The organism is Stenotrophomonas nitritireducens, from assembly GCF_050984405.1.
GTDB classification, from domain to species: domain Bacteria; phylum Pseudomonadota; class Gammaproteobacteria; order Xanthomonadales; family Xanthomonadaceae; genus Stenotrophomonas; species Stenotrophomonas nitritireducens_B.
The window spans coordinates 169,795-226,379 of the sequence record NZ_CP158790.1 but is presented as its reverse complement, the minus strand read 5'-3'; the positions used below and the strand labels follow the sequence as shown (position 1 = coordinate 226,379).

The 56,585-nt window shown below is 69.2% G+C and carries 48 protein-coding genes, 1 tRNA gene and 2 riboswitches (2 of these 51 only partly in view); of the genes, 26 read left to right on the top strand and 23 right to left on the bottom strand.

Annotation, left to right across the window (positions count from 1 at the left end; all coding sequences use genetic code 11):
- Positions 1-641, bottom strand: the 5' portion of a protein-coding gene (locus tag ABTV91_RS01030) for an isovaleryl-CoA dehydrogenase (protein ID WP_433852794.1). It extends 523 nt beyond the left edge of the window; 641 of the gene's 1,164 nt are visible here — the first part of the coding sequence; it begins with the start codon at positions 639-641; its stop codon lies beyond the left edge, outside the window.
- Positions 642-786: 145 nt separating this feature from the next.
- Here ABTV91_RS01030 and ABTV91_RS01025 point away from each other — a divergent pair, with 145 nt between their 5' ends.
- The 3 genes from ABTV91_RS01025 (at position 787) to ABTV91_RS01015 (ending at position 3,849) form a co-directional block, all read left to right on the top strand.
- Positions 787-1,413, top strand: a complete 627-nt coding sequence (locus ABTV91_RS01025) for a TetR/AcrR family transcriptional regulator (protein WP_433852793.1) — start codon at positions 787-789, stop codon at positions 1,411-1,413.
- Between the two features lie 111 nt (positions 1,414-1,524).
- Entirely contained in the window at positions 1,525-2,046 is a 522-nt protein-coding gene (locus ABTV91_RS01020; protein ID WP_343199443.1) for a c-type cytochrome, read from the top strand.
- A 75-nt stretch (positions 2,047-2,121) separates the two neighbouring features.
- Positions 2,122-3,849, top strand: coding sequence for an ExeM/NucH family extracellular endonuclease (locus ABTV91_RS01015; RefSeq protein ID WP_433852792.1), 1,728 nt, complete (start codon positions 2,122-2,124; stop codon positions 3,847-3,849).
- A gap of 49 nt (positions 3,850-3,898) precedes the next feature.
- Here the strand turns inward: ABTV91_RS01015 and ABTV91_RS01010 are convergent, their stop codons facing one another.
- Together ABTV91_RS01010 and ABTV91_RS01005 are read right to left on the bottom strand one after the other, a co-directional pair.
- On the bottom strand, positions 3,899-4,270 hold the full coding sequence (locus ABTV91_RS01010; protein WP_433852791.1) for a MerC family mercury resistance protein: 372 nt from the start codon (positions 4,268-4,270) through the stop codon (positions 3,899-3,901).
- A gap of 80 nt (positions 4,271-4,350) precedes the next feature.
- Complete coding sequence (locus ABTV91_RS01005) at positions 4,351-5,211, bottom strand: EamA/RhaT family transporter (RefSeq protein WP_433852790.1); 861 nt, start codon at positions 5,209-5,211, stop codon at positions 4,351-4,353.
- A 67-nt stretch (positions 5,212-5,278) separates the two neighbouring features.
- Here ABTV91_RS01005 and ABTV91_RS01000 point away from each other — a divergent pair, with 67 nt between their 5' ends.
- From ABTV91_RS01000 to ABTV91_RS00990, 3 genes are all read left to right on the top strand, one after another.
- The gene (locus ABTV91_RS01000; RefSeq protein ID WP_433852789.1) at positions 5,279-5,950 is read left to right on the top strand and encodes an alpha/beta hydrolase; all 672 of its coding nucleotides are present in this window, start codon (positions 5,279-5,281) and stop codon (positions 5,948-5,950) included.
- A gap of 2 nt (positions 5,951-5,952) precedes the next feature.
- The gene (zapE, locus tag ABTV91_RS00995; protein ID WP_433852788.1) at positions 5,953-7,047 is read left to right on the top strand and encodes a cell division protein ZapE; all 1,095 of its coding nucleotides are present in this window, start codon (positions 5,953-5,955) and stop codon (positions 7,045-7,047) included.
- Between the two features lie 112 nt (positions 7,048-7,159).
- Positions 7,160-8,632, top strand: a complete 1,473-nt coding sequence (locus ABTV91_RS00990; RefSeq protein ID WP_433852787.1) for a VWA domain-containing protein — start codon at positions 7,160-7,162, stop codon at positions 8,630-8,632.
- Between the two features lie 136 nt (positions 8,633-8,768).
- On the opposite strand, the gene ABTV91_RS00985 is transcribed toward ABTV91_RS00990, so the two are convergent.
- The gene (locus tag ABTV91_RS00985; RefSeq protein WP_433852786.1) at positions 8,769-9,575 is read right to left on the bottom strand and encodes a DUF2884 family protein; all 807 of its coding nucleotides are present in this window, start codon (positions 9,573-9,575) and stop codon (positions 8,769-8,771) included.
- A 267-nt stretch (positions 9,576-9,842) separates the two neighbouring features.
- Positions 9,843-10,143: riboswitch (cobalamin riboswitch) on the top strand.
- 264 nt (positions 10,144-10,407) lie between these two features.
- Here ABTV91_RS00985 and ABTV91_RS00980 point away from each other — a divergent pair.
- The 6 genes from ABTV91_RS00980 to purU all read left to right on the top strand — a co-directional run bounded on the left by ABTV91_RS00980 (position 10,408) and on the right by purU (position 17,464).
- Positions 10,408-12,717, top strand: coding sequence for a ribonucleoside-diphosphate reductase subunit alpha (locus ABTV91_RS00980; RefSeq protein WP_433854089.1), 2,310 nt, complete (start codon positions 10,408-10,410; stop codon positions 12,715-12,717).
- Between the two features lie 135 nt (positions 12,718-12,852).
- Entirely contained in the window at positions 12,853-13,872 is a 1,020-nt protein-coding gene (locus ABTV91_RS00975; RefSeq protein WP_433852785.1) for a ribonucleotide-diphosphate reductase subunit beta, read from the top strand.
- A 163-nt stretch (positions 13,873-14,035) separates the two neighbouring features.
- Positions 14,036-14,440 (top strand): acyl-CoA thioesterase, encoded by a 405-nt coding sequence (locus tag ABTV91_RS00970; protein WP_433852784.1) that lies wholly within the window; start codon positions 14,036-14,038, stop codon positions 14,438-14,440.
- A gap of 14 nt (positions 14,441-14,454) precedes the next feature.
- Positions 14,455-15,327, top strand: coding sequence for an NAD-dependent protein deacetylase (locus ABTV91_RS00965; RefSeq protein ID WP_433852783.1), 873 nt, complete (start codon positions 14,455-14,457; stop codon positions 15,325-15,327).
- Positions 15,328-15,399: 72 nt separating this feature from the next.
- On the top strand, positions 15,400-16,494 hold the full coding sequence (locus tag ABTV91_RS00960; protein WP_433852782.1) for an NADH:flavin oxidoreductase/NADH oxidase: 1,095 nt from the start codon (positions 15,400-15,402) through the stop codon (positions 16,492-16,494).
- 118 nt (positions 16,495-16,612) lie between these two features.
- Complete coding sequence (gene purU / locus ABTV91_RS00955; protein ID WP_433852781.1) at positions 16,613-17,464, top strand: formyltetrahydrofolate deformylase; 852 nt, start codon at positions 16,613-16,615, stop codon at positions 17,462-17,464.
- 74 nt (positions 17,465-17,538) lie between these two features.
- Here the strand turns inward: purU and pncA are convergent, their stop codons facing one another.
- Entirely contained in the window at positions 17,539-18,162 is a 624-nt protein-coding gene (gene pncA, locus ABTV91_RS00950; RefSeq protein WP_433852780.1) for a bifunctional nicotinamidase/pyrazinamidase, read from the bottom strand.
- Between the two features lie 137 nt (positions 18,163-18,299).
- Here pncA and ABTV91_RS00945 point away from each other — a divergent pair, with 137 nt between their 5' ends.
- Positions 18,300-18,992 carry an MgtC/SapB family protein gene (locus ABTV91_RS00945; RefSeq protein ID WP_433852779.1) on the top strand — a complete coding sequence of 231 codons (693 nt, stop codon included), beginning with the start codon at positions 18,300-18,302 and terminating at the stop codon, positions 18,990-18,992.
- A 41-nt stretch (positions 18,993-19,033) separates the two neighbouring features.
- On the opposite strand, the gene metE is transcribed toward ABTV91_RS00945, so the two are convergent.
- Positions 19,034-21,319 carry a 5-methyltetrahydropteroyltriglutamate--homocysteine S-methyltransferase gene (metE, locus tag ABTV91_RS00940; protein ID WP_433852778.1) on the bottom strand — a complete coding sequence of 762 codons (2,286 nt, stop codon included), beginning with the start codon at positions 21,317-21,319 and terminating at the stop codon, positions 19,034-19,036.
- Between the two features lie 208 nt (positions 21,320-21,527).
- A riboswitch (cobalamin riboswitch) is annotated at positions 21,528-21,765 on the bottom strand.
- A gap of 50 nt (positions 21,766-21,815) precedes the next feature.
- Complete coding sequence (locus ABTV91_RS00935) at positions 21,816-22,148, bottom strand: SMR family transporter (RefSeq protein WP_433852777.1); 333 nt, start codon at positions 22,146-22,148, stop codon at positions 21,816-21,818.
- Positions 22,149-22,332: 184 nt separating this feature from the next.
- On the opposite strand from ABTV91_RS00935, the gene dusA reads away from it, so the two are divergent.
- The 4 genes from dusA to ABTV91_RS00915 all read left to right on the top strand — a co-directional run bounded on the left by dusA (position 22,333) and on the right by ABTV91_RS00915 (position 26,098).
- Positions 22,333-23,337: a tRNA dihydrouridine(20/20a) synthase DusA gene (gene dusA, locus ABTV91_RS00930; RefSeq protein ID WP_433852776.1), complete on the top strand. Its 1,005-nt coding sequence runs from the start codon at positions 22,333-22,335 to the stop codon at positions 23,335-23,337.
- A gap of 186 nt (positions 23,338-23,523) precedes the next feature.
- A complete protein-coding gene (locus tag ABTV91_RS00925; RefSeq protein ID WP_433852775.1) occupies positions 23,524-23,895 on the top strand; it encodes a PepSY domain-containing protein in 372 nt (123 codons plus the stop codon).
- A 70-nt stretch (positions 23,896-23,965) separates the two neighbouring features.
- Complete coding sequence (locus ABTV91_RS00920) at positions 23,966-24,649, top strand: response regulator transcription factor (RefSeq protein ID WP_053520384.1); 684 nt, start codon at positions 23,966-23,968, stop codon at positions 24,647-24,649.
- Between the two features lie 21 nt (positions 24,650-24,670).
- Positions 24,671-26,098: an ATP-binding protein gene (locus ABTV91_RS00915; RefSeq protein ID WP_433852774.1), complete on the top strand. Its 1,428-nt coding sequence runs from the start codon at positions 24,671-24,673 to the stop codon at positions 26,096-26,098.
- A gap of 90 nt (positions 26,099-26,188) precedes the next feature.
- Here the strand turns inward: ABTV91_RS00915 and ABTV91_RS00910 are convergent, their stop codons facing one another.
- Both ABTV91_RS00910 and ABTV91_RS00905 read right to left on the bottom strand, forming a co-directional pair.
- On the bottom strand, positions 26,189-26,989 hold the full coding sequence (locus ABTV91_RS00910) for a zinc-dependent peptidase (RefSeq protein ID WP_433852773.1): 801 nt from the start codon (positions 26,987-26,989) through the stop codon (positions 26,189-26,191).
- Positions 26,956-27,243: a hypothetical protein gene (locus tag ABTV91_RS00905; RefSeq protein ID WP_433852772.1), complete on the bottom strand. Its 288-nt coding sequence runs from the start codon at positions 27,241-27,243 to the stop codon at positions 26,956-26,958. Before ABTV91_RS00905 ends, ABTV91_RS00910 begins: the two co-directional genes overlap by 34 nt.
- A gap of 117 nt (positions 27,244-27,360) precedes the next feature.
- Here ABTV91_RS00905 and birA point away from each other — a divergent pair, with 117 nt between their 5' ends.
- The 4 genes from birA (at position 27,361) to ABTV91_RS00885 (ending at position 29,927) form a co-directional block, all read left to right on the top strand.
- Positions 27,361-28,326 (top strand): bifunctional biotin--[acetyl-CoA-carboxylase] ligase/biotin operon repressor BirA, encoded by a 966-nt coding sequence (gene birA, locus ABTV91_RS00900; protein ID WP_433852771.1) that lies wholly within the window; start codon positions 27,361-27,363, stop codon positions 28,324-28,326.
- Positions 28,323-29,060, top strand: coding sequence for a type III pantothenate kinase (locus ABTV91_RS00895; RefSeq protein WP_433852770.1), 738 nt, complete (start codon positions 28,323-28,325; stop codon positions 29,058-29,060). The genes birA and ABTV91_RS00895 overlap by 4 nt, the downstream gene beginning before the upstream one ends.
- A gap of 9 nt (positions 29,061-29,069) precedes the next feature.
- A complete protein-coding gene (locus tag ABTV91_RS00890; protein WP_433852769.1) occupies positions 29,070-29,807 on the top strand; it encodes an SPOR domain-containing protein in 738 nt (245 codons plus the stop codon).
- Between the two features lie 44 nt (positions 29,808-29,851).
- Positions 29,852-29,927, top strand: a tRNA-Thr gene (locus ABTV91_RS00885).
- Between the two features lie 56 nt (positions 29,928-29,983).
- Here the strand turns inward: ABTV91_RS00885 and ABTV91_RS00880 are convergent.
- The 3 genes from ABTV91_RS00880 to ABTV91_RS00870 form a co-directional block, all read right to left on the bottom strand.
- Positions 29,984-32,794, bottom strand: coding sequence for a bifunctional diguanylate cyclase/phosphodiesterase (locus tag ABTV91_RS00880; protein ID WP_433852768.1), 2,811 nt, complete (start codon positions 32,792-32,794; stop codon positions 29,984-29,986).
- Positions 32,795-32,960: 166 nt separating this feature from the next.
- Positions 32,961-35,315, bottom strand: coding sequence for a methyl-accepting chemotaxis protein (locus ABTV91_RS00875; RefSeq protein WP_433852767.1), 2,355 nt, complete (start codon positions 35,313-35,315; stop codon positions 32,961-32,963).
- A 70-nt stretch (positions 35,316-35,385) separates the two neighbouring features.
- Complete coding sequence (locus tag ABTV91_RS00870) at positions 35,386-37,608, bottom strand: methyl-accepting chemotaxis protein (protein WP_433852766.1); 2,223 nt, start codon at positions 37,606-37,608, stop codon at positions 35,386-35,388.
- A gap of 461 nt (positions 37,609-38,069) precedes the next feature.
- Between ABTV91_RS00870 and ABTV91_RS00865 the strand changes: the two genes are divergently transcribed.
- Positions 38,070-38,873: a helix-turn-helix transcriptional regulator gene (locus ABTV91_RS00865; RefSeq protein WP_433852765.1), complete on the top strand. Its 804-nt coding sequence runs from the start codon at positions 38,070-38,072 to the stop codon at positions 38,871-38,873.
- 292 nt (positions 38,874-39,165) lie between these two features.
- Here ABTV91_RS00865 and ABTV91_RS00860 read toward each other — a convergent pair whose 3' ends face one another.
- From ABTV91_RS00860 to hemN, 11 genes are all read right to left on the bottom strand, one after another.
- A complete protein-coding gene (locus ABTV91_RS00860; protein ID WP_433852764.1) occupies positions 39,166-39,765 on the bottom strand; it encodes an SCO family protein in 600 nt (199 codons plus the stop codon).
- The gene (locus ABTV91_RS00855) at positions 39,762-40,529 is read right to left on the bottom strand and encodes a formylglycine-generating enzyme family protein (protein WP_433852763.1); all 768 of its coding nucleotides are present in this window, start codon (positions 40,527-40,529) and stop codon (positions 39,762-39,764) included. The genes ABTV91_RS00860 and ABTV91_RS00855 overlap by 4 nt, the downstream gene beginning before the upstream one ends.
- 15 nt (positions 40,530-40,544) lie before the next feature.
- Positions 40,545-41,618, bottom strand: a complete 1,074-nt coding sequence (nirK, locus tag ABTV91_RS00850) for a copper-containing nitrite reductase (protein ID WP_433852762.1) — start codon at positions 41,616-41,618, stop codon at positions 40,545-40,547.
- A gap of 192 nt (positions 41,619-41,810) precedes the next feature.
- Positions 41,811-43,040, bottom strand: a complete 1,230-nt coding sequence (locus ABTV91_RS00845; RefSeq protein WP_433852761.1) for a hypothetical protein — start codon at positions 43,038-43,040, stop codon at positions 41,811-41,813.
- On the bottom strand, positions 43,037-43,306 hold the full coding sequence (locus ABTV91_RS00840; RefSeq protein WP_433852760.1) for a DUF2249 domain-containing protein: 270 nt from the start codon (positions 43,304-43,306) through the stop codon (positions 43,037-43,039). Before ABTV91_RS00840 ends, ABTV91_RS00845 begins: the two co-directional genes overlap by 4 nt.
- Positions 43,291-43,701 carry a SirB2 family protein gene (locus tag ABTV91_RS00835; RefSeq protein WP_433852759.1) on the bottom strand — a complete coding sequence of 137 codons (411 nt, stop codon included), beginning with the start codon at positions 43,699-43,701 and terminating at the stop codon, positions 43,291-43,293. The genes ABTV91_RS00840 and ABTV91_RS00835 overlap by 16 nt, the downstream gene beginning before the upstream one ends.
- Positions 43,698-44,927 (bottom strand): NnrS family protein, encoded by a 1,230-nt coding sequence (locus ABTV91_RS00830; RefSeq protein WP_433852758.1) that lies wholly within the window; start codon positions 44,925-44,927, stop codon positions 43,698-43,700. The genes ABTV91_RS00835 and ABTV91_RS00830 overlap by 4 nt, the downstream gene beginning before the upstream one ends.
- Positions 44,928-44,971: 44 nt before the next feature.
- Positions 44,972-45,136 (bottom strand): hypothetical protein, encoded by a 165-nt coding sequence (locus ABTV91_RS00825; protein ID WP_433852757.1) that lies wholly within the window; start codon positions 45,134-45,136, stop codon positions 44,972-44,974.
- A 673-nt stretch (positions 45,137-45,809) separates the two neighbouring features.
- Positions 45,810-48,086, bottom strand: a complete 2,277-nt coding sequence (locus ABTV91_RS00820; RefSeq protein WP_433852756.1) for a nitric-oxide reductase large subunit — start codon at positions 48,084-48,086, stop codon at positions 45,810-45,812.
- Positions 48,087-48,996: 910 nt separating this feature from the next.
- The gene (locus ABTV91_RS00815; protein ID WP_273081154.1) at positions 48,997-49,752 is read right to left on the bottom strand and encodes a helix-turn-helix domain-containing protein; all 756 of its coding nucleotides are present in this window, start codon (positions 49,750-49,752) and stop codon (positions 48,997-48,999) included.
- A gap of 19 nt (positions 49,753-49,771) precedes the next feature.
- A complete protein-coding gene (hemN, locus tag ABTV91_RS00810) occupies positions 49,772-51,175 on the bottom strand; it encodes an oxygen-independent coproporphyrinogen III oxidase (protein ID WP_433852755.1) in 1,404 nt (467 codons plus the stop codon).
- Between the two features lie 264 nt (positions 51,176-51,439).
- Here hemN and ABTV91_RS00805 point away from each other — a divergent pair, with 264 nt between their 5' ends.
- The 4 genes from ABTV91_RS00805 to ABTV91_RS00790 form a co-directional block, all read left to right on the top strand.
- The gene (locus ABTV91_RS00805; protein ID WP_433852754.1) at positions 51,440-52,024 is read left to right on the top strand and encodes an RNA polymerase sigma factor; all 585 of its coding nucleotides are present in this window, start codon (positions 51,440-51,442) and stop codon (positions 52,022-52,024) included.
- Complete coding sequence (locus ABTV91_RS00800; protein WP_433852753.1) at positions 52,014-52,988, top strand: FecR family protein; 975 nt, start codon at positions 52,014-52,016, stop codon at positions 52,986-52,988. Before ABTV91_RS00805 ends, ABTV91_RS00800 begins: the two co-directional genes overlap by 11 nt.
- Positions 52,989-53,286: 298 nt before the next feature.
- Positions 53,287-56,481 (top strand): TonB-dependent receptor domain-containing protein, encoded by a 3,195-nt coding sequence (locus ABTV91_RS00795; protein WP_433852752.1) that lies wholly within the window; start codon positions 53,287-53,289, stop codon positions 56,479-56,481.
- A 74-nt stretch (positions 56,482-56,555) separates the two neighbouring features.
- Positions 56,556-56,585, top strand: partial view of an ABC transporter substrate-binding protein gene (locus ABTV91_RS00790; protein WP_433852751.1) — the beginning only. The gene runs 1,095 nt beyond the window's last position; only the first 30 of its 1,125 coding nucleotides appear in the window; it begins with the start codon at positions 56,556-56,558; its stop codon lies off the right edge, out of view.

Sequence of the window (56,585 nt, the reverse complement as noted above, 5' to 3'; positions counted from 1 at the left end):
GTGTTGGAGGCGCGCATGCCCAGCTTGTCCAGCTTCTGCGCGGTGGAAAAGCCCCTCATGCCCTTCTCGACGATGAAGGCGGTGATGCCGCGCGAACCGGCGTCCGGATCGGTCTTGGCGTAGACCACCAGCACGTCGGCGTCCGGGCCGTTGGTGATCCACATCTTGTTGCCGTTGAGCACGTAGCGGTCGCCGCGCCGGTCCGCGCGCAGCTTCATCGACACCACGTCCGAGCCCGCGCCCGGCTCGCTCATCGCCAACGCGCCGACGTGTTCGCCGCTGCACAGCCTGGGCAGGTAGCGCTGCTTCTGCGCCTGGCTGCCGTTCTTGCGCAGCTGGTTGAGGCACAGGTTGGAGTGCGCGCCGTAGGACAGGCCGATGCCGCCGGACGCGCGCGAGATCTCTTCCATCGCCACCACATGGGCCAGGTAGCCCATGCCGCTGCCGCCGTATTCTTCCTCCACGGTCATGCCAAGCAGCCCCTGTTCGCCGAGCTGGCGCCAGAGCGGGTTGGGGAAGTGGTTGGTCGCGTCCGCTTCGGTGGCCAGCGGCGCGATGTGCGCGGCGGCGAACTGGGCCACGCTGTCGCGCAGCATGTCGATCTCTTCGCCGAGATCGAAGGAAAGGGTGGGGACGTGCATGGGGGCGGCTCCGGTACGGCAGGGCGAGAGGGCGCTCCGGGAGGGGATGACGGATTGGGCCGTCAGCACGGGCGTTCGCGCGCAGCCTAGCGGGTCCCTGTCAAAAAGTGAATAAAAATTCAAAAATTGAACCTAGAATCACTCCATGGCCTACAAACGATCGGAACTGATGGAAAAACGCCTCGCCGGCAACCGCGAGGCGATCCTGGCCGCGGCCCGCCGGCTGGTCGCCGCGGGCGGCTACCGCAATGCGCCGGTCACCGCCGTGGCGGCCGAGGCGGGCGTGTCCACCGGGCTGATCTACCGGCATTTCCCGTCCAAAGCCGACCTGTTCGTGGAAGTGCTGACCGCGGCGGTCGAGCACGAACTGGACATCCTGTCGGCCATCGCCGACGAAGCCGCGCCGGCGTCGCAGCGCCTGCAGCGCGCGGTGGCTTCCTTCGTGCGCCGCGCGCTGGCCGGCCCGGCGCTGGCCTATGCCTTCATCGCCGAGCCGGTGGACCCGGAGGTGGAGGCCGAGCGCATCCGCTGCCGGCGCCTGTTCGGCGACGTGTTCAAGCGCATCCTCGACGACGGCGTGCGCGGCGGCGAGTTCGCGCCGCAGGACCTGGACGTGGGCGCGGCCTGCATCGTCGGCGCCTTCACCGAGGCGCTGGTCGGTCCGACCGCGCCCAGCCGCGACGGCCTGCGCGACGGCGAGCCGCTGGTCGAGGCGATCTGCGCGCTGTGTCTGCGGGCCGCCGGCATGCGCACGCCGACGGCAACGGGCTGAGCCCGGGCCGCCGCGCTTCCGCCCGTCGGGCCGTTGCCGGTGGGTGGGGGCGCTGGTCTATACTCCGCCGGTAGCTGTGGTCCTCCGACTACTTGCCAGGGGTGTTGATACGTGCGGAATTACGACCTTCAGTTCCTGAAACGCTTCTCCATCGTGATCGCCATCTTGGCCGTCATCACGATCGGCCTGATCATCCTTGCGTCGTTCCTGCAGCGCGCGATTCCCCGCGAAGCGTCGGCCACGGCCACGCAGCGCCTCGAGCAGCGCATCGCGCCTGCCGGGGCGGTCTACGCCGGCAGCACCGGCGCGGCGGCGCAGGCCGCGGCGGCGGAAGCGGCGGCCGCCAAGGCCGCGGCGGCGGGCGGCGCCTACGGCGGCACGCTCGACGGCAAGGTGATCTTCGACAAGCTGTGCACCGCGTGCCACCTGACCGGCGTGGGCAACGCGCCGACGCTGGACCACGCGCACTGGGACAAGCGCATCGCCCAGGGCACCGAGACGCTCTACAAGCACGCCATCGAGGGCTACACCGGCCCGGACGGCGGCGTGATGCCGCCGAAGGGCGGCAACGCCGGCCTGAGCGACGAGCAGATCCACGCCACCGTGGACTGGATGCTCGCCAACCTGAAATAAAACGTCCCCCATCATGGACACACGGCGCCGCCCTCCCGGGCGGCGCTTTGTTTTCTGCCGTTCCGGAGTCCACCCATGCGCCACCTTCCCTCGCTGCTCGCCCTGTCGCTGTCGTTCGCCCTCGTTGCGCCGGCCATCGCCAAGGGGCCGGCCGTCACCGCCATCGGCCAGGTGCAGGGCAGCGGCGGGCGCAGCCCGCTGGAAGGAAAGCTGGTCACCATCGAGGGCGCCGTCACCGCCGACCTGCGGGCCGGACTGGGCGGCGTGTTCGTGCAGGATGCCGGCGACGGCGATGCGGCCACGTCCGATGCGCTGTTCGTGCAGTTGGACCCGGCGCAGAACGCGTCGGTGGGGCAATGGCTGCGCATCACCGGCACCGTGCAGGAACTGCCGGCCGGCAAGGACGGCCAGGCGTTGACCGTGTTGAAGGCGGAGACGGTCGTCGCGGCCCGCGCGCGTCCGACGCCGCCGGTCACCGTGCTCGAAGGCGTGCCCGCCAGCTGGGAAGCGCTGGAAGGCATGCGGGTGCGCATCGCCGCGCCGTTGACCCTGGCCGGCCAGGACCAGCTCGCGCGCCATGGCGAGCTCACCGTCGCCTTCGATGGCCGGTTGTGGCAGCCGAGCGAACGGGCCGCCGCCGGCAGCGCGGAGAACGCCGCGCTGGTGGCCGACAACGCGCGCCGCCGCCTGCGACTGGACGACGGCAGCGGCAAGCGCGATCCGGGCGGCGTGCCGTACCTGCCCGACACCGCGGTGCTGCGCACCGGCATGGTGTTCAACGACGTCGAAGGCGTGGTGGACCAGCGCTACGACGGCGGCTACCGGCTGCAGCTGACCCGGGCGTTGCAGGTGTCCGCCGTCGAGCGCCCGCAACCGCCGGTGGTGGCGGGTGCGCTGCGCATCGCCGCGTTCAACCTGGAGAACTATTTCAACGGCGACAACCACGGCGGCGGCTTCCCGACCCTGCGCGGCGCCAAGACGTTCGCGCAGTTCCAGGCGCAGCAGGCCAAGCTGATCGCCACCATCCGCGGCCTGGATGCGGACGTGGCCGCGCTGATGGAACTGGAGAACGACGGCTACGGCCCGGATTCGGCGATCGCCGGGCTGGTGCGCGCGCTCAACGAAGGGCAGGGCAAGGGTGGCGACTGGGCGTTCGTCGACGCCGGCAAGGGCCCGGGCGACAACCCCATCCGCGTCGGCATCGTCTACCGTGCCTCGCGCGTGGCGCCGGTGGGCAGGCCCGCGGTGCTGGAGCAGGAACCTTTCGGCGAGCGCAGCCGCGTGCCGCTGGCGCAGGCTTTCCGCATGGGCCGCAAGGGCCGGCCGTTCGTGGTCGTGGCCAATCACTTCAAGTCCAAGGGCTGCAGCGAGGCGGCTGGCGCCGACGCCGACCAGAACGACGGCCAGGGCTGCTGGACGGCGACCCGCGTGGCGTCGGCGCGGCTGTTGAACCAGTGGCTGCAGCGCGACCCGACCGGCAGCGGCAGCCGCGATGCGGTGCTGCTGGGCGACTTCAACGCCTATGCGATGGAAGATCCGATCCGCCAGCTGCACGCCGATGGCTGGACGGATGCGTTCAAGGTGGCCGGCGTGGAGCAGCCCTACAGCTACGTCTACAACGGCCTCACCGGCCGTCTCGACCATGCCCTGCTCAACGCCGGCATGGCGGCGCGCCTGAAGGGCGCGGCCGAATGGCACATCAACGCCGACGAGGCCGACGAAACGGGCTACCAGGGACGCAACGTGCCCGGCCCGTGGCGCAGCTCGGACCACGATCCGCTGCTGCTGGGCTTCGATCCCTGAGACGGGGCGAAGGGCGCGCGGGCGCCGCGTCCCCTGGTGCCCGCGACCGTCAGTGCGCGTGCCGCCGCGCCGCGTTCCACAGGTGGGCGCTGGCCAGCGCCAGGCTGCCGGCGATGGTCAGCGGCGTTTCGGCCCGCTCGCCCAGGCCGCCGGACGCACCGGCCAGCAGCAGCGCCAGCCCGGAGCCCGCCAGCAGCCACAGCGCGGCGGGAAGCGGGCGGTGGCGGTGCGCGCGCCACAGCGCGTAGCTGGTCAGCGGCGCGGCGATCAGCACGAACACCCCATGCACCCATTCGGCCTCGATCCAGGCGCCGAACAGCGGCAGCAGCGCGGCCAGCAGCGGCAGCGCCAGGCAGTGCAGCAGGCACAGGCCGGACAGGGCGACGGCGGAGGCATCGAACAGGGCGGCGGCATTCTTCATCGGATCGGCTCCAGTTTTGTTACAAAGTAACACTTGACGGCCGAGAACCGCCACCTTGGCGAGGAACCCATCCTGGAAACTCAGCCCTGCGCGCCGCGCGCGATCAGCGCGATCGCCACCACCGCCAGGCCCAGGCCCAGGCGGTTCCAGCGGCTGGTCTTCTCGCCGAAGGCAAGCACGCCGACCAGCGCCCCCAGGCAGACCACGCCGATGTTCATGCCGGCGAAGATGGTGGCCGGGCTGTGCGGCATCGCCTGGTGGGCGCGCACGTAGAACAGGATGTTGCCGAAGTTGATCGCGCCCAGCAGCAGGCCGAAGCCGAAGTTGCGTGCGCCCAGCCGGCAGCGGCCGCTGACATGGCGCTGCAGCTGCCAGCCCAGCATCAGCACGAAGGCGAGGGCGAAGCTGACCAGCAGCGCGGCGGCGGAGGGCGTGCCCGACAGCGCCACCTGCTTGAGCAGGATGTCGATCAGCGCGAAACCGGCCCATACCGCCAGCAGCCAGCGCCAGCTCGAGGCCGTGGCGTTGCCGCGCTCGCCGCTGCGCGCGCTCACGCCGACGATGGCCAGCAGGCCCAGCCCCAGCCCGGCCAGCTTCCAGCCGTTGGCCTGCTCGCCGAACAGCACGAAGGCCGCGCCCAGCGACAGCAGCAGCGACAGGCGCTGTGCCACATCGCTACGCACGATACCGGCCTCGCGCACCGCGCGCGCCAGCACCAGGAAAATGCCCGGCAGCGCGATCGCCAGGCCGAGCAGCGCCGGCCATGGCGCATGCCCGCCCTGCAGCGAACCCAGCGAAGGCCTGAGCAGCAGCGACAGCGCGCTGGCGGCCAGGTAGTTCCAGGTCACGGCCTGGGCGATGTCGATGCCGCGCCGCGGCGCCAGCTTGAGCAGCACCGAGACCAGCACGCTGCAGGCCACGCTCAGGATCAGGAAGTGCATCGCGTTCGCTCGCTACCGCTGACGGGACGGCGATGAAGCCGCCGGACGGGGCCGGTATCATGCCCGAATGCAGACTCCCCCATTTCCCCAAGCGTCGGCGACGCTGATGCTGGACGGCCCGGCCGGACCGCTGGAAGTCGCCGTCGATCCGCCCGACACCGGGGCCGTGCCGCACCCGGTCGTCGCCGTCATCTGCCACCCGCTCTCCACCGAGGGCGGCAGCATGCACAACAAAGTGGTGACGATGGTCGCGCGCGCGCTGCGCGAGCTGGGCGTCACCACCGTGCGCTTCAATTTCCGCAGCGTCGGCGCCTCGGCCGGCAGCTACGACAACGGCGAGGGCGAGCAGGACGACCTGCGCGCGGTGGTGGCGTGGGTGCGCGCCCAGCGCCCGGACTGCGCGCTGTGGCTGGCCGGCTTCAGCTTCGGCGCCTATGTCTGCCTGCGCGCCAGTGGCGCATTGCAGCCGCAGGCGCTGATCTCGATCGCGCCGCCGGTCGGCCGCCGCACGTGGGATTTCGACAGCCTGCAGCCGCCGGCGAACTGGCTGGTGGTGCAGGGCGATGCCGACGAGATCGTCGACGCGCAGGCCGTTTACGCCTGGCTGGAAACGCTGGCCGATCCGCCGCAGCTGGTGCGCATGCCCGACACCAGCCATTTCTTCCATCGCAAGCTGATCGACCTGCGCGGCGCGATCCAGCACGAAGTGCGGCGCTGGCTGCCCGACGGCAGCTGCTGAGCATGGGCGCGACGACCCCCTCGCAGCGCTACGCCGCCGGCGTGGCCCGTGGCGACTGGCGCGACGATCCGGCCCAGCACGCGGCGCTGGCCGAACTGGATCGCATCCACGAGGCCATCGTCGATTCGGCGCAGGATGGCTGGCTCGACCGGCTGTCGGCGTTCTGGAAGAAGCCCGAGCCGGTCAGGGGCCTGTACTTCTGGGGCGGCGTCGGTCGTGGCAAGACCTTCCTGGTCGACCTGTTCTACGACGGCCTGCCGATCGAACAGAAGTACCGCACCCACTTCCACCGCTTCATGCGCGGCATCCACGAGCGGCTGCGCGAACACCAGGGGCAGAGCGACCCGCTGGCGAAGATCGCCCAGGAATGGCGCAACAACCTGCGCGTGCTGGTACTGGACGAGTTCTTCGTCACCGACATCGGCGACGCCATGCTGCTGGCGCGCCTGCTCGAGCGCCTGTTCGCCGAAGGCGTGACCCTGGTGACCACCTCCAACACGGCGGTGGAGAACCTCTATCTCAACGGCCTGCAGCGCGACAGCTTCCTGCCGGCCATCGCCCTGCTGCAGAAGTACTGCGTGGAGCTGTACGCCGAAGGCACCGAGGACTACCGCATGCGCGCGCTGACCCGCTCGCCGGTGTACCGCGCGCCGCTCGCCGACGACAGCGATGCCTGGCTGGGCGGACGCTGGAAGGAACTGAGCGGCGGGCAGGACGCGCGCGCCGGCAACATCCAGATCGAGGGCCGCAAGATTCCCGTGCGCGGGCGCGGCAAGAGCATCGTCTGGTTCGACTTCCCGGCGCTGTGCGAGGGCCCGCGCGGTCCGTCGGACTACATCGAGATCGCGCGCGAGTTCAACACCGTGCTGCTCGGCGGCATCCCGCACTTCGACCGCATGAACGAGGACGCCGCGCGGCGCTTCGTCAACCTGATCGACGAGCTGTACGACCGCCAGGTCAACCTGGTCTGCACCGCGCAGGACGCGCCGCCGCTGCTCTATTCCGGCACCCGCCTGGCCGGCGCCTTCGAGCGTACGGCCAGCCGCCTGATCGAGATGCAGAGCGCCGAATACCTGGGCACCGCCCACCGGCTTTGAACCCGCAAACCCGCAGGAGCGCAAGGTCCTCAACCCCGTTTGTCGTGATCATCCGTTCTCCTTTCCGCATGCCGCCCCCGGCGGCCCACCCTGCAAGAAACGGAGCGCGCAGATGAAGCACACAAGCATGGCATCCCGGCGCCTGCCGGTACGTTCGATGGCATTCGCGTTGACGGTGCTGGCCGGCCTGCCGGCGCTCGCCGGTGAGCCGTTGTGGCCGGAGCCGGCCACGGTCGTCGTGGTGCCCGACTTGAAGGCGCCGGCGCTCAAGCGCACGCGCCAGACCGCGCCGAACTTCCGCGCGCCGGTGGCCACCGTCTGCAGCGATGCGCCGCGCATGCGCGAGGTGCCGGATCCGCAGCCGCCGCAGCGCGTGCGTGACATTCCCGCGCTGGTGGGCAAGGTGGGACGCGACAAGCTGCTGCGGGAAGCCGCGCCGCCCCCACCCCCGGCTCCGGTCGTCGCTACCGACGCGATGAGCGTGACGGTATCGGGCTCGCGGGCCGACCTGGCGATGCCGTATGCGCCGGCGCCGGTGCGGCAGCAACCCGCCACGCCGGTGACCGCCGGCGTGGTCGACGACAACGCCGACTTCGGCGGCTTCCAGCAGTTCCTGCAGCGCCATGCAGAAGCGGCGCAGCTGGGCCGCGACGTCTCCGTGCGCCAGCGCCTGCGCGTGCTCGACGCGCAGGGCCGGCCGGTGCCCGATGCCGAGGTCGCGGTCTCCGCCGCCGATGGCGCGCGGATGTGGGCGCGCACCGATGCCGGCGGTCAGGCCTGGCTGCACCTGAACGCCTTCGACGACCGCGACTCGGCCAGCTACCGGGTGGACGTGCGCCGCGACGGCCGGCAGGCGCAGGCGCAGCTGAGGCGCGGGCAGAAGGACGTGCTGGAAGTGCGGTTGCCCGCTGCCACGCCCGCGGCGCGCGCGCGGCTGGACCTGGTGTTCATGGTCGATGCGACCGGTTCGATGGGCGACGAGATCGACAAGCTGCGCGCCTCGCTGCGCGACATCGTGCGTGGCATCGAGCAGCTGCCGTCGCGCCCGGACGTGTGCCTGGGACTGGTCACCTACCGCGACCGCGGCGACGAGTATCTCGTGCGCAGCTGGGACCTGAGCGGCAATGTCGCCGCGTTCCAGCAGGTGCTCGACGGCGTGCGCGCCGGCGGTGGCGGCGACATGCCCGAGGCCATGAACGAAGCCTTCGACCATGCGGTGCAGGCGCTGGCCTGGCGCGGCCCGGCGACCACGCGCCTGCTGGTGTCGCTGGCCGACGCGCCGCCGCACATGGACTATCCGCCGCCGCATTACGACCAGACCATGCTCGCGGCGCTGGGCAAGGGCATCAAGGTGTTCAGCGTGGCCGCGTCGGGGCAGGACACCACCGGCGAGATCGCGCAGCGGCAGATCGCCCAGTACACCGGCGGGCGCTTCATCTTCCTCACCTACAAGGACGCGTCCGACCCGGGCAGCGGCCCCGGCCGCGAAACCGTGCACGACGTGGCCGACTACTCGGTGGATACGCTGGACACGCTGGTGGTGCGGCTGGTGCGGGAGGAACTGGCGCAGTTGCCCCAAGGGTGAGCGGAGCGCTGGCGGAGTGATCCTTCTCCCGCGGGAGAAGGTGCCCGAAGGGCGGATGAGGGGACGGCGCCGACGACGGTGAACCATCCGGCTCCGTCTGCCCTCACCCCAACCCCTCTCCCGCCGGGAAAGGGGCCTATGGCAGCTCGATGCTGTTGTCCGGTGCCTGTTCTTTCGCCACCGGCGCCTCGCCGCGCTCGCCGCTGACGTTCATCATCCGCAGGGGCTGGCCGTCGTAGCGGAATTCCAGCGCCGACTGCAGCCGGTCCAGCGCCAGGACCTGGGTGCACAGGGACTGCGCATGCTGCTCCAGGGCGCGGGCGCGCGCTTCGATCTTCGGCTCGAGTTCGGCTTCGATCTTCTCGCTGCGTTTCTCGATGCGTTCCTCGCCGCCGGTGAGCATGGTCCACAGCAGGCCGCGGGCGATGGAGCCCTTGAGCGATTCGGCCGACGCCTGCACGCGCTGCTCGAAGCCCTCGCCGAACAGATCCTGCTCCCAGCGCCCGCGGCCGATGGTCGAGGCGACGAAACGCTCGGCGTCCCTGCGCAGCGCGCGTACCTTGCGCGAATCGAAGTTGCCGGTCATGGAGCCGTACACCACGTCCAGCACGTCGAAGCTGATCCCCACCGATTCGTTGGCGATGCCGGTGACCGCCGGCATCAGCTGGCGCACCCCGGCCTCGAGCACGCGCAGGCGCTGCGCGTCGTCGGCACTGACCGCCTGCATGCGCCCGTCGATGCTCAGTTCGCCGTCGTGGAACACGATCTCGCGCGGCGTGGCGTCGTGCCGGCGCAGCCAGATGCCGCCGCCATCGACCAGCACGTCGTAATCGGTGCTGACCCCGCACTGGGTGGACGACAGCGCCGGCGACTTCACCGTGCCGGCCTGCGCGGCCAGGGGCGACAGGGCGAGCAGGGCGGCGGCGAGGGCCAGACGGCGCATGGCGGGAATCCATTCGAAGGGCCGACAGGATCGCCGGCCGCGCCGTGGGCGGGCGCCGGCCGGAAGTCATGGCCCTGCAACCAGGGTATCGCACGATGAATGCGTGAGGCGTTTTCCTACCCGCCAATCGGCTACCAAAGGGTTGACTGCGCAGTCCTGATGAGCAGTCGGCCGTGGGCCCACCCGCCGCCAGGGAAGCGATCGCTTGTGCCACAAGGGGAGCGCGGCCACCCACAATATTTGGCGTTGACCGGGCCGTTTGCCCCCACTATCTTGTGGCTCGTCGGTTCTGGCGGGTTGCTCCCCGCCGGATTGAAAGGGAAGCCGGTGACGCCTTCGATGGCCATTCCGGCACTGCCCCGCAGCGGTAACTGGGAACGAACCCGCCACAAAGCACTGAGGCCCGATGCCTTGGGAAGCGGCGGACTAGGAGAAGCAGGAACGAGTTCAGAGAAACGAGAAACGAGAGATGGCCGGCGCTGCCGCTTTACTCGTTCCTCGTTCCTCCCCACTCGTTCCTCGCTTCAAGCCCATGAGTCCGAAGACCTGCCGACAGCCGCGCGAAGCACAGCGCGCGGTGCCGGCTGCGGAGTCTTCGAGGGGAAGACGGCTGGCGACGCGGCAGCGCCGGTGGCGACCTCGGGTCGCGCCCGTCGCGGATGCTGCGACGCCGTCCTTCCATGCTCGTCGCCCGCCACCGGCCCTGGTTCCTGCGAGGGCAGGCGCCGCGTGCACCACGCCATGAGGACGCATTGCCGTGACCGCCACCGATACCGCCGTTGTCCCGACCGAGGCCGGCTTCGAACTGACCCCGCCGCCGACCGCCACCGCCATGAGCGTGACCAAGCGCAATGGCGGCACCGAGCCGGTGGACCTGAACAAGATCGTGCGTGCCATCCAGCGCTGCTGCGAAGGCCTGCACGCCGTCGATCCGATGCGCGTGGCGACGCGCACCATCTCCGGCCTCTACAACGGCGCGACCACCCAGGAACTGGACGAACTGTCGATCCGCACCGCCGCGCTGCTGATCGGCGAGGAACCGGAGTACGGCCGCCTGGCCGCGCGCCTGCTGGCCAACTTCATCGCCAAGGAAGTGTCCGGCCAGGAGATCCACGCCTTCTCGCAGTCGGTCGGCCGCGGCCACGAAGTGGGCCTGATCAACGACCGCCTGCTGAACTTCGTGCAGGTCAACGCGCGCAAGCTCAACGACGCGGTCAACCCCGAATACGACCTCAACTTCGACTACTTCGGCCTGCGCACGCTGTACGACCGCTACCTGCTGCGCCACCCGCACACGCGCAAGGTGATCGAGACGCCGCAGCAGTTCTTCCTGCGCATCGCCAGCGCGCTGAGCGAGGACGTGCCCGAGGCGCTGGCGCTGTACCAGCGCCTCGGCAACCTGGACTACCTGCCGTCCAGCCCGACCCTGTTCAACGCCGGCACCAGCCACGAGCAGCTGTCGTCCTGCTTCCTGCTGGATTCGCCGCAGGACTCGCTGGAATCCATCTACGCCAAGTATGGCGACATCGCGCAGCTGTCCAAGTTCAGTGGCGGCATCGGCGTGAGCTATACCCGCGTGCGTTCGCGCGGTTCGCTGATCAAGTCCACCAACGGTCATTCCAACGGCATCGTGCCGTGGCTGAAGACGCTGGATTCCTCGGTGGCCGCGGTCAACCAGGGCGGCAAGCGCAAGGGCGCGGCCTGCGTCTACCTGGAAACCTGGCACGCCGACATCGAGGATTTCCTGGAGCTGCGTGACAACGCCGGCGACGATTCGCGCCGCACCCACAACCTCAACCTGGCCAACTGGGTGCCGGACCTGTTCATGCAGCGCGTGGAGGCCGACCAGGCGTGGTCGCTGTTCGATCCGCGCGTGGTGCCGGAGTTCACCGACCTGTACGGCGAGGCGTTCGAGCGCGCCTACCTGCAGGCCGAGGCGCAGGGCAAGGCGGTCAAGACGCTGCCGGCGCGCAAGCTGTACGCGCGCATGATGCGCACCCTGGCCGAAACCGGAAACGGCTGGATGACCTTCAAGGACAAGTGCAACAAGGCCAGCAACCAGACCCTGCGCGCCGGCAACGTGATCCACCTGTCCAACCTGTGCACCGAGATCCTGGAGGTCACCTCGGCCGAGGAAACCGCGGTGTGCAACCTGGGTTCGATCAACCTGGGCAACCACCTCGACGCGCACGGCGATTTCGATTTCGACAAGCTCGCCGAAACCGTGCGCCTGGCCGTGCGCCAGCTCGACCGGGTGATCGACCTGAACTTCTACCCCATCGAGACCGCGCGCCGCGGCAACCTGCGCTGGCGCCCGGTGGGCCTGGGCTGCATGGGCCTGCAGGACGTGTTCTTCCGCATGCGCCTGCCGTTCGATTCGGAGGCCGCGCGCGCGCTGTCGGCCCGGATCGCCGAGGAAATCTATTTCCACGCGCTGGAAACCTCGTGCGAACTGGCGCAGGAACGTGGTCGCCACCCGTCGTTCAACGACACCCGCGCCGCCAGCGGCGAGCTGCAGTTCGACGCCTGGAACGTGGCGCCGGCCGACGTCGCGCGCTGGGACGCGCTGCGCGCACGCATCGGCCAGCATGGCCTGCGCAACTCGCTGATGATCGCCATCGCCCCGACCGCGACCATCGCCTCCATCGCCGGCTGCTACGAATGCGTGGAGCCGCAGGTGTCCAACTTGTTCAAGCGCGAGACCCTGTCCGGCGACTTCCTGCAGGTCAACCGCTACCTGGTGGGCGAGCTGAAGCAGCTGGGCCTGTGGACGCCGGAAATGCGCGATGTGATCAAGCTGGCCGACGGCTCGATCCAGAACCTGCCGCGCATTCCCGAAGCGCTGCGCGCCGTCTACCGCACCGCGTGGGAGCTGCCGATGCGCTCGCTGATCGACATGGCCGCCGACCGCGGCGCCTTCATCGACCAGTCCGCCTCGCTCAACCTGTTCATGGAAAGCCCGAACATCGGCGCGATGTCCTCCATGTACATGTACGCATGGAAGAAGGGCATCAAGACCACGTATTACCTGCGCTCGCGCCCTGCGACCAAGATCGCCAAGACCACGGTCAGCAGCTACACGCCCACCGAAGCCATCGCCTGCTCGCTGGAGAACCCGGAGGCGTGCGAGGCCTGCCAGTAAATGCTTTGAAGCCCCTCTCCCTTCGGGAGAGGGGTTGGGGTGAGGGTACGGCGATCAGCATTGCCGCCTCACCGAACCCTCATCCGGCCCTTCGGGCCACCTTCTCCCGTAGGGAGAAGGAAAAAGGAGTCATCCATGTCCGCACAACCCCGCCAGATGCTGCTCGATCCGGGCTTCGAACTGACCCTGCGCCCGATGCGCTACCCGGACTTCTACGAGATGTACCGCAACGCGATCAAGAACACCTGGACGGTGGACGAGATCAACTTCCAGATCGACATCACCGACCTGCACCACAAGATGACGCCGGCCGACCGCCACCTGATCCACCGGCTGGTCGCCTTCTTCGCCACCGGCGATTCCATCGTCTCCAACAACCTGGTGCTGAACCTGTACCAGCACCTCAACGCGCCGGAAGCGCGCATGTACCTGTCGCGCCAGCTGTACGAAGAGGCGCTGCACGTGCAGTTCTACCTGACCCTGCTGGACAACTACCTGCCCGATCCGGAGGAGCGCTTCAAGGCCTTCGCCGCGGTGGAGAACATCGCATCGATCAAGAAGAAGGCCGATTTCTGCTTCCGGTGGATCGATTCGATCCAGGGCATGAAGCGCATCGAGACCCGCGAGCAGCGCCGCCAGTTCCTGCTCAACCAGATCTGCTTCGCCGCCTGCATCGAGGGTCTGTTCTTCTTCGCCGCCTTCGCCTACGTGTACTTCTTCCGCTCGCGCGGGCTGCTGCCGGGCTTGGCCTCGGGCACCAACTGGGTGTTCCGCGACGAGAGCTGCCACATGGAGTTCGCCTTCGAGTGCGTGCGCACCATCCGCGCCGAGGAGCCGGACCTGTTCGACGCGGCGATGGAGCAGCAGGTCTACGAGATGCTGGCCGAGGCCATCGAGTGCGAAGTGCAGTTCGCCGAGGACGTGCTGTCCGGCGGCGTGGCCGGCATCTCCACGCGGGACATGCGCCAGTACCTGCAGCACTGCGCCGATAACCATTTCGTCAAGCTCGGCATGGCGAAGAAGTACAACGTGCGCAACCCGCTGCCTTTCATGGAGCTGCAGGACGTGCAGGAGCTGACCAACTTCTTCGAGCGCCGCGTCTCGGCCTACCAGGTCGGCGTGCAGGGCGAGGTCGCCTTCGACATGAACTTCTGAAAGGTCCTGTAGGAGCGCACTTCAGTGCGCGATGGGGTCTTACCGGTAGAGCTCCATCGCGCACTGAAGTGCGCTCCTACCGGATTCCGTCGCGGAAACGTCACGCCGGCTACGTCCGCCGCTGCGTATCATCCGCTCTGCTTCCAACGCCGCGAACGCCGCCATGAACACCACGCCCGCCATCGTCCCGCCCACCGAAGTCCGCATGGTGGAGATCGTTTTCCCCAACCACACCAACCACCTGGGCACCCTGTTCGGCGGCCAGGCGATGGCGTGGATGGACAAGGCCGCCTTCCTCGCGGCGGCGCGCTATTCGCGCCGCACCGTGGTCACCGCGCATTCGGACCAGGTGGATTTCAAGCTGCCGATCCGCATCGGCGAGATGGTCGAGACCGTGGGTCGCGTGGTCGAGGTCGGACGCAGCTCGATGACGGTGCAGGTCGAGCTGATCGCCGAGGACCTGCACAGCGGCGAACGCAAGCTGTGCACGCGCGGCCACTTCGTGATGGTGGCGCTGGACGCTGAGGGCCGCCCGGCCCCGGTACCGGCATTGCCGCCGCAGGCCTGAGCCGGGGCGGGGCGATGGCCGTGCTTCCGCAGGACACCGGCATTCCGTCCGCGGCCACGGACACGCGGCTGGCGGAGTTCGTCGCCAGCCACCGCCGCCTGCTGCTGCTCACCGGCGCCGGTTGCAGCACCGATTCGGGCATTCCCGACTACCGCGATGCCGACGGCCAGTGGAAACGCACGCCGCCGGTGGATTACCGCGCGTTCATGGCCGATGCCGCGGTGCGCCGGCGCTACTGGGCGCGCAGCCTGGTCGGCTGGCCGCGCTTCGGCCAGGCCCGGCCCAACGCCACCCACCACGCGCTGGCCGCGCTGGAGGCGGCCGGCAGGGTCGAACTGCTGTTGACCCAGAACGTGGACGGCCTGCACCAGCGCGCCGGCAGCCAGTGCGTGATCGACCTGCACGGCCGGCTGGACGAGGTGCGCTGCATGGGCTGCGGGACGCGCTCGTCGCGCGAGGCGCTGCAGCAGCGCCTGCTCGACGCCAATCCCGCCTGGGCGGCGTTGCAGGCGGCGCAGGCGCCCGATGGCGACGCCGACCTGGAAGGCGATTTCGGCGGCTTCGTGGAGCCGGACTGCACGGCCTGCGGCGGCCTGCTCAAGCCGGACGTGGTGTTCTTCGGCGAGAACGTGCCGCGCGAGCGCGTGGCCGCGGTGCATGCGCACCTGCAGCGTGCCGACGCGGTGCTGGTGGTGGGGTCGTCGTTGATGGTCTATTCCGGCTTCCGCTTCGTCGATGCCGCCGCGAAGGCCGGGTTGCCGGTGGCGGCGGTCAACCTTGGCCGCACCCGCGCCGACGCCCTGCTGTCGCTGAAGATCGAACAGCCCTGCGCGCAGGCGCTGGCCTTCCTGCTCGGCGGTGCGCCGGCAGCGGCCAAGACGCAGTGATCCACCACGCCGGTTGAATCGACCCGGCGCGCGGGAGTGCAATGGGCGCCCCCAAAACCGGATCACCCCCACGTGAGCCACCTGTTCTCGCCGCTGTCGCTCGGCCCGTTGCCGCTTTCCAACCGCATCGTCATCGCGCCGATGTGCCAGTACTCGGCCGACGAAGGCCGCGCCACCAGCTGGCACGCCCAGCACCTGGGCACGCTGTCGCAGTCCGGCGCCGGGTTGATGATCCTGGAAGCCACCGCGGTGGAAGCGCGCGGCCGCATCAGCTGGGCCGACCTCGGGCTGTGGGACGACGCCACCGAAGCGGCGCTGGGCGAGGTGCTGGCCTCGGTGCGGCGCTGGTCGAAGATGCCCATCGGCATCCAGCTCGCCCATGCCGGGCGCAAGGCCTCCACCGCACGGCCCTGGGACGGCGGCGGCGCCATCGCGCCGGACCAGGCGCACGGCTGGCAGGTGGTGGCGCCGTCGGCGCTGCCGTTCAACGACGGCGACCCGGTGCCGCAGGCGCTGGACGCGACCGGCATCGACGCGGTGGTGGAGGCGTTCGCCGCCGCCGCGCGCCGTGCGGTGCGACTCGGGCTGGAACTGATCGAGATCCATGCCGCCCACGGCTACCTGCTGCACCAGTTCCTGTCGCCGCTGAGCAACCGGCGCGAGGACGATTACGGCGGCGCGCTGGAGAACCGCATGCGCCTGCTGCTGCGTGTGTTCGATGCGGTACGTGCCGCGGTGCCGGCCAGCGTCGCGGTGGGCGTGCGCATCTCCGCCACCGACTGGGTGGAGGGCGGCTGGGACGTGGCGCAGAGCGTCGCCGTGGCCAGGGCGCTGGAAGCGCGCGGCAGCGATTTCATCCATGTCTCCAGCGGCGGGCTGGACCCGCGCCAGCGCATTCCGGTCGGCCCGGGCTACCAGGTGTCGCTGGCCAGCGCGATCAAGGCGCAAGTCGCCACGCCGGTGATCGCGGTGGGCCTGATCACCGAACCGCGCCAGGCCGAAACCATCCTGGCCGAGGGCCACGCCGATGCCATCGGCATCGCCCGCGGCATCCTCTACGACCCGCGCTGGCCCTGGCACGCGGCCGCCGAACTCGGCGCGCAGGTGCACGCCGCGCCGCAGTACCTGCGCTGCCAGCCGCACGGCCTGCGCGACCTGTTCGTGTAGGTGCCGGGCTCGCCCGGCACGGGGCTTTCCCGGCAGGGGCTCTGCGGGGCGAGCCCCGCAGCTACGGCGGCCTTGTTTGGTTTCCCCGGAAAATTTCGTGCGTCGCTAGACTCCGCCGATGCGCCCCGACTACATCCTCACGCTTTCCTGCCCGGACCGTACCGGCATCGTCTACCGCGTTTCCGGCCTGCTGTTCGAGGCCGGCTGCAACATCCTCGACGCCCAGCAGTTCGGCGACGAGGAGAGCGGCCGCTTTTTCCTGCGCGTGCACTTCGACATGGCCGCGGCCGGCGAGGAGCCCGCCGTGCGCGAGCGCCTGCAGCGGCTGGGCGAGGCGTTCGCGATGGACTGGCAGCTGCACGACGCGCGCCGCCGCGCGCGGCTGCTGGTGCTGGTCAGCAGGCAGGGCCACTGCCTGAACGACCTGCTGTTCCGCGCGCACAGCGGCCACCTGCGGGTGGACATCGCCGCGGTGGCCTCCAACCACCAGGATTTCGCCGCGCTGGCCGTCTCCTACGGCGTGCCGTTCCACCATCTGCCGGTGGGCGTGGAGAACCGCGCGCAGCAGGAGCGGCAGCTGCTCGACCTGGTCGAACGCGAGCGCATCGACCTGGTGGTGCTGGCGCGCTACATGCAGATACTCTCGCCGCAGCTGTGCGCCGCGCTGGCCGGCCGTGCTATCAACATCCACCACAGCTTCCTGCCCAGCTTCAAGGGCGCCCAGCCCTACCACCAGGCGCACGCGCGCGGGGTGAAGATCATCGGCGCCACCGCGCACTACGTCACCAGCGACCTGGACGAAGGCCCGATCATCGAGCAGGACGTCGCCCGCGTGGACCACGCCATGACGCCGCGCGACCTGGTGCGGCTGGGTAGCGACACCGAATCGCTGGTGCTGGCCCGCGCGGTGCGCCGCCATGTCGAACACCGCATCCTGCTCAACGGCCACCGCACGGTGGTGTTCCGGTAAAGGCCAGGAACGAGAGGGGAGGAACGAGGAACGAGAGAACGGCGGTTTTCCCGCCTCTTCTCACTCCTCTTCACTCACTCCCCGATCCCGATCCCCGCCTCGATCAACGCAATCCGCGTGGCTTCATCGCTGTCGGGCGACACCGGCCGCGTCAGCTCCCACAGGAAACGCACGCGGAAGCCGCTGATGGCCGCGTCCTGCGCGCTCCACAGCACGCAGTAGTCGCGCGCCAGCCCGCACACGTGCACCTCGGCGATGCCGCGCTCGTGCAGCCAGCCGGCCAGGCCGGTGGCCGGGCGGTCGCCGCGCGGGCCGACGTTCTCGCGGAACGCGCTGTACGAATCCACCTGGCGGTCGCTGCCCTTGCGCAGGACCAGGTCGGCGCTGTTCCAGTCCACCTGCGGGTGCAGCCCCGCGCCCGCGCTGCCCTGCACGCAGTGGTCCGGCCACAGCGTCTGCGCATGGCCGTGCAGCTCGATCGACTCGAACGGCCGGCGCCCGGCGTGCTGGCTGGCGAACGAGGCATGGTCGGCCGGGTGCCAGTCCTGCGTGGCGACGACGGTGGCGTAGCGGCGCTGCGCCAGCAGCGCGGCGATGCCCGGCACGATGGCGTCGCCCTGGTGGCAGGGCAGCGCGCCGCCGGGCATGAAATCGGGTTGCAGGTCGATCACCAGCAGGGCTGTGTCATGGCCGTACATCGCATGTTCCGGTGCGGGGGAGCCCTGGAGTTTAACGCCGTGCCGGCCGGCGCCGGTCCGCAGCGCTCGCGGCGCGATGCGGCGTGGCGCGCGCATCGGCCTACACTGCGGCAACGGCACGCGATAGGGAGGCGGCAATGATCCAGTGGTGGGAACTCGGCCTGCGGCTGCTGCTGGCGGCCCTGCTCGGCGCGGTGATCGGCATCAACCGCGGGCGCCTGGAATGGGCGGCGGGGCTGCGCACGCACATGCTCGTCTGCGTGGGCTCGGCGCTGGCGATCATCGTGTCCGCGTTCGGTTTCGCCGACGTGCTGGGGCAGCCCAACGTAGTGCTGGACCCTTCGCGCATCGCCGCACAGGTCGTCAGCGGCGTCGGTTTCCTCGGCGCCGGCACCATCCTGTTCCTGCAGCGCGAACAGGTGATCCGCGGCCTGACCACCGCGGCGGGACTGTGGGCGGTGGCGTCGGTCGGCCTGGCCGCCGGCTCCGGCCTGTACGCGGCGGCGATCATGGCGACGGTGCTGACGTGGGCGATCCTGGCGCTGCTCAAGCCGCTGGAACAGCGCTACCTGCGCCGCCGCGCGCGCAGCGGCCGGCTGCGGCTGCGCGTGGCGGTGGGCACGCCGCTGGCGCGTGTCGAGGCGGCGGCCAGCGACGCCGGCCTGCCGGTGAAACGCATCACCCTGCGCCCGCGCGAGCAGGACAACGACATCGTCGACATCGACTGCGATCCGCCGTTGCCGCGCGAACGGCTGCTGGCCAAGGCCGAGGAACTCGGTCGCGTCGAAGGCGTGATCTCGGTGGAACTGCCGGGCCTGGCCATCACCTGACCGTGGAGGCCCGGCGCGGGCCGGGCCTCCACTGCGTTCCTTCAGGCGACGGGTTCGCCGCGCAGCACCTTCGCCGCCGCCACCATCGCTTCCAGCGCGGCGTGGGTCTCGGCCCAGCCGCGCGTCTTCAGGCCGCAATCCGGGTTGACCCACAGCTTCTCCGCCGGCAGCACCTCGGCCGCACGGCGCAGCAGCGCGACCATCTCGGCGCTGTCCGGGACGCGCGGGGAGTGGATGTCGTACACGCCGGGGCCGACCTGGTTGGGGTAGTCGAAGCGCGCGAACGCGTCGAGCAGCTCCATGCGCGAGCGCGAGGTCTCGATCGAGATCACGTCCGCGTCCAGCGCCGCCACCGCGTCGATGATGTCGTTGAACTGCGCATAGCACATGTGGGTGTGGATCTGGGTGGCGTCGGCCACGCCGCTGGCGGCGATGCCAAACGCCTCCACCGCCCAGTCCAGGTACTGCCGCCGCTGCGCGCGGCGCAGCGGTAGCCCCTCTCGCAGCGCCGGTTCGTCGATCTGGATGGCGGCGATGCCGGCCGCTTCCAGGTCGGCGACTTCATCGCGCAGCGCCAGCGCGATCTGCCGGCAGGTCTGCGCGCGCTCCTGGTCGTCGCGCACGAACGACCACTGCAGCACGGTCACCGGGCCGGTGAGCATGCCCTTCATCGGCCTGTCGGTCAGCGACTGCGCATAGCGCGACCAGCGCACCGTCATCGGCGCCGGGCGGCTGACGTCGCCATAGATCACCGGCGGCTTCACGCAGCGCGAGCCGTAGCTCTGCACCCAGCCGTTGCCGGTGAAGGCGAAGCCGTCGAGCTGCTCGCCGAAATACTCGACCATGTCGTTGCGCTCGAACTCGCCGTGTACCAGAACATCCAGGCCGATCTGCTCCTGCGCGCGCACGCATTGCTCGGTCTGCGCGGCCAGGAAGGCCTCGTAGTCGGCGTCGGCAAGCCTGCCGGCGCGGTGGCGTGCGCGGGCCTCGCGCACCTCCGCCGTCTGCGGGAACGAACCGATGGTGGTGGTGGGGAAGGGCGGCAGGCGCAACGTCGCGGCCTGCAGCGGCAGGCGCCGTGCATGCGGGGTGGCGCGGCGGGCATCGGCGGCGGTGAGCGCGGCCACGCGCGCCTTGACCGCGGCGTCGTGCACGCGCGGCGAGCGGCGCCGCGATTCGGCCGCTTCGCGCGCGGGTGCCAGCGCCGCTTCGGCGCCTGCGCGCCCGTCGAGCGCGTCGGCCAGCAGCCGCAGCTCGCCCAGCTTCTGCCGCGAGAACGCCAGCCAGCCGCGCAGCTCGGGATCGAGCTTCTTCTCCAGTGCCAGATCCACCGGGCAGTGCAGCAGCGAACACGACGGCGCCAGCCACAGCCGCTCGCCGCCGCGATGGCCCAGCGCATAGCGGGCCAGGACCAGCGCGCCGTCCAGCGGGTTGCGCCAGATGTTGCGTCCGTCGACCAGACCCAGCGACAGCACGCGGCTGGCCGGCAGCGCACGCAGCACGGCGTCGAGCTGTTCGGGCGCGCGCACCAGGTCCACGTGCAGGCCCTGCACCGGCAGCGACGTGGCCAGCGCGAGGTTGTCGTCGAGCGCGCCGAAATAGGTGGCCAGCAGGATGTCCGGATGCCGCGTGTCGGCCAGGCGGGCGTAGGCCTGCTGGAAGGCGGCGTGTGCGGCATCGTCCAGGTCCTGCACCAGCGCGGGTTCGTCCAGCTGCACCCACTGCGTGCCTTCGGCTTTCAAGGCTTCAAGCAATTGCGCGTAGACCGGCAGCAGGGTGTCGAGCAGGTCCAGCGGATCGCTGCCGTCGGTGGCCTTGGACAGCAGCAGGAAGCTCACCGGGCCCAGCAGCACCGGCCGCGTCTCGATGCCCAGCGCCTTCGCCTCGCGGTACTCGGCCAGCGGCTTGTCGCCGCGCAGGCAGAAGCGCTGGCCGGCCCGCAGCTCCGGCACCAGGTAGTGGTAGTTGGTGTCGAACCACTTGGTCATTTCCAGCGCGGGCACGTCGATGCCCGGCCGCTGCAGGCCGCGCGCCATCGCGAAATACGCGGCCAGCGGGTCGCGGTCGGCAAGGGCGCGGTACCGGGCGGGGATGGCGTCGAACAGGAACGCGGTGTCGAGCACGTGGTCGTACAGCGAGAAGTCGTTGCTTGGCGGCACGTCCACGCCGGCCTCGCGCTGCAGCCGCCAGTGGCGCGCGCGCAGCGCCGCGGCGGTGGCCTGCAGGTGTGCGGCATCGCTCTCGCCGCGCCAGTGGCTTTCCAGCGCGCGCTTGAGTTCGCGGCGCGCGCCGATGCGGGGAAACCCCAGGTTGGTAACGGTTGTCATGACACTTTCCTCATTGCGTGGGCATTGAGGAACGAAGGAACCGCGCGATGCCGCGCCGGTCCTCCCGGACCCGCACGCCATCCCGCCAGCGACCTTCGCCCCCGCGGGCGAACCGGGCTCCAGGGCGAAGGCAGGCGGCGCCGCCTCGCGGCCGCGCGGACGGTTCCGGCCGCCTCCCCGCGGAGACGCCAGGTCGAAACAGGAGGCGACGCGCCTCCCGGCCCAGGCCGGTATTCGGGCTGATGGACAGGGACGCGGCTGCGTCCGCCTAGTGGCCGTCGCTTCCCGGGCCGTGGCCCAGTGCTCGATGACGGCGGTCGTTTCCATTCACCGCTGCGGGGCAGCTCCGGAATGGCGGACCTTGCGGGCGCGCTTCACCGGATTCCCGTTTAATTCCATCCCTTCATCCGAATGAAGCGATGGAAACCTTCGGCGCGCACACCATAGGTGGGCGCGCGCGGCCGGTCAAGCGACGGCGCGTCCGGGCGGGAGGGGCTCAGTGCGCGGTCGAGCGCGAGAACACGTTGATCACCACGACCCCGGCGCAGATCAGCGCGATGCCGATCAGCGCCGGTAGATCCAGCTTCTGCTTGAACGCGACCAGGCCGATCAGCGCGATCAGCACGATGCCCACCCCGGACCAGATCGCATAGGCGATGCCCGTCGGCACTGACTTCATCACCATCGACAGCAGCCAGAAGCACAGGCCGTAGCCGGCCAGCGCGCCCAGCGTCGGCCACAGCCGGCTCATGCCGTCGGAGGCCTTGAGCAGCGAGGTGGCGATGACTTCCAGGACGATGGCGCAGGCGAGCAGGGCGTAGGCGTTCATGGGCGCATTCTCGCCTCCCGCGGCGCCGGGCGCCGTGCCGATCGCGGTTCGTGCCGTGTCCTGTCTCCACCCGGTGGCGCTGGGAGCCGGCGCGGCCCCGTTCAGGTGCTTCGTTTACCCTTGGCATCCCCTGCGCCGCCCCTGCGCGCAGGCGAAGCCGATTCCACGTCCGGACGAATCCGCCTTGCAGCCGATCCACGACCCGCGTTACGCCGCCTCCCTGCGCCTGTCCGTCGCCCCGATGATGGACTGGACGGACACCCATTGCCGCGTGTTCCACCGCATCCTCGCGCCCGGCGCGCGGCTCTATACCGAAATGGTGCACGCCAACGCGGTGATCCACGGCGACCGCCAGCGCCTGCTCGGTTTCGAAGCAAGCGAGCACCCGCTGGCGCTGCAGCTGGGCGGCAGCGATCCGGCGTTGCTGGCGCAGGCCGCGCGCATCGCCGCGGACTGGGGCTACGACGAGGTCAACCTCAACTGCGGTTGCCCGTCCGACCGCGTGCAGGCCGGGCGCTTCGGCGCCTGCCTGATGCGCGAGCCGGAACTGGTCGGCGAGTGCGTGGCGGCGATGGCCGCGGCGGTGGACATCCCGGTCACGGTGAAATGCCGGTTGGGCGTGGACGAGGACAACGACTACGACGCCTTCGCCGCTTTCGTGGACCGCCAGGTGCAGGCCGGTGCGGCCATGGTCGTCGTGCACGCGCGCAATGCGTGGCTGAAGGGCCTGTCGCCCAAGGAGAACCGCGAGATCCCGCCGCTGCGCTACGACTGGGCCTGGCGGCTCAAGGCCGAACGCCCGGGCTTGCCGGTGGTGCTCAACGGGGGCCTGGCCACCGTCGAGGCCGCGCAGGCGCAGCTGGCGCACGTGGACGGGGTGATGCTGGGCCGTGCGGCCTACCACGACCCCTACGTCCTGCACCTGCTCGATGCGGCGCAGACCGGCGCCACGCCGCGCAGCCGCGAGGACCTGCTGGGGCAGATGCGCCCCTACGTCGAGGCCAGGCTGCAGGAAGGGCTGGCGCTCAAGCACATCACCCGCCACCTGCTCGGGCTGTACCACGGCCAGCCGGGCGGCCGCGGTTTCCGCCAGGTGCTCAGCGAGGGCGCCCACCGCCCGGGCGCCGACTGGTCCCTGGTCGAACAGGCCGTGCAGGTCACCCGCGAGCAGGCAGCGCGCGCCGCCTGAGGCGGCAGCGCGTATTCATTTTGCTCAGGTAGCTGAACGGAGCGGGTCGCGGGCCGGGAGAGTTCAGATCGGATTCACCCCTAAAAATCAAGAATTTGCCTCGATTTCGTGAGTCTCGTGAAAATTCCCGTGGACGCCCGTTTCACGGATTTTGAACGATCCGCCGCAGTCCGATAGGATCACCCCATGCTTCCGGTTCCGCGTCACATTCTTGTCCTTACCGCTGCCGCCGCCCTCGCGGCCGGCATGCCGACGGCGAAGGCCTGGGCCCAAGACGCGGCCATGCGCGAACCGCCCCGCGCCGTCGAGCGCGAAGCCCGGCGTGTCCGCACGCAGGACGCCGGTTCGCTTTCCGACGCGGTGCGGCGTGTGCAGCGCGAGACCGGCGGCCGTATCCTCGGCGCCGAGCGCGTGCCGTACGACGGCCGCGACATCAACCGGGTCAAGTACATGGACGACCGCGGTCGGGTCCGCTACATGGACGACACGCCGCGGTCGCCGCGGGCCCCCCGGGCACCGCGCCAGGTCGAGCTGCCACCACGCGGCGATAACCCCTGAACGGCGATAGTTGTCCCGCAATCCGCTTACACATGCCGGTTTCCGCCGGCCAAGCAACTAGGGAGAGTTCATGCGTATCCTTCTGGTCGAAGACGAAGCCCCGCTGCGCGAAACCCTGGCGGCCCGGCTCAAGCGCGAAGGCTTTGCCGTCGATGCCGCGCAGGACGGCGAGGAAGGTCTGTACATGGGCCGCGAGGTGCCGTTCGACGTCGGCATCATCGATCTGGGCCTGCCCAAGATGTCGGGCATGGAGCTGATCAAGGCGCTGCGCGACGAAGGCAAGAAGTTCCCGGTGCTGATCCTGACCGCGCGTTCGAGCTGGCAGGACAAGGTCGAGGGCCTGAAGCAGGGCGCCGACGACTACCTGGTCAAGCCGTTCCACGTGGAGGAACTGCTGGCCCGCGTCAACGCGCTGCTGCGCCGCGCCGCCGGCTGGTCCAAGCCCACCCTGGAATGCGGCCCGGTCGCGCTGGACCTGGCCGCGCAGACGGTCAGCGTGTCCGGCAGCAACGTCGACCTGACCAGCTACGAGTACAAGGTGCTCGAGTACCTGATGATGCATGCCGGTGAACTGGTCTCCAAGGCCGACCTCACCGAGCACATCTACCAGCAGGATTTCGACCGTGATTCCAACGTGCTGGAAGTGTTCATCGGCCGCCTGCGCAAGAAGCTGGACCCGGACGGCGAACTCAAGCCGATCGAGACCGTGCGCGGGCGCGGCTACCGCTTCGCCATCCCGCGCAACGAGGGCTGATCCGCCGCGCGCGGTACGGGCATGATCTACGGCCGTCTGTGGTTCTTCCGGCGCTGGCGGCCGCGTTCATTGCAGGCGCGCCAGCTGCTGGCCGCCTCGGTGGGCCTGGTGGCCTTCCTGGCGTTGGCCGGCTACGCGCTGGACGCGGCCTTCGCCGGCACCGCGCGCGCCAATCTTTCCGAACGGCTGAAGAATTACGCCACGTCCTACGCCGGCGGCATCGACTTCACCCGCGACCGCTCGCTCTACATCCGCGAGCAGCCGCCGGACCCGCGCTTCGACGTGCCCGGCAGCGGCCTGTACCTGCAGGTGGTGATGCCGGGCCGTTCGGGCAACTCCATGTCCGCCGAGGGGCCGATCCTGCCGGACGTCAGCGCGCGCATGCTGGAGCCGCGCGAGGAGATCTTCGAAGGCCCGCTGCCGATCACCCAGATCGACGGCGCCCCCGGCGAGGTCTACCGCTACGGCATGGGCCTGGTCTGGGGCGGCGACGGCACCCCGGAAAGCGAGTTCCCCTACACCATCTACGTGCTCGAGGATTCGCGCGCGCTGGGCAAGCAGCTGCGCGTGTTCCGCAGCGCGGTGTGGTTCTGGCTGGGCGTGACCGGCCTGATCCTGCTGCTGCTGCAGACCCTGGTGCTGCAGTGGAGCCTGCGCCCGCTCAAGCGCGTGATCAACGAACTGACCAAGGTGCAGCGCGGCGAGCGCGAGCGCATGAGCGAGATGCACCCGCGCGAACTGGAACCGTTGACCGACAGCATCAACGCCTTCATCGAGAGCGAGCGCGAGAACCTGGAACGTCAGCGCAATACCTTGGCCGACCTCGCGCACAGCCTGAAGACGCCGATCGCGGTGCTGCGCACGCAGCTGGACAGCGGCGCCGGCGACGGCGCGCTGCGCGAGGAACTGGACGTGCAGCTGCAGCGCATGAACAACCTGGTGTCCTACCAGCTGGCGCGCGCGGCTTCGTCCGGGCACAAGCTGTTCTCCGCGCCGGTACCGATCGAGGCCAGCGCCGAGGAAATCGTGCGTGGGCTGGAGAAGGTCTACGCCAGCAAGGGCGTGCTGTGCGAGTTCGAGCTGGAACCGGGCGTCAAGTTCTACGGCGAGCCGGGCGACCTGCAGGAACTGCTGGGCAACCTGCTGGAGAACGCCTTCAAGTGGGCGCGCCGCCGCGTGCTGCTGACCGTGCGCGCCATTCCCTGCGCGCCGGGCCGCCGCACCGGCCTGGAACTGGCGGTGGACGACGACGGCCCCGGCATCGCCGAGGAGAACATCGCCAAGGTCCTGCAGCGCGGCGTGCGCGGCGACGAGCGCGTGCAGGGGCACGGCATCGGCCTGTCGATCGTGCAGGACCTGATCCGGGACTACCGCGGCGAGCTGCAGGTCAAGCGCTCCACCGAACTGGGCGGCGCGCGCTTCGAGGTGACGCTGCCGCCGGGCCTGTGATCCGCGCGCCGGCAATCGGCGGTCCCGTAGGAGCGACTTCAGTCGCGACAGGCTCTCCCGGTGAAGCCCCGTTCGCGACTGAAGTCGTTCCTACGGGATCTGCGTCGCGGCAGCGAACGGCGAGGGACCGTAGAAGCGGTGCAGGTGCGCGGCGACCGCCGGCATCTCCCGCTCCAGCAGGCGCGGCGCGGAGAAGTGGTACTCGGTGACCACGGCGAAGAACTCTTCCGGCGCTTCGGCCGCGTAGACGTCGATCGCGGTTTCGTGGCCCGCGTCCACGCGCGCGCAGAAGGCGTCGTAGCTGTGCTGGAAATCGCGCGCCCATTGCCGCTGCCAGTCGCGCGGCAGCGGCGGCGTGCCATCCAGCGCGCCGTCCAGCACGTCGATCTTGTGCGCCATCTCGTGCACGGCCACGCAGAAACCCGCCTGCGGGTCGGCGATGTCGGCCTGCACGTCGGCCCACGACAACAGCAGCGGGCCGCTGTCCCAGGCCTCGCCGATCAGTTCGTCGTCCCACTCGTGCAGCACGCCGGCCGCATCCAGGTGGCTGCGGCGCACGCGGAACGCTTCCGGATATACGACCAGCTCGGACCAGCCATGCAGGCCGTCGCGCCCGAACTCGAGCAGCGGCAGGCAGCACAGCGCCGCCAGCAGCAGGCGTTGGCCGGCGTCCAGCTCCAGTCCCGCCACCGGCGTGATGGTCTTGCGCTGCAGGAAATACGCCGCCAGTTCGCGCAGCCGCTGCTCGCGCGCGCCGTCCAGCGCATGCAGCCACGGGCAGCCCCGGCGCATGTCCTGCCACAGCGTTTCGTCGACGGTGGGGGGCGTGCGCCGCCAGCGGCGCAACAACGACTGGATCAGCGGAACATCCCGGGCAGCAGCCGGTGCCACTTCGGCGCGCGCAGCCGCGGGATGATCTCCTCGTCGCTGCCGCCGCCGGCCTGCGGCGGCGCCGGGATGGCGTGCTTGGGCTGGGACGGGGGTGTGGCGTTGGCCAGGTTCACCGAGGCGGCGGGGACCGCCACGCGTTCCACTTCCCCCGGCGCGTAGGTGCAGCCGTTGCGGGCCGGGGTGTCGATCGCCTCCGCGGCATGCGCGGCCACGGGGACCAGCAGCAGGATCAGGCAATGGGCGGTACGGCGCATCGTCGACATCCGGGGGCGGTTGAGCTCCCGATTCTAGCCTGCTTTCCCGGCCGGATTGGAAGGCCGCGGACGCCTTCACGCATAATCGGCCGACCTGTTGCGATCAGAAGGTCCTTCGTGGACGACCGCCAATTGCTGGCCAAACTGGGAGAGGGCGCCCTTTCCGGCGATGCCCTGGCCCGTGGACTCGGCCAGACCCGGGCCGCGATCTGGAAGCGGATACAGGGCCTGCGGGCCGCCGGCGTGGCCATCGAAGGCCGGGCCGGTGACGGCTACCGGCTGGCGCAGCCGCTGGAGCTGCTGGACCATCCCCAGATCATGGAGCGCCTGGCGCCGGAAGTGGCCGCGTCGGTCGCGTCCCTGGAAATCGCCTGGACGCTGGGCTCGACCAACAGCGAATTGCTGCGGCGCAGCGCGCCTTTGCGCGGCGTCGACATCCTGCTGGCCGAACGCCAGACCGGCGGTCGCGGGCGCCGCGGCCGGCAATGGGCCTCGCCGCTGGCCGCCAACATCTATCTGTCGCTGTCGCGCGCCTTCGCCGGCGGCCTGTCGCGCATGGGCGGGCTGAGCCTGGCGGCGGGCGTGGCGGTGGGCGAGGCGCTGCACGCGCTGGGCTTCGCCGGCGCCGGCCTGAAATGGCCCAACGACGTGCTGGTCGACGGCCGCAAGCTCGGCGGCCTGCTGGTGGAAGGCGGCGGCGAGTTCGCCGGCCCGGCGCGCGCGGTCATCGGGCTCGGCCTGAACGTGCGCATGCCCGCCGGCAGCGCGGACGACATCACCCAGCCCTGGATGGACCTGGACACGCTGGCCGGCGCGCCGGTGTCCCGCAACCAGGTGGTCGCGGTTCTGCTGTCGCACCTGCTGCCGGCGCTGGACCAGTTCGAACGCCAGGGGCTGGCGCCATTTCTGCCGCGCTACGCGGCGCTGGACGTGCTGGCCGGCCGGCCGGTGCGCGTGGAAGAGGCCGGCACCCTGCATGAAGGCATCGCCCGCGGCCTGGCCGAGGATGGCGCCCTGCGCGTCTGCATCGACGGCGGCGAGCGCCATTTCCATGCGGGCGAAGTGAGCGTGAGGGCGCAATGAGCGATTGGCTGTTCGACCTGGGCAACTCGCGGTTCAAGTTCGCGCCGCTGGACGGCGCCGCCGCCGGCAGCGCGCAGGCGTGGGCCCACGGTGCCGAAGCCATGACCGCGGCGGCGCTGGACGCCCTGCCGCGCGGCGATACCGCCTGGGTGGCCAGCGTCGCCGCGCCGGCCCTGACCGCGACCGTGATGGATCTCCTGCGCACCCGCTTCGCGCATGTGCAGGTGGCGCGGACCCTGCCGGAATGCGCGGGCGTGACGATCGCCTACGCGCGCCCGCAAAAACTCGGCGTCGACCGTTTCCTGGCACTGCTCGCCGCGGCCACCGCGCGGCGGCCGGTGCTGGTGGTCGGCGTGGGCACGGCACTGACCATCGATCTGATGGACGCGGACGGACGCCACCGCGGCGGCCGCATCGGCGCCTCGCCCACCGTCATGCGCGAGGCGCTGCACGCACGCGCGGTGCAGTTGCCGGCCGCTGGCGGCGACTACGCGGAGTTCGCCAACGACACCGCCGACGCGCTGGCCTCCGGGTGCGACGGCGCGGCGGTGGCGCTGGTCGAACGCAGCCTGCGGCACGGCACGGACCTGCTCGGCGCGGCGCCCGCCCTGCTGATGCATGGCGGCGGCGCGGCGCCGCTGCTGCCGCTGCTGCCGCAGGCGGAGCACCGCCCGGCTCTGGTGCTCGACGGACTGGCGCGCTGGGCCGTGCACCAGCGGCCGCTAGGACGCTAGGATCGCGCCATGCTGATCCGCTTCCTGATCGTCGCACTGGCCATCCTCAACCTCGGTGTCGCGCTGTGGTGGATGGTGCCGCGCCCGGCGCCCGCCGTGATGCCCGAGCCCGCCGAAGCCGGTGTCGCGACGCTGGAACTCGTTCCCATGGAGGCATCGGTAGCCGCCGTACTGCCCCCAGCGGCACCGGCCGTGGCGGCGCCGGCTCCGGAGCCCGCTGCGGCCGGCGCGCCTGTGGAAACCGAAAAGGCCGTCACGGCGGCCGGGCCCGCCGCGGCGGTGCCGGAGCGTTGTGCCAGCTTCGGACCGTTCGACAGCCGGGAGAACGCGCAGTCGGCGTTGACCGTGCTGGGCAAGGACGTGCTCCGTTCGCGGCTGCGCGAAGTGCCGCCCAAGACGGCGACCAGTTACCGCGTTCTCATCCCGCCGGCGGCCAGCCGCGAGGAAGCGCAGGCGATGGTCAAGCGCATCGTCGAGGCCGGTTTCAGCGACTACTTCATCATTGCCCAGGGCGAGGACGCCAACGCGGTGGCGCTGGGCCAGTACCGCAACCGCGAAGGCGCCGAGCGGCGGCTTTCCGCGCTGACGGCAGCCGGCTTTCCCGCGCGCATCGTCGACAACGGCGCCGGTGCCGCCGCCGTTTGGTGGCTGGATGCGGCCCATGCCGGAACCGTCTCTGCGGCGGGCCTGCAGAAACGCAGCGGCGCGGCGCAGCACCAATCGCTCGACTGCGCCCGCCTGCGCTAGAATGCCGGCCGGATGCGCCGCAACGGCCGCATTCCCGAGCCATCGCCGCTTTAGCTCAGTCGGTAGAGCAACTGTCTTGTAAACAGTAGGTCATCCGTTCGATTCGGATAAGCGGCACCATCGCTCGATCCAGCAGCGCCCGGCACGCCTGCCCGTTGCCGCGCATCCGGCGACGCTCATCGCAGTTCGGCCGGCTTGCCGAACAGGTAGCCCTGGAACTTCTGGCAACCGTGGCTGAGCAGCCGGGCGTGCTGGGCTTCGTTCTCCACGCCCTCGGCCACGACCTCCACTCCCATCGACGTCGCCAGCGCGAGGATCATCTTGACGATGGCCATGTCGTCCGTGCTGTTCTGGATATCGCGCACGAACGAACGGTCGATCTTGAGCTGCTCCACCGGCAGCTGCCGGAGATAGCTCAACGAGGAATACCCGGTGCCGAAATCGTCGAGCGAGAAGCGCACCCCGCGCTCGCGCAGCAGCTGCATCTTCCCGATCACGGCGTCGAGGTTGGTGTGCAGCATGCTTTCGGTCAGCTCCAGCCGCAGGCATCGCGGATTGGCGCCCGTGCGATCGAGCACGGTCTCCACGCTGGAGACGAACTCGGGATCGTGGAGCTGGCGTGCGCTGACGTTCACCGACACGCTCCATTGCGAACGGAGCGGGTCGTCCGCCCAGGCCTTGATCTGCAGGCAGGCGTTCACCAGCACCCAGATGCCGAACGGCAGGATCACGTTGATCTGCTCGGCCAGCGGAATGAAGACATCCGGCGGCACCATGCCCAGGGTGGGGTGCTGCCAGCGGAGCAGCGCCTCATGGCCGGTCACGCGCATTTCCACGTCCACGATGGGCTGGTAGTGGAGGCGCAGCTGGTCGTCCTCGATGGCGCGGCGCAGGTCGCGCAGCAGGCCGATCCGGCTTGCCATCTCGGCCTGCAGGCGTGGATCGAAGAACTGCAGCGCGTTGCGGCCGCTTTCCTTGGCCTTGTAAAGCGCCTGGTCGGCTCGCTGCATCAGCTCGCTGGCGTCATGGTCGCTGTGGATCATGCTGATGCCGATGCTGGCGGTGACGTTCAGTACCGTACTGCCGAGCCGGTAGGGCTGGGCCAGGGCATTGCGCATGCGCTCGCCGATGTCGGCGGCGCGCGTGATGGCTTCCTTCGATGTGGCACCCAGGTTGTGGAACAGCACGCAGAACTCGTCACCGCCCAATCGCACGATGACGTCGTCGGGGCGGGCGGCTTCCTTCAGGCGGGCGGCCACCTGCTGCAGCAGGCTGTCGCCCTGCGGGTGGCCCTGGGTGTCGTTGATCTCCTTGAAGTGATCCAGGTCGATCATCGCCAGTGCGCCGACACCGCTCATCTGCTGCGCACGCTCGGCGGCCAGCGCGAGCTGTTCCATCATCAACCGCCGGTTGCCCAGTCCGGTCAGGGCGTCATGGTACGCAAGCCGTCGGGCCTCCTTCTCGGCCAGCTTGCGCTGGGTGATGTCCGCGCGGATGGCGATGTACTGCGCAGGCCGGCCCCTGTCGCCCAGCAACGGCACGATGGTGGTCTGCACCCAGTACAGCGAACCGTCCTTGGCGCGGTTGCAGACATCCCCGTTCCACACCCTGCCGCGGCCGATCGTGGCCCACATCTCCTTGAAGAATGTCTTGGAATGCCGCCCGGAGTTGATGATGCGGTGGTTGCTGCCGATCAGTTCCTGCCGCGAGTACTGCGAGATCTGGCAGAACTTGTCGTTGACCCGGGTGATGATGCCCCGGTGGTCGGTCATCGCGACGATCGCATGCGCGTCCAGCGCGGCGCGCAGTTCGCTGGTCTCGCGCGTGGCCAGGTCCAGTTGCTGCTGGACGCGGGTGCGCTCGGTCGTGTCCTGGAGGATGACCAGCACGCCGCGTGTCGCCTCGTTGCCATCGCGGTCGGGGACGGCGATGACGCTGTGGTGGAGCTGCTCTCCCGTGGCCGAGGCCAGGGCGTAATCCAGCTCCATGCGTTCGCCCTGCAGGGCGCCGAGCAGTCCCGGCATCATCTTCGATGCCGCCTCCGCCGGCATGATCCCGGCGATATGCCGGCCCTGCAGCGCGGCCAGCGGATGGCCCAGGCTTTGCTCTGCTGCCGGGCTGGCGAAGCACAGGCGCAGTTGGGTATCGAGCTGCACCAGCCCGATGGGCAGGTTGTCCACCAGCGAACGGTACTCGGCTTCCTTCCTGGCCAAGCGCTGCCGGGACGCCACCATTTCCTGGTAGGGCCGGCGCATGGAAGCCAGGTAGATGCCGCGGAAAATGCACACGTAGGCCAGCACCTTGTAGCCGTGTCCCAGCAGCACGCCAGCCTCGGTCGGGCTGCTCCAGCTGATGAAGGCCAGCTCCCCGATCCCCAGGATGAAGCTCGCCCTGGCCAGGGCGGAGAACAGCGGGCGGTCGCTGCCCGATGCCCGCGCCATCCAGCCTGCCGCCAGCAGATAACCCAGGCACAGCAGGATGCCCAGGCGGGCGTTGAGCGGCATGCCGCCCAGTCCGTCGACGAACAGCGCCGATTGCAGCGCCCTGGCTTGCGGTTCGAGCATTGCCACCAGCAGGCTCGCGGCAATGCCAAGCAGCAGCCAGGCGCTGCGGGGGCCACGCAGGCGCAGGCCGCTGGTCAGCAGTACCAGGCCGAGCAGTTCCACGGTACGTGCAGACAGCCAGAAGAAGATCGCCTTGGGCATGCCGTTGGGAGAAAGCAGGGGCGGCATGCCGCTGTAGGAAAGCGCATGCAGGAAGTCCAGCGTCGCCACCGCCGTGAACACAAGTATCAGGCTGTTGGTCCGCGGCGACGGATACGTATCGAGCGACTGGAAGGCCGTGATGACGACCAGCAGCGACACCACCACCGAAAACATCTCCAGCGCGAAGTGAAGCACCGGCAGCACGCCGGCGTGCGGGCCGAGCAGGTCGACACGCGGCCCATACAGCACGGCAAGCATCGGCAGCACGACCAGCATGCCCATAAGGAGCAGGCGTTCCCGTGGTTGCCTTGCCGGAGGATCCCCTGGCCCAGGCTCTGTCGCCAGCGAAGGCGTCTTGCTTTGAATCTGCGTTTTCATCGGAGTTGCATGTACATCAATGGATGGTTCGTTCCCGGCGACCGGATGGCGTTCTTTCCTGGGCCGGGACCTAGAACTCCTGCCAGTCGCAGCCGTCGGTCGTGGCGGCGGCCGGCGGAGCCGGGCGCGCGCGTTCAGGCGTCTGCGGCGCCGGCGTGGGCGGCACGACCTTGAGCACCGGCCGCGCGGTCGGTGTCGCCTGGGTGGAGGCGGTACGGAACACCGCGACCGCGGACGCCAGGTCGTTGGCCTGCTCTTCCATCGAACGCGCGGCGGCCGTGGCTTCCTCCACCAGCGCGGCGTTCTGCTGGGTGGTCTCGTCCATCTGGGTGACGGTCTGGTTGACCTGTTCGATGCCGGCGCTCTGCTCCTGCGAGGCGGCGGAGATCTCGGCCATGATGTCGGTCACGCGCTGCACCGAAGTCACGATCTCGCCCATGGTGGTGCCGGCCTGGTGCACCAGCGTCGAGCCTTCGGACACCTTGTCCACCGAGTTCTCGATCAGCTCCTTGATCTCCTTGGCCGCGCCGGCGCTGCGCTGCGCCAGCGTGCGCACTTCCGAGGCGACCACCGCGAAACCGCGGCCCTGTTCGCCGGCGCGCGCGGCTTCCACCGCCGCATTGAGCGCCAGGATGTTGGTCTGGAAGGCGATGCCGTCGATGACGCTGATGATGTCGGCGATCTTCTTCGACGAGGCCTCGATATCGGCCATGGTGGTGACCACCTGGCCAACGACCTGGCCGCCCTGCGAGGCGACGCCGGCCGCGCCCTGCGCCAGCTGGTTGGCCTGGCGCGCGTGCTCGGCGTTCTGGCGCACGGTGGAGGTCAGCTCCTCCATCGAGGCGGCGGTTTCTTCCAGGTTGGCGGCCTGCTGCTCGGTGCGGCGCGACAGGTCGTTGTTGCCGGTGGCGATCTCCGCCGCCGCGCGGTGGATGCTGGATGCCGCGGTCTGGATGCGGTCGATGATGCCGGTGAGCTGGATGACGGTGGCGTTGGCGTCGTCGCGCATGTCGGCGAAGGTGCCGCGGTAGTCGCCCTCCATCTGCACGGTGAGGTCGCCCTGCGAGAGCGCGCGCAGCACCACTGAGACCTGCTCGACGCTGCTGCCGATGGCCGCCAGCAGTCCGTTGAGCTGCTCGGAAAGCTGAAGCAGGAAGCCGCTCTTGCCTTCCAGCGGAATGCACCCGGACAGGTCGCCGCTGGAGGCGGCGGTGATGAGTTCGCTGACCTCCTTCTCGATCTGCACCTCGATGGTACGGTCGGCCCACTCGACCACGTAACCGACGCGCCTGCCATCGGCATCGTTGACGGGGTTGATGATCTGGCGCATCACGTGGCCGCCGATGGTGATCTGCGCGCGGTGGGTGCCGCGCAGCTCGCCCAGCAGCCGGCGCTGGTGCGGCGGGTGCTTGTGGAAGATGTCGATGTTGCTGCCGACCAGGGTCTGCATGTCGAACTGGGGCAGATCGCGGCGCAGGTCCTGTTCGGCCTTGCCCAGCATCTCCATCAGCGGGCGGTTGGCGTAGATGATGTTGAGGTCGGCGTCGGCGATCATCACGCTGGTGGTGACCTCGTCCAGCGCGGTGCGGACGCGCAGGTTGGCTGCGGACTGCTGTCTGATCTGCTGGATCTCATAGCCCTGCCGCACCTGCATGGCCTTGATCGACCGCGCGAGGTTGCTGATCTCGCCGTCGCCGAGGATATCGATCGCGGCGGTGTAGTTGCCTTCGGAAATGGAGCGTACCGAGCTGGAGAGCGTGGCCAGCCGCCGGCTGCGTCGATGTGCTTCCCGGACCAGCAGGTAGCCCAGCAGGATTGCCAGCACGCCGCAGGGAAACGCCAACCAGGCGCCCCCTTTCGCCAGGAAGAATCCAAGCATTCCCATCGCCGCCAGTGCGAGCCACTGCATCGCGACCTGGACGTGGTCGCGCCGAAGCAGAAGGTCGAACTGGCGCAGAAGGCGTGGCATCCACGTGGCCCTGACCACCTTGCCGTGGGAAATGGTGAGGCCCGGCTCGCCATTCCGGATGCGGGCGTAGGCCGCCTCGGCCTCCTCGATGGCCTGTCGCGTCGCCTTTCGCCGCACCGACATGTAGCCGATCAGGTTTCCATTTTCATAGCGGGGGGCGAAATGCGACTCGACCCAGTAATGGTCGCCGTTCTTGCAACGGTTCTTGACCATTCCGATCCACGGGCGCCCGGCTTTCAGGTCTTTCCAGAGGTCCAGAAATGCCATTTCCGGCATATCCGGGTGCCGGACGATGTTATGGGCCTTGTTCACCAGCTCTTCGGTGGTGAAGCCGCTGATGTCGAGGAAGTCCTGGTTGATCTCCTCGATCACACCTTTCGTATCCGTCTTGGAAACGATGGTGCAGCCATCGCCAAGAACGATCTCATTCCCGGTTACTGGAAGATTCCTGCGCATACGTGTATCCGCTTTGTCAGAGGGAATGAAACAGGCCCGCGGGACGCGGGCCTGCAGGTGGAAGGTGACGTCAGAACTCCTGCCACTCTTCGGTACGCGCGGCCATCGCCGACTTCATGGGACGTGGGGCGGGGGCGAGCTTCAGGACCTGGGCCGGCGCCGCGGCCGGCTTGCCGGCAGGGCGTGTGGACGAGGCCGGGGTACCGGCTCCCGTGCGGAACACCGATACCGCCTCGGCCAGCTGGGTGGCCTGCTCCTCCATCGCGCGTGCGGCGGCGGTGGCTTCCTCCACCAGCGCGGCATTCTGCTGGGTGGCTTCGTCCATCTGCACCACGGTCTGGTTGACCTGCTCGATGCCGGCGCTCTGTTCCTGCGAGGCGGACGAGATCTCGGCCATGATGTCGGTCACGCGCTGCACCGAGGTCACGATCTCGCCCATGGTGGTGCCGGCCTGGTGTACCAGCTGCGAGCCTTCGGACACCTTGTCCACCGAGTCCTCGATCAGCCCCTTGATCTCCTTGGCCGCGCCGGCCGAGCGCTGGGCCAGCGTACGCACCTCGCTCGCCACCACCGCGAAACCGCGGCCCTGTTCGCCCGCACGCGCGGCTTCCACTGCCGCGTTCAACGCCAGGATGTTGGTCTGGAAGGCGATGCCGTCGATGACGCTGATGATGTCGGCGATCTTCTTCGAGGAGGCTTCGATGGCCGACATGGTGGTGACCACCTGGCCGACGACCTGGCCGCCCTGCGAGGCGACGCCGGCCGCGCCCTGCGCCAGCTGGCTGGCCTGGCGCGCATGCTCGGCGTTCTGGCGCACGGTGGAGGTCAGTTCCTCCATCGAAGCGGCGGTTTCTTCCAGGTTGGCGGCCTGCTGCTCGGTGCGGCGCGACAGGTCGTTGTTGCCGGTGGCGATTTCCGACGCGGCCAGGTTGATGCTGGACGCCGCCTGCTGGATGCGGCCGATGATCGAGGTCAGCTGGGCCACCGTGGCGTTGGCATCGTCGCGCATTCTGGCGAACACGCCGTGGAAGTCGCCGTGCATGCGCACGGTCAGGTCGCCCTCGGCGATGGCGTGCAGCAGTGCCGAGACCTCGGACAGGTTGCCGTCGGTGGTTTCCATCAGCCGGTTGAGGCCGGCCACCATGTCGCGGAAATCGTGCTCGAAGCGGTCCTCGTCGCCGCGCAGGCTGAAGTCGCCGGCGGCCGCGGCGCCGGCCAGGCGCTTGATCTCGGCGTTGATCGCCGACAGGCTGGCCTTGGTCTCGTCCATGGCCTGGGTGATGGCGGCCTTCTCGCCGGGCAGGCGGTCCATGTCCACCGACAGGTCGCCGCGCGCGTAGTGCCTCATCACCTCGATCAGGTGCTGCTGCACCTGCACGTGCGAGCCGACCAGCGCGTTGGTTTCCTGCACCATGCGGCCGTAGTCGCCGGCGAAGCCGGTGGCGTCGATGCGGTAGCTGATGCTGCCGGCGTCGTGCTGGCGCGCCATCTCGCCTTGCGCGGCGATGACCGCCTGCACCTGGCGCTGCATGTGCTGCATCGCGCGCAGCAGGTCGGTGACTTCGTCCTTGCCGGATACGTCGATGCTGTTGTCCAGGCGGCCGCCCGCGATGCCGTTGGCCACGCCCACCGCACTGGCCAGCGGGCGGGTCAGGCTGCGTGTGATCAGCAGCGCCAGGAGTACGCCGAGTGCAATGCTCAACAGGCCGATGCCAAGCGACAGCTTGCCGGTCCAACTCTCGATATCGTGGTATTCGTCACTGCTTTTTCGGGTCAGTTCGACCTGATGTTTGAGCAGGCTGGAGATGCTGTCGTTCCATGCCACGGCGCGCGGACGCAGCTTGTCGAGCAGGACCTGGACGGCCGCGTCGAAGTCCCCCGCCTGCATCAGGTCGTCCAGTTCCTGCGTGGGTACCGCGGCCAACCGACGGGCGTCCTCGATCTCCGCGATCATCCGGTCGCCGGCCGCGTCGCGTGGAATCTTGACGTACTGGTCCCATATTCCATCGTACGCACGGGCCAGCTCCTGGGCGTGCGCCAGGTCCTTGTCGAAGTCGTTGCCGCGCTTGATGAGCATCAACCGTCGATGCATCAGTACGGCATTGTTGGTGTCGAGCATGTCGTTCAACAGGCGCATCTTCACCATGTTGACGTCGGTCAGATACTTGAACTGCTCCGACTTGAGTTTGTTGCCGTACAGGGCGACAACCAGCATGGAGATGAGCAGCAACAGCAGCAGGCCGAAGCCGGCCGCCAGCCGTGATCCAACTTTCAGATTCCTGATAGCAGACATTTCAAACCTTTGTTATGGGAGATATCGGGCGGTGGGCGGCGCTGGTCGTGCGCTGTGCCCACATGCGAGCGGGCCGTCGTTGCGTGGGTGAAATGCCTGGAAGCAAGGGGCTGCACGGTGATGCGCGGTCTGCACGACGCGATCGTTATTTCCCAGCCTCCTGCAATAAACGGACGCTCCGTACCACATCGCATAGGTACGACGGTCGGCAGTTTCGAAGGCGTATTCATCGGTTGCATCTGAACCATGCCCGGCCATGGGCGCTCGCGCCTTCCTATCGGCCGGTGCATCAGCGAATTAAGGCGCCGAAAGGATAAAAATCAAATCAGCTTCCATCACCCCTACTGATTAGTCTGCTGTTCGCAAAATACGCAGACTGGTTAGTGTGGATGGGAAAATCCGCCGGTCCGACAAGGAATGCCCACTGATCAGTGGGGGCGGGCACTTATTCGAACAACATCTTGAAAGAGAAGATGCTCAGCCAGGAACAGAAAGAAGAAATACACACCCTGTGGGACGAACTGGCCGACTTTGGCGCAGACCGCGCCGAAGTGGCATGCAGGCATCTTCAAAGCAGGCTTTGCCACATGTCGGGCGCCTTCAACTCGACCTGGGACGGATCGATCTGCCTCGGTACCAAGCCCGGTTGCCATGACCCGTTCGAGGGCTGGCGCATACCGGTCACGCAGTTGCTCTACCCCATCGAATCCCCTTCAAACAGCGGGGCTTTCAAGGAAATCCACGAGCTCTGGAACCGCGGCGTGGATGCCGATCCGCATTTCATGCTGGCGATGCACGGCGTCGGTCGTTTCCGGGCTTATGGATTGCGCAGGGACATGCCGCCGGAGTGGTTCGACAGCCCGTTCTACCGTAGCCATTTCGCGCGCTTCGGAATCATGGATTCCGTCTGGATCGGTTTTCCGATCAATGCGGATGCCGAATCGCACTTTGGTTTCCATTCCCATGCCCTGTTCACCGACCAGGACGTCGAACTGCTGTCCTATGCGCTGCGCGGGATCAAATGGTTCCACCGCCAGCTGATGATCATCCAGGGCTCGATGATCGCCAAGGCATCGTTGACGCCGACCGAACGCAAGGTGCTCAGGCTGCTGTTGACCAAGGCCTCGGAGAAGGAGATTTCCGAGCAGCTGGGCCTGGCCGTCTCGACCACCCACCAGCACGTCGTTTCCCTGTTCCGGAAGTTCTCCGTCCGCAGCCGTGCGGGCCTGATGAGCCTGTGGCTGAGCGATTCCGGCAATAGATAGACGTTCACCGGCGTATGCGCATGGGGATATCCCGGTAGGCATCGGAACCGGACCGCAGCCGCCACCGGATTCACACTGGAGGAAGAATGCCGCGGTCCGGCACGCGTGGGTTTTAAAGACCACTGGGTGCGTTAGTCCGAGGCGGTCGCGGCAAAAGCGGGTCACTGCTGCCCGGTGGATCATGTCTCCCATCTGCGATGGATGCCCTGCCATCGCACCCTGCGACGTTTCGGATGCCGAGCCATCCCGCCTGTGGCGATGGCGCGGCACCCGTCTGCCGCGATGTCCCGCCTCAGCGCTCCGCCAGCACCGCCTCGATGCCCGCCATCAGCGCCGGGTCGGGGACCATGCCCTGCACCTCGCTGCGTGCGCGCACGCGGCCGTCGGCATCAAGCAGCACCAGCACGCTGGTGTGGTTGATGCTGCCGTCCTCGCGGAAGCGGTAGCGCACGTCGAGCAGGTTGGCGAGGGCGCGCACGTCGCCTTCGGCCGGGCGCAGGAAGCGCCAGTCGTCGGGAGCGCGGTGGCGCTGCGCGATCTCGGCCAGCGCGGCGGGTGTGTCGCGCGCCGGGTCGAGGGTGAGCATGGCCACGTCCAGGCGCGCGCGCTGGTCGGCCGGCAGCTGCTTCTGCACGGCCTTGGCGTTTTCGATGATCAGCGGGCACATCAGGTGGCAGTTGCCGTAGAACATCGACACCAGCTGCGGGCGACCGCGCAGCGACGCCCAGGGCACGGACCGCCCGTTCTGGTCGGTGAGCGCGACCTGCAGGTGGTACAGCGACTGGCCGGGCAGGGCGGCAGCGGCCGGGGCGGCCGGCGCATCGGCGGCATGCAGCATGGCCGGCATGCCCAGCGCCAGGCCGAGAAGAAGGGAAACGACGGGTCTGTTCATGGCTGGCTCCTTGCGCAGCGGAAACCGAGATTGCCCAGGGTCGCCCCGGGCGGAAGCGCCGACAGCAGCACGAAGCGCTTGACCACGCCGTAGTCGCCCGGGTCGTTGAAGGCCATGGCGCTGGCGCCGCAGTAGCGCAGGGCGTCGCCGTCCTCCTGGCCGCGGCGGTCGCTGTCGGCCAGCAGCGAGGCGAAGTCCTCGCTCCATTCCCAGTGCGCGCCGTGCAGGGCATGGATGCCGTAGACGTTGGCCGGCGCGCCCACGGCGGCGTCGGGCGCGCGCGGGGTGCCGTCGTTGACCTGGCGCAGGCGCCAGGCGTGGTCGCCGCGCGCGTCGCGGCGGGTGGCGTCGGCGGCCGCCGCGTATTCCCATTCGAGGAAGGTCGGCAGGCGTGCCCGTTCGGCGCGGCAGTAGGCGTCGGCGGCGTACCAGTTCACATGGGTCACCGGCGCCTGCGGATCAAGGCCTTCGCCCGGGGCGTCGGCCCGCGCCCAGTGGCCCAGGTAGCCGGGGCTGGAGAACACGGCCGGCACGCGGTCGCGCTGCCATTGCGGGTTGCGCGCCACGAAGGCGGCGAACTGCGCGTTGCTGACCGGGCGCGCCATCAGCGAATAATCCGCCACGTCCCGCGTGGCGGATGTTTCCTCGAAACGCACGGAGGAACGGAACGGCCCGCCGGGGATGTCGCGGTAGCCGGCATCGGCCTCCATGGCACCGGCCGTGGCCGGTACCAGGAGCAGCAACAGGAGGAGCGTGCGTTCCATCTGCGTTCGCCTTGGTTACTTGTACTGGCTGCCCTGCGGCTCGCCTTCCTTGTAGTCGATGTCGTGCTGCTGGCCCGTGTAGATCTCCGGGTTCTTCTCGCCATCGACCTTGAGGATGCCCAGCGAGCCCTTGTGGAAGGTACGGAAGATGCTGTGGTCCACCAGCACGAAGTTGCCGGGCACGTCGGCCTTGAACTCGACGATGGCCGAGCCGCCCGCCGGGATCAGCGTGGTCTGCACGTTCTCCTGGTACTTCGTGCCGCCCTCGGTATAGACCTTGTCGAAGATCTCGCCGATGACGTGGAAGCTGGACACCAGGTTGGGGCCGCCGTTGCCGACGAACATGCGGATCGTCTCGCCGGCCTTGGCCGTCAGCGCCTTGTCGCCCTGCAGCGCATCGACCGAACCGTTGAACACGACGTAGGTCGGGTGTTCCTCGATGGCCTTCTCCAGGCTGAAGGGCTGCAGGCCCGGCTCGCCGTGCGCGCCTTCGGTGTAGAAGTCGCCCTGCACCACGTAGAACTCCTTGTCCACCGGCGGCAGGCCTTCTTCCGGCTCGACCAGGATCAGGCCGTACATGCCGTTGGCGATGTGCATGCCCACCGGGGCCATCGCGCAGTGGTAGATGTACAGGCCCGGGTTGAGCGCCTTGAAGGTGAACTGCGTTTCCTTGCCCGGCAGCGTGAACGTGGCTTCGGCGCCGCCGCCCTGGCCGGTGACGGCATGCAGGTCGATGTTGTGCGAGAAGTGCGAGCTGTGGTGGTTCTTCAGCTTGAACTCCACCGTGTCGCCCTTGCGCACGCGGATGAAGCTGCCCGGCACGGTGCCGCCGAAGGTCCAGAAGTTGTAGCTCACGCCATCGGCCATGCGCATGTCCTTCTCGACCATTTCCAGGTCGACGACGACGTGGGCCGGCGTCTTGCGCGTGATCGGCGGCGGCGCGAACGGCGGCGCGGTCAGCACGGCCTGGATCGTTTCCATGGGGGCTTCGGCGGCGGGTTTCTTCGCCGCGAAGGCGTTGCCGGCGAAGGCGGCGGCGATGGCGCCGGCGAGTGCGCAGGCGACGAGCGGATGTTGCAGGCGCTTCATGACACTTTCCCGTGAATGGCCTTTGGCCGATGGGTTCATGTTCCCGGGACGCCTGTCCGGCAGCGTTGATCCTGATCAATCCATGTCTGGCGGAAGGCCGGAAAACCGCTGCAACCGCGCACTGCTTGACTAATGTCAAAAGGCCGCCGGCCGGTCATCCGGCGGTCCCGCGACAGGGGCGCGGAAGGGCGCTCAGGGCCGCCAGGCCAGCGCCGACCGCCAGCAGCGCCACAGCGCCCAGGCCGCGCCGAGCCAGCCCAGCAGCACCAGCGCGCCGGCGATGCGCGCCAGCTCCGGCTGCAGGCAGGCCAGGACCAGCGACAGCGCGGCGACGGCATGCAGCCACCACACGCGCCGTTTGTGCGGCTCGGCGAACAGGCTGCCGACGCCGGGCACGCGCGTGCCGCGCGGCAGGCGCCGGCGCAGCTCGATCCAGGCCAGGAAGCCGGCGATCTCCATCAGCATGCCGAGCACCAGCGCGGGGAAGCCGACCGCCAGCACCAGCACGCCGGCGAGCAGGCCGCTGCCGGGCAGCGGCATCACCAGCGTCGCCGCGGCGAGCGCCAGGCTGCCCAGCGCCCAGAAACGGCGCAGCAGGGGGCCACGACGGTGCGGCGCGCGCTGTTGCAGGACGATCACCGCGGCGGCGAACAGCAGCAGCGGCAGCATCGGTCCGATGCGCGGCAGCGGCAGCGGCAGCGCGATGCCGACGCCGTCGGCGCCGGCCGCCAGCAGCACGCCGGCGAGCAGGACCAGCCAGCCCCACAACCACGTGGAAGGAACCGGTCGCGTGCCCTGCAGCATCGGCACGACCATCGTGCCCACCGCTGCCAGCAACCCCAGCACCCAGCCCAGCAGGCCGAAGCTGGCGTGCAGGCCGAGGAGCGGCCTGGCGGTGGGCGCCATCCAGCCCAGCCGCATCGCCAGCAGCGCCGCCCCGAGTCCGATCGTGGCCAGCAGCGCCGTGGCGGCCAGGCCGATGCCGCACCGCACCGCGCGCGCGCCGCTGCCGCGCACCACCGCGACCAGCACCGCGCAGGCGCAGGACGCCAGCGCGCCGACCAGCAACGGCGCGGCGACCAGGCCACAGGTCGTCGTGGTGCCGGCGATGGCCGGCAGCAGCAGGCCCACGCCGAGATTGAAGACCGCATGCAGCAGCGGAACGCCGCGCGCCAGCGGCAGCGGGCTGCACGCCGCCACCGGCAGGAACTGCACCAGGCTGCCGAGCATCGCGTTGCCCAGCACGCCCAGGGCGAAGACATGCGCCAGCGCGATGGTGGCCGGCGCATGCGGCGACACCAGCAATGCGTCGCCGCCGGCCAGCAGCCACGCACCGGCCAGCGCGCCCCAGAGCAGGGCGGTGGCGAGGAAGCGCAGCGGGTGCGACGGCGACGGCGCCTGGGCGAAGGCCAGCCCGCTCATGGCGCGGGCGGGGCGTCCAGCAGGTGACGGTCGGCGGCGTGGCAGATCACCAGGCAGGCGCCGTCGTCGGTGGCGCGCGCGTCGCAGGCGAACCCCAGCTGTTCCAGCATCGGCAGCAGCGGCGCCGGATACAGCGGCGTCAGCGCCACCAGCCGTTGGCCCGGCTGCAGGGTGTGCAGCCGGGCGAGGATGTGCTCCATCGGCTGCGGGGCCGGCAGGCCGCGCAGGTCCAGATGCAGTGCCGGAGGGTCTAGTTGCCCAGCCACAGCAGCCAGCCCAGCGGGTGATGGGCCCGGGCGATGCCATAGATCTGCACGAAGCACAGCAGCGCCGCGGCCACCAGCACCGCACGTGCGGCGCCGCCGCGCCCCGGCCGGAAGGCGGCCATGCCCAGCCCGACGTAGGCCAGCAGGAAGGCGATCTTCGCCCACAGCCAGCCGTTGGCGAACAGCCCGGCGGGCAGGATGGTCAACAGCATCATCGCCGCCGTCAGCAGCACGGTGTCGACGGTGTAGCTCAGGTAGCGCACCGCGGCCAGCCGCGGCCAGCGCATGCCGGCCAGCAGCGCCAGCGCCCGCAGCGCGAACAGCGTGCCGCTGGTCATCGCCGCGCTGATGTGGACCAGCTTGATGTCGGGATAGAAGGCCAGCATCGCGCTCATCCCGGCCGCCCGTCCGCGCGCGGCGCGAGGTAGATCCGGCCGATGCGCGTCACCCACGGCGCCAGCGCCAGCAGCCAGCCGAACGCGGCCGCCGCCTGCCACGCCAATGCGTCCGGCGCGATGTCGGCGACGATGCGCATCACCGCCACCGCCTGCAGCAGGCCGAAGGCCAACCACGCCACCTTCGGCATCACCAGCGCCCGCCCGGAATGGCCCTGCGTCACCCGCGTCACCATCGCCACCAGCAGGCTGCCGAAGAAGCCGATGAACAGCGCGTGCATCGGCGCGCGGCCCAGCACGAATTCGCCGCTGCCCAGGTAGGTGAAGCTCTGCACCAGGTACAGCGCGAAGGTGACCGGCAACCAGGCGGTGCCGACGAACAGCACCGCCAGCAGCCCGGGCATGCGTCCGCGCGGCCACCAGCGCCACACCGCCCAGCCGGTCAACAGCAGCAGCGGCACGTCGGCCAGCCACAGCCAGGCATAGGCGTGCACCAGCTCCAGGCCCAGGTGCGCCACCAGCAGCGCCCAGACCGCGCCCAGCCACGGCAGCGGCCGCCACGGGCGGTAGCCCGGCACGACGTTGCCGGCGAAGAACGGGAACATGCGGTGCGCCACGGTCACGTACACCGGCAGAAGCAGGCCGAAGCCGCCCAGCTTGATGCTGGCGAAGGCCCAGGCGGGCGAGGCGCCGAGCACGAAGGCGACGAACATCGCCAGCCCCAGCCAGCCCAGCACCAGCCCGGCGAAGCACGACCGCGCGTGCCAGGTGCGGCCTTTCTCGTCGGCCACCAGCCGGCCCAGGGTGAACAGCGCCGAGGTCCAGCCGGCCAGCGCCATCCACAGGCCAACGGTCAGCCCGGCCTGCCACCCGGCCGCGCCCAGCAGGATCGCCAGCTGCCCGCCCATCAGGCCCAGGCCCACCGGGACATAGCGCCAGCGCTCCAGCTCGGGCAGGCCCATCCAGCGCGGGAACACGGTCAGCAGGAACCCGAAGATGAAGCTGGGCAGCACCAGGTACTGCATCACGAAGGCATGCAGCCAGCCGGCGGGGATCGCCAGTTCCGGCATCGTCCAGCCGCCCCAGCGCGCCGCCGCCAGCCACAGCGCCCACCACAGCATCGCCAGCAGCACGTTGCCGGCGCCGACGAAGAACATCAGCCGGTGCGGGGCGTGGGCGAGCCAGGCGGGCGAGAGGCGGGGAGGGGGCGCGGCTTCGGTTTTCATGGGTGCAGCTTGCTACCGGGCGGGGGGCGGTGCCTTGACGTGGGTCAGGTTTGGGGCCGGTCGCGGGCCGGAGGTTGGCGGCTCTTGCTCTTGCTCTTGCTCTTGCGGTTGCTGTCGCTGTTGATCTTGCCGTTGCCCTTGGCATTTGACTTCCCTTGGCCGTAGAGCGAGCCGAGCACCGCAGCGGGACGAGGGGCGAAGAGGCGCACGTGTTTGAGCGAAGCGAGTTGTGCGCCGTCCCCTCGGCACGCGAGGAGCGCAGGGAACCGGCGGGCGCAGCCCGGCGGATCGCGTCCCGGCCCGTGTTTCTTTTGGCTATCTTTTCTTTGCACGAGCAAAGAAAAGTAGCTCGCGCCCCGAAGGGGAGCGAAAGCCTTTGATTCTGTTTCTGCCCTTGTTCTTGCTTCCCCTGGATGTTGTTGCCAAAGCGATAGGCAAAGGGTCAAGGCAGAGGCCAAAGGCAAAGCATGAAAGCGGAAGCTTGAAAGCAGAGCTTTCGCCCCTGCTTCGCAGGAGCGAGTTACTTCTCTTTGCTCGTGCAAAGAGAAGTAACCAAGAGAAACACGCCCCTGCCTATGCGCCCTCCGTGCTACGCACTCCGGGTCCACTCCGCCGACGGGATTTTTCTACGCGACATCCATGTCCCGTAGAAAAACGACGCACATCCATGTGCGTCGCCCTTCGGGTTATTCCCGCCGGCTCCGTCGCTGCGGAAGGGGACCCGAAAGTCAAATGCAAAGGCAAAAACAAAATCACGGCAACGGCAACGGCAACGGCAACAACAACAACAACAACAACAACAACAACGGCGTCCGGCCGATGTGCCCAAAAAAGAAGAGCCGCTTGCGCGGCTCTTCCCGTTGCATCGTGCGATGTACCCGATCAGGCCTGATCGGTCTCACCCACCGGCAGCGCCGCCGCCCTGCGCGGCGCCACCCACAGGCGGAACACGAACCAGGCCAGCGCCAGCGCACCCACGCTGAACAGCGTATCGGCCGGCACGCGCATCCACACCAGCATGTCCACGATCGGCTGCTGCATGAACTCGGCCGAGCGCGCGTACCAGTAGCCGTGCTTGAGCGCGGCGCTGAGCTGCAGGATGCCCAGCGGCAGCAGGGTGAACGCGGCCATGCCGGCCAGGCCCAGGTTCAGCGCCCAGAAGGCGGCCTTGAGCAGCTTCTCGTTCCACACCACGTTCGGCTTGAGGCCGCGCAGGCAGAACAGCATCAGGCCGATGCCGAGCATGCCGTACACGCCGAACAGCGCGGTGTGGCCGTGGGTCGGGGTCAGGTTCAGGCCCTGCATGTAGTACAGCGACAGCGGCGGGTTGATCAGGAAGCCGAACAGGCCCGCGCCGACCAGGTTCCAGAACGAGACGGCGATGAAGAACAGGATCGGCCACTTGTACTTGGCCATCCACGGCGTGGCCTTGCCCATGCGGTAGTTGTGGTACGCCTCGAAGCCCACGTAGGCCAGCGGCACCACTTCCAGCGCGCTGAAGCTGGCGCCCAGCGCGATGACCGCGGTCGGGGTGCCGGTGAAGTACAGGTGGTGCAGGGTGCCGAGCACGCCGCCGGCCATGAACACGATGGTGGCGAACAGCACGGCCACCGTGGCCGACTTCACCTGCAGCATGCCCAGGCGGGTGAACAGGAAGGCGATGACCGCCACCGCGAACACCTCGAAGAAGCCTTCCACCCACAGGTGCACCACCCACCAGCGCCAGTACTCGACCATCGACAGGTGCGTATGCTCGCCCCACATCAGGCCGGCCGCGTAGAACAGGCCGATGGCGACCACCGACAGGAACAGCAGGCTGACGATCGACTTGGATTCGCCGCCGTTCCTGATCGCCGGCCACAGCGCACGGCCCACCAGGGTCAGCCACAGCACCAGGCCGATGAACAGGAACCACTGCCAGAAGCGGCCCAGGTCCACGTATTCCCAGCCCTGGTGGCCGAACCAGAAGTTGTGCTTCAGGCCCAGCTTCTGCATCACCGCGAACCACTGGCCGGCGAACGAGCCGACCACGATCACGATCAGGCAGACCCACAGGAAGTTCACCCCCAGCCGCTGGAACTTCGGCTCGTGGCCGGAGATCGCCGGGGCGATGTACAGGCCCATGCCGAGCCAGGCGGTGGCGATCCACAGCACTGCCAACTGCGTGTGCCAGGTGCGCGTGAGCGAGTACGGCAGCACTTCGGAGATGGCGAAGCCGTAGGCCTGCTGGCCTTCGACCTGGTAGTGCGCGGTGATGGCGCCGAGCAGGATCTGGGTCAGGAACAGCGCGATCACCACCCAGAAATACTTGGCGGTGGCGCGCATCGACGGGGTGACCTTGATGGCGGCCAGCGGGTCGGTCTTCGGCAGCACCGGCGCCATTTCATCGCCGTGGTTGACCGCGTAGTGCCAGCCGAGCAGGGCCACGCCGGCGATCAGGAACAGCACGCTGAACACCGTCCAGATGAAGGCGCTCGGCGGGGCGGTGTTGCCGACCAGGTTGTCGGCCGGCCAGTTGGCCGTGTACGTGATGTCCGAACCCGGACGCTCGGTCACCGACGCCCAGGCCGCCCACCAATAGAAGGCGGTCAGTTCGCGGCGGTGCTCGGCGTCGGGCACCGTGTCGTTGCGCATGGCATAGGCCTCGCGCAGCTCGGCGGTGGCCGGGTCGGCCGAGAACAGGCTCTGGTAGTGCGCGCCGACCGTGGCGATCGCTTCGGCGCGGTCGTTGTCCACGACGATCGTGCCGTCCACGGCGTCATAGGTGTTGGGACGCAGCAGCGCCTGCACGCGCTTGGCGTAGGCGGCCTGGGTCGCCTCGTCGAGCTGCTTGTGGTTTTCCGCGCCGGCCTCGCGCCTGGCCCAGATGTCCAGGACGGCCTCGGCCTCGCGGTGCAGCCAGTCCGCGCCCCAGTCGGGGGCGACGTAACCGCCGTGGCCCCAGATGGAGCCCAACTGCTGGCCGCCGATCGACTGCCAGACCTGGCGGCCGGTTTCGATGTCCTTGCGGGTGAAAATGACCCGCCCGTCCTCGGTTACGACCTTTTCGGGCAGAGGGGGGGCCTGGCGATGGACCTCGCTGCCGACCCATAGCAGGACGGCGAATGAGGCGATGAGCAGGGCCGCCAGCCCTACCCATAGCTTGCGTGTGGAATTCATGATGCGGCTCTCCTGGGAATACGGCCGCATCATCGGCGGGGCTGCCGGGGGGCTCCATGACGCAGGTCAAGCGTGGGGGCGATTGCGGTCTCGCGGCCCGGTGAGCCGGCTGTTGCTGTTGTCGTTGCTGTTATCTGTTTTGCCTTGGCTTTTGACTTCCGGGTCCCCTTCCGCAGCGACGGAGCCGGCGGGAATAACCCGAAGGGCGGCGTGCATGGATGCACGCCGTTTTTCTACGCGACATGGATGTCGCGTAGAAAAATCCCGGCGGCGGAGTGGACCCGCGGCACGCAGTGCCGTGGGCGCGTAGGCAGGGGCGTGTTTCTTTTGGCTATCTTTTCTTTGCACGAGCAAAGAAAAGTAGCTCGCGCCCCGAAGGGGAGCGAAAGCTTTTGATCCTGCTGCTGCCCTTGCTCGGGCTTCCGCGGGGTCGACAGAGCGAACGATCCGGGTACCTGTGTCAAAGCGATAGCCATAAGGCCGGTAGGCCGAGCCAGAAGCAAGGCAAGAAGATAGAGCGTTAGAGCAGAGCTTTCGCCCCTGCTTCGCAGGAGCGAGTTACTTCTCTTTGCTCGTGCAAAGAGAAGTAACCAAGAGAAACACGCCCCTGCCTCCGCGCCCTCCGTGCCTGCGGCACTCCGGGTCCACTCCGCCGCCGGGATTTTTCGACGAGACATCCATGTCTCGTCGAAAAACGACGTGCATCCATGCACGTCGCCCCTGCGGGGTCTTGTCCGTCGGCTCCGTCGCTGCGGAAGGGGACCCGGAAGTCAAAAGCAGAGGAACAGCAGCAAAATCACGGGCAACGGCAACGGCAACGGCAACGGCAACGGCTGCAATGACAAGAGCCCGCACGGGGCGGGCTCCAAGGGGGCTTCGGGATGCGCGGAATCCGTACCGCCAGGCGGACTCAGTCGCGCAGGACCGCCAGCGCCATCGCCTCCAGCCGCGGCAGGTCCAGGATCTCCACGTCGCGCTGCTTGATGTGCAGCAGCCCCTCCTGCTCGAACCGGCGCAGCACCCGGCTCACCGTCTCCGGCGCCTGCCGCAGGTAGTTGGCGATATCGGTGCGGGCCATCGTCAGCTGGAACCGGCGCGGCGAGAAACCGCGCGCGGCCAGGCGCCGCGACAGGCCGATCAGGAATGCGGCCATGCGCTCGTCGGCGCTGTTGTCGCGCGCGAACAGCGAGGCCACGCCGATGTCGCGGCTCATCAGCTTGAACAGGTGCTGCTGCAGGTTGGGCAGGCGCGTGGCCAGCAGGGCGATGCGCGGGAACGAGAAACGGCACAGCATCACCGTGTCCAGCGCCACCGCGTTGCACGGGTAGCGGTCGCCGTGGATCGCGTTCAGGCCGATCACTTCGCCGGGCAGGTGGAAACCCAGCACCTGCTCGTGGCCGTTGCGGTCGGTTTGGTAGGTCTTGACCGTGCCGGCGCGGACCGCGGCGATCGCGCCGAACGGGTCGCCCTCGCGGAACACGTGCTCGCCGGCGCGCAGTGGACCGACGTGTTCGACCAGCACGTGCAGGTCGGCCAGCGCGCCCTTGTCCATGCCCTCGGACAGGCAGGCCTGGGAGAACGCGCAGGTGGAACAGAACGTCAGGGCGTCGCCGTCGTCGGCGACGATGCGCGCGTCGGTGCGCGGGAAGACCAGCGGCGAACTCATTCGGGCACTCCCGTCGGGGTCACACCGTACGCGAGAAGCGCGGTGTCGCGGCGGCGGTATCGGCGGTGGGCAGATGGTTGTCGAAGCACATGGCGATGATACGCAACAGCAGCCGCCCCCGCGAGGTGGCCCGCAGGCCGTCGGCGGACAGCTCCACCAGCCCGTCCACGCGCAGGGCCTGCAGGCGCTGCAGCGCCGTGGCGAAGTAGCCGGCGAAGTCGATCACGTGGCGCCGTTCGATGTCGCGGTAGTCCAGGGCGCCGTCGCACATCAGGCGCTGGATCACGTCGGCGCGGATCACGTCGTCCTCTTCCAGGCGCATGCCGCGCCACACTGGTAGGTGGCCGCGGTCGATGGCCTGTTCCCAGCTGCCAAGGTCGCGGGGATTCTGGCTGAAGCTGGGGCCGATGTGGCTGATGGCGCTCACGCCCAGGCCGATCAGGTCGCTTTCGGCGTGGGTGGTATAGCCCATGAAATTGCGGTGCAGGCCGCCGTTGCGCTGGGCCACCGCGAGGCTGTCCTCGGGCAGGGCGAAGTGGTCCATGCCGATGTAGACGTAGCCGGCCTGGCCGAGCCTGTCGATCGCGCACTGCAGCAGGCCGAGCTTGGCTTCGGGGCTGGGCAGTTCGCTGGCGTCGATGCGCTGCTGCGGGCGGAACATCGACGGCAGGTGCGCGTAGCCGTAGATCGCCAGCCGGTCCGGGCGCGCCTGCAGGGTGATGTCCAGGGTGCGCGAGAAGCCTTCCGGGCTCTGCCGCGGCAGGCCGTAGATCAGGTCCACGTTGACCGAGCGCAGGCCATGCCGGCGGCAGGCGTCGATGATCGCCAGGGTCTGTTCGACGCCCTGGATGCGGTTGACCGCGCGCTGCACCTCCGGGTCGAAGTCCTGCACGCCCAGGCTTGCGCGGTTGAAGCCGGCCGCGGCCAGTTCGCCGACCTGGTCCGGGGTGATGAAGCGCGGGTCGAGCTCGATGGAGCAGTCCAGGCGCGCGGCCGGGGCGAAGGAGAAGTGCCGGCGCAGCACGTCCATGGCCTCGGCGATCTGCGCCGGCGCGAGGAAGTTGGGGGTGCCGCCGCCGAAGTGGACCTGCTCGACGTCGCGGTCGCGGTCGAACAGCGCCGACATCATCGCCATCTCGCGGTACAGCCGGGTCAGGTAGGCCGCGCCGCGCGCGGTGTCGCGGGTGATGATGCGGTTGCAGCCGCAGTAGAAGCAGGGGCTGGTGCAGAACGGGATGTGCAGGTACAGCGACAGCGGGCGCGGGATCGGGTCGCCGTTGCTGGTCGCCGCCATCTCGCGCAGGTCGGCTTCCTGGAACCCGGGCGTGAACTGCGGCGCGGTCGGGTACGAGGTGTAGCGTGGCCCCGGCGTGTCGTAGCGCCGCAGCAGCTCGGGATCGAACAGGGGAGACGGAGTGGCCATTGCGCCAGACTAGGCAGGCCGCGCCGGGTTGTCCTTGACGTGGGTCAACCGCGCCGCGCCCGCGGCGTGGGGGGGGCTGGACCCGGGCCGCAGGGATGGGGGGGGACGCCCTGTCCGTCCAGTCCGGCCGGGGTTTGCGGGCGGGGAGTGGCGGAAGCCTGTCGCCCGTGCATCCCATCTGATGGAATGGGCTTCCGGACGGGGAATGGACATGGCGGCAGTGCGGCGGTGCGACTACCCGATACAGCGCGGGCGGGGCGGAACATGAACGCGCCGTTCCTGCGCGAGCGCGCCGGCTGGCTGTCGCGCAACGTCCTGCCGCACGAGCCGATCCTGCGTGGCTGGCTGGTCCGCCACGTGCGCAGCCATGCCGACGTCGACGACGTGATCCAGGAGTGCTACGCGCTGCTGATGTCGATGGAGGACGTGGACCATATCCGCGACGCGCGCAGCTACCTGTTCGTGACCGCCAAGTCGGTGATCCTGCAGGGGCTGCGCCGCGCCAAGGTGGTGGATATCGAAAGCATCGGCGAGATCGGGCGGCTGGAGATCGCCAGCGACCTGCCCTCGCCCGAATCGCACGCGTCCGGCGTGCAGGAACTGCGCTACCTGGAGCACTGCATCGGGCAGCTGCCCGAACGCTGCCGGGAGGTGTTCATGCTGCGCAAGATGAAGGGACTGCCGCAGCGCGACATCGCCGTGCGCCTGGGCATCAGCGAGAACACCGTGGAAAAACACATGGTCAAGGCACTCAAGTACCTGGGCCAGGCATTGGCCGTGGACCGATCGACGACAGGCCGCCAGGACAGGCGCGTCCCTGGAGGAAAGGAGGCAACCCGTGAGAAATGAGATCAATGCGGCCGCCGCCGAATGGGTGGCGCGCGAGGACGCCGGCACGCTGTCGCCGGCCGAGGCCGCGCAGCTCGCGGCCTGGCTGGCCGCCGACAGCCGCCACCTCGGCGCGTACGGGCGCATGCGGGCGATCATGTCCAGCTGCGACCGGCTCTACCGGGGCGAACACGTCCCCGGGCCCGCCAGCGCGCCGGCCGTGCGGCCGCGCGCGCGCGTCTGGGCCTGGCGCGCCGCGGCGCTGGCCGCCTCGCTGGCGCTGGTAACGGTGGCGGCGCTGCGTTTCCTGGACGACGGCGCCGATACCTACACCACGCGGATCGGCGAGATCTCGCGGGTCGCCCTGGAGGACGGTTCGCTGGTGACCTTGAACACCGACTCGCGCGTGCGCGTGCGTTTCGACGAAGGCCACCGCGACATCGAGCTGCTGCGTGGCGAAGCCATGTTCGACGTGGCCAAGGACCGCCAGCGCCCGTTCGCGGTGACCGCCGGCGGCACCCGCGTCGTCGCGGTGGGCACCAGTTTCAGCGTGCGGCGTTCGCCGGCCAGGGTGAACGTGCTGGTCCGCGAGGGCGTGGTCAAGGTCGACGAGGCCGAGCAGCCGGTACTACGCCTGCAGGCCGGCGACAAGGCGTCGCTGCCCGAGCGCCGGGCGCCGGTGGTGGCGCGGGTGGACGCGGTGGAGGTCCATCGCGAACTGGCCTGGCGCGACGGCATGATCGCCTTCAGCGGCGAAACCCTGGAAGAGGTGGCGCGCGAGTTCGCGCGCTACAACACCCTGCGCATCCGCATCGCCGACCCGGACGTGGCCGGTCTGGAAGTGGTGGGCATGTTCTCGGCGACCGACCCGATCGGCTTCTCGCGCGCCGCCGCGCAGAGCATGCACCTGGACATGGCGCTGGGCGAAAACGAGATCGTGCTGCGCCCCCGGCCGAAGAAGAAGGCCGCCGCCGGCAGCCACTGACGGCGCCTGCCGGCGCCGCGCGGCGCGTGTACCGGGGTGGCCCGCGCCCGCGTCCATGCCAATGCCGCCGGCCGGGGAAGGCGGGCCGATCGACCCCGTCGGCGGTGGCCGGCACCAGAACAAAAATATTTCAGTCAGCGGTGGCGGAACGCCATCTTCCCTGCATCCCATTTATCAGCCCCTGTCGCTGCGCCTCCATGTCGAACACGTGGAGGAAGGGTCGGACGTCACGCTTCATCCTTCTCCATACGCCATGCCCGCGCCAGGCGCGGGCAGCGGCCCTCCTGCAAGGTGAGACATGAACCACCGGAAAAGCACGCTGTTCAACGCCATCTCCTTCGCGCTGGTCTCGGGCGCCTCGCTGGTCTCGTTCTGCGCCGTCGCGCAGCAGCGGGACTTCAACATCCCGGCCGACGCGGCGGCCAAGACCCTGCCCGAGTACGCGCGCCAGGCCAACGTGCAGATCGTCGCCCCGGCCAAGGGCCTGGAAGGCGTGCGCACCGCGCCGATCTCCGGCAACCAGGACGCCCGCGCCGCGCTGCAGGCGCTGCTCAGGGGCACCGGCCTGAAGGTGGTGCGCGACGACGGCACCGTGGTCACGCTCAGCCGCGAGGACGACGCGCAGGACGAGGAAGCCGAACCTGCCGCCGCGCCCACCCGCGGCGACGTGCACGCCCAGGTCGAGCCGGCGGCGGTGGCCGCGCCCGAAGCGGGAAACGCACGCACGCTGGACGCGGTGCAGGTCACCGGCTCGCGCATCATGCGCACGGTCGACGTTGAGACCGTCCAGCCCATCGAAACCATCTCGCGCGAGGACGTGGACCGCTCCGGCCTGCGTTCGGTCGGCGACCTGCTGCAGTCCTCGCCGGCCGCGGGCGCGCCGGCCGCCAGCCGCACCCGCGTGCAGTCGGACAGCGAGGAGGCCGGCGGCACCTACATCGACCTGCGCAACATCGGCGCGCAGCGCACCCTGATCCTGGTCAACGGCCAGCGCCTGGGCACCACCACCGGCGGCTATGCCGACGTGTCGCTGATCCCGTCGGCGACGGTGGAGCGCGTGGAGATCCTCAAGGATGGCGCGTCGGCCATCTACGGTTCGGACGCGATCGCCGGCGTGGTCAACATCATCACCCGCCGCGGCTTCGACGGCGGCCTGGCCAATGCCTACTTCGGCCAGTACTCCGAAGGCGACGGCGCCACCAAGTCGGCCGACCTGTCGTGGGGCATGAAGCGCGACTGGGGCTGGCTGAGCGGCACCCTGCAATACACCGACGAGGACCCGGTGTGGGCCTCGGACCGTCCGTACAGCGCCTTCCCGAGCACCGTGCGCCACCCCACCACCGGCCTGTCGGCGATCAACCAGCACGGCACCCTCATCGATCCGACGCTGGGCTCGCTGACGGTCAACGCCGGCGCCGACCCGCGCAACATCGCCAACTACCACCGCACCGCGGTGTCCGACTACGCCAACGTCACCGAGCAGCAGACGCTGAAGACCGGCATGGAGCGCAAGTCGGCCTTCGTCGACGGCGGCTTCGAGATCAACGAACGCCTGCTGCTGCGCGGCAGCGCGCTGTACAGCGTGCGCGACACCTTCCGCAACATTCCCGGCTACCCGTACCAGTCGCGGGTGTGGGGCGCGATGAACGCACCGCTATCCATCGACAGCTACTACAACCCGCTGGGCAACCAGAGCGGCGTGGCCAATCCGCGCGCGGTGAACTACCAGCGCCGTACCTGGGAAGTGCCGCGCTCGGGCAACAACAAGGTCACCACCGTGCGCGCCAGCATGATGCTGGAAGGCAACTTCGACTGGGGCGGACAGACCCTGTACTGGGACGCCGGCTACCTGTTCAACCGCCTGCGCACCGACAAGACCGGCACCGGCGACCTCAACCTGCGCAACGTGCAGCTGGCGTCTGGCCCGTCGTACTACAACACCGCCACCGGCCGCGTGGAGTGCGGCAGCGCGGCCGCGCCCATCGCCTATGGCAGCGGTGCCGGCCAGTGCGTTCCGTGGAATCCGCTCGCGCCCTACGGCGGCAGCTATGGCGGCACGCTGGCCGATCCGGTGCTGCGCGCCTTCCTGGTGCCGGACAACCTGGACCGCGGCGAGACCCGCACCCGCAGCTTCACCGCCAACCTGAGCGGCACGATGTTCGCCCTGCCGGCCGGCGACCTTGCCTTCGCCGTCGGCATGGAAGCGCGCACCGAGGAAGGCACCTTCACTCCGAGCCTGCAGAAGCAGCGCGGCGAGACCACCAACTCGCGCAAGGCCCCCACCCGCGGCGACTACCGCGCCAACGAGGTCTACGCCGAGCTGAACATCCCGCTGCTGCAGGACCTGCCGTTCGCGCGCTCGCTGAGCCTGGACGTGGCCTCGCGCTACTCGGACTACGACGTGTTCGGCAGCACCACCAACTCCAAGGTCGGGCTGGAATGGCGCCCGAGCGACGAGCTGCTGGTGCGCGCCAACTGGGGCCAGGGCTTCCGCGCGCCGACCATCAATGATCTGTTCGGCGGCGAGCAGGACTTCTTCCCGGCCTACACCGACCCGTGCGACAGCCGCTTCGGCGTGGCCCGCACGTCGGCGGCGTGCCTGGCCGCGGTGCCGGCCGGCTACCGCCAGGTCGCCGCCGGCGGCGTGCCGGCCGGCAGCCCCAACGTGCAGTCCAACCTGGCCTTCATCTCCGGCTCCAACCCGGACACCAAGCCGGAGACCTCAACCACCACCACCGTCGGTTTCGTCTACAGCCCGCAGTGGGCCGACGGCCTGGGCATCACCCTGGACTGGTGGAAGATCGACATCCAGCACGCCATCGTGCAGAACACGCCCACCGACATCCTCAACGACTGCTACGTGAGGAACGTCGCCAGCGCCTGCGGCGCGTTCAAGCGCGACCCGGTCACCGGCGAGATCACCACGCTCAACTACGCCTTCACCAACGCCGGCTGGCTGAAGACCTCCGGCGTCGACCTGGGCCTGCGCTACCGCCTGCCGTCGATGGCGATCGGCGACATCAAGCTGGAGTGGAACAGCAGCTACACCAGCTACCGTGACATCAAGAGCAACGACCGGGCCACGACGCCGGTCAACCACACCACCGGTTTCGGCGCCAATTTCCGCCTGCGTTCCAACTTCACCGCCGACTGGTCGCGCGGCATGTTCGGCGCGATGTGGCGCGTGCGTTACTACTCCGGCATCAAGGAGGCCTGCGCGTTCGACCTGGGCGGCGGCCCGGAATGCGACAAGCCGGATTTCGTTTCGCCGTATACCGGCCGCCAGCCGCTGCGCACGGTCGGGCCGACGGTGTTCAACGACCTGCAGCTGCGCATGACCCTGCCCTGGGACGGCATGGTGATGCTGGGCGCGAACAACGTGCTGGGCAAGGTCGGGCCAACGCTGTACTCGCGTCCGAACAGCGATTTCTCCTACTACGGCGGCTTCGATCTGGGACGCCTGGTCTACATGCAGTACCAGCAGAAGTTCTGATCGTGCCGGGCGGGAGCGCTGCTCCCGCCCGCTTTTCATCCGCTTTACCCGTACATGCAGCAAGGGAGTACACAGTGGACAAATCCAGACGTGGTTTCTGTACG

What these genes read in the sequence shown, in the direction of transcription:
- ABTV91_RS01025 (WP_433852793.1), top strand. Translation starts at nt 787, where the DNA reads ATGGCCTACAAACGATCGGAACTGATGGAAAAACGCCTCGCCGGCAAC.
- ABTV91_RS01015 (WP_433852792.1), top strand. Translation starts at nt 2,122, where the DNA reads ATGCGCCACCTTCCCTCGCTGCTCGCCCTGTCGCTGTCGTTCGCCCTC.
- ABTV91_RS01010 (WP_433852791.1), bottom strand. Translation starts at nt 4,270, where the DNA reads ATGAAGAATGCCGCCGCCCTGTTCGATGCCTCCGCCGTCGCCCTGTCC.
- ABTV91_RS01005 (WP_433852790.1), bottom strand. Translation starts at nt 5,211, where the DNA reads ATGCACTTCCTGATCCTGAGCGTGGCCTGCAGCGTGCTGGTCTCGGTG.
- ABTV91_RS01000 (WP_433852789.1), top strand. Translation starts at nt 5,279, where the DNA reads ATGCAGACTCCCCCATTTCCCCAAGCGTCGGCGACGCTGATGCTGGAC.
- zapE (WP_433852788.1), top strand. Translation starts at nt 5,953, where the DNA reads ATGGGCGCGACGACCCCCTCGCAGCGCTACGCCGCCGGCGTGGCCCGT.
- ABTV91_RS00990 (WP_433852787.1), top strand. Translation starts at nt 7,160, where the DNA reads ATGAAGCACACAAGCATGGCATCCCGGCGCCTGCCGGTACGTTCGATG.
- ABTV91_RS00985 (WP_433852786.1), bottom strand. Translation starts at nt 9,575, where the DNA reads ATGCGCCGTCTGGCCCTCGCCGCCGCCCTGCTCGCCCTGTCGCCCCTG.
- ABTV91_RS00980 (WP_433854089.1), top strand. Translation starts at nt 10,408, where the DNA reads ATGAGCGTGACCAAGCGCAATGGCGGCACCGAGCCGGTGGACCTGAAC.
- ABTV91_RS00975 (WP_433852785.1), top strand. Translation starts at nt 12,853, where the DNA reads ATGTCCGCACAACCCCGCCAGATGCTGCTCGATCCGGGCTTCGAACTG.
- ABTV91_RS00970 (WP_433852784.1), top strand. Translation starts at nt 14,036, where the DNA reads ATGAACACCACGCCCGCCATCGTCCCGCCCACCGAAGTCCGCATGGTG.
- ABTV91_RS00965 (WP_433852783.1), top strand. Translation starts at nt 14,455, where the DNA reads ATGGCCGTGCTTCCGCAGGACACCGGCATTCCGTCCGCGGCCACGGAC.
- purU (WP_433852781.1), top strand. Translation starts at nt 16,613, where the DNA reads ATGCGCCCCGACTACATCCTCACGCTTTCCTGCCCGGACCGTACCGGC.
- pncA (WP_433852780.1), bottom strand. Translation starts at nt 18,162, where the DNA reads ATGTACGGCCATGACACAGCCCTGCTGGTGATCGACCTGCAACCCGAT.
- ABTV91_RS00945 (WP_433852779.1), top strand. Translation starts at nt 18,300, where the DNA reads ATGATCCAGTGGTGGGAACTCGGCCTGCGGCTGCTGCTGGCGGCCCTG.
- metE (WP_433852778.1), bottom strand. Translation starts at nt 21,319, where the DNA reads ATGACAACCGTTACCAACCTGGGGTTTCCCCGCATCGGCGCGCGCCGC.
- ABTV91_RS00935 (WP_433852777.1), bottom strand. Translation starts at nt 22,148, where the DNA reads ATGAACGCCTACGCCCTGCTCGCCTGCGCCATCGTCCTGGAAGTCATC.
- ABTV91_RS00925 (WP_433852775.1), top strand. Translation starts at nt 23,524, where the DNA reads ATGCTTCCGGTTCCGCGTCACATTCTTGTCCTTACCGCTGCCGCCGCC.
- ABTV91_RS00920 (WP_053520384.1), top strand. Translation starts at nt 23,966, where the DNA reads ATGCGTATCCTTCTGGTCGAAGACGAAGCCCCGCTGCGCGAAACCCTG.
- ABTV91_RS00915 (WP_433852774.1), top strand. Translation starts at nt 24,671, where the DNA reads ATGATCTACGGCCGTCTGTGGTTCTTCCGGCGCTGGCGGCCGCGTTCA.
- ABTV91_RS00905 (WP_433852772.1), bottom strand. Translation starts at nt 27,243, where the DNA reads ATGCGCCGTACCGCCCATTGCCTGATCCTGCTGCTGGTCCCCGTGGCC.
- ABTV91_RS00895 (WP_433852770.1), top strand. Translation starts at nt 28,323, where the DNA reads ATGAGCGATTGGCTGTTCGACCTGGGCAACTCGCGGTTCAAGTTCGCG.
- ABTV91_RS00890 (WP_433852769.1), top strand. Translation starts at nt 29,070, where the DNA reads ATGCTGATCCGCTTCCTGATCGTCGCACTGGCCATCCTCAACCTCGGT.
- ABTV91_RS00880 (WP_433852768.1), bottom strand. Translation starts at nt 32,794, where the DNA reads ATGGGCATGCTGGTCGTGCTGCCGATGCTTGCCGTGCTGTATGGGCCG.
- ABTV91_RS00875 (WP_433852767.1), bottom strand. Translation starts at nt 35,315, where the DNA reads ATGCGCAGGAATCTTCCAGTAACCGGGAATGAGATCGTTCTTGGCGAT.
- ABTV91_RS00870 (WP_433852766.1), bottom strand. Translation starts at nt 37,608, where the DNA reads ATGTCTGCTATCAGGAATCTGAAAGTTGGATCACGGCTGGCGGCCGGC.
- ABTV91_RS00860 (WP_433852764.1), bottom strand. Translation starts at nt 39,765, where the DNA reads ATGAACAGACCCGTCGTTTCCCTTCTTCTCGGCCTGGCGCTGGGCATG.
- ABTV91_RS00855 (WP_433852763.1), bottom strand. Translation starts at nt 40,529, where the DNA reads ATGGAACGCACGCTCCTCCTGTTGCTGCTCCTGGTACCGGCCACGGCC.
- nirK (WP_433852762.1), bottom strand. Translation starts at nt 41,618, where the DNA reads ATGAAGCGCCTGCAACATCCGCTCGTCGCCTGCGCACTCGCCGGCGCC.
- ABTV91_RS00845 (WP_433852761.1), bottom strand. Translation starts at nt 43,040, where the DNA reads ATGAGCGGGCTGGCCTTCGCCCAGGCGCCGTCGCCGTCGCACCCGCTG.
- ABTV91_RS00835 (WP_433852759.1), bottom strand. Translation starts at nt 43,701, where the DNA reads ATGAGCGCGATGCTGGCCTTCTATCCCGACATCAAGCTGGTCCACATC.
- ABTV91_RS00830 (WP_433852758.1), bottom strand. Translation starts at nt 44,927, where the DNA reads ATGAAAACCGAAGCCGCGCCCCCTCCCCGCCTCTCGCCCGCCTGGCTC.
- ABTV91_RS00820 (WP_433852756.1), bottom strand. Translation starts at nt 48,086, where the DNA reads ATGAATTCCACACGCAAGCTATGGGTAGGGCTGGCGGCCCTGCTCATC.
- ABTV91_RS00815 (WP_273081154.1), bottom strand. Translation starts at nt 49,752, where the DNA reads ATGAGTTCGCCGCTGGTCTTCCCGCGCACCGACGCGCGCATCGTCGCC.
- hemN (WP_433852755.1), bottom strand. Translation starts at nt 51,175, where the DNA reads ATGGCCACTCCGTCTCCCCTGTTCGATCCCGAGCTGCTGCGGCGCTAC.
- ABTV91_RS00805 (WP_433852754.1), top strand. Translation starts at nt 51,440, where the DNA reads ATGAACGCGCCGTTCCTGCGCGAGCGCGCCGGCTGGCTGTCGCGCAAC.
- ABTV91_RS00795 (WP_433852752.1), top strand. Translation starts at nt 53,287, where the DNA reads ATGAACCACCGGAAAAGCACGCTGTTCAACGCCATCTCCTTCGCGCTG.